62 protein-coding genes and 2 pseudogenes (1 of these 64 only partly in view) are annotated in these 55,419 nt (G+C 47.6%); 28 read left to right on the forward strand and 36 right to left on the reverse strand.

Going from position 1 to position 55,419, the window contains the following annotated elements; all coding sequences use genetic code 11:
• Positions 1-410: 410 nt before the first annotated feature.
• On the forward strand, positions 411-884 hold the full coding sequence (locus AC5JR3_RS05275) for a TspO/MBR family protein (protein ID WP_495843738.1): 474 nt from the start codon (positions 411-413) through the stop codon (positions 882-884).
• Positions 885-963: 79 nt separating this feature from the next.
• Here AC5JR3_RS05275 and AC5JR3_RS05280 read toward each other — a convergent pair whose 3' ends face one another.
• The gene (locus AC5JR3_RS05280; RefSeq protein WP_495843739.1) at positions 964-1,746 is read right to left on the reverse strand and encodes an ABC transporter permease; all 783 of its coding nucleotides are present in this window, start codon (positions 1,744-1,746) and stop codon (positions 964-966) included.
• Between the two features lie 229 nt (positions 1,747-1,975).
• Here AC5JR3_RS05280 and AC5JR3_RS05285 point away from each other — a divergent pair, with 229 nt between their 5' ends.
• The 5 genes from AC5JR3_RS05285 to AC5JR3_RS05305 all read left to right on the forward strand — a co-directional run bounded on the left by AC5JR3_RS05285 (position 1,976) and on the right by AC5JR3_RS05305 (position 8,780).
• Positions 1,976-3,409, forward strand: coding sequence for a nicotinate phosphoribosyltransferase (locus AC5JR3_RS05285; protein ID WP_495843741.1), 1,434 nt, complete (start codon positions 1,976-1,978; stop codon positions 3,407-3,409).
• Positions 3,410-3,597: 188 nt separating this feature from the next.
• A complete protein-coding gene (locus AC5JR3_RS05290) occupies positions 3,598-4,188 on the forward strand; it encodes a nicotinate-nucleotide adenylyltransferase (RefSeq protein WP_495843743.1) in 591 nt (196 codons plus the stop codon).
• Positions 4,161-4,895, forward strand: coding sequence for an NUDIX hydrolase (locus AC5JR3_RS05295; protein ID WP_495843745.1), 735 nt, complete (start codon positions 4,161-4,163; stop codon positions 4,893-4,895). Before AC5JR3_RS05290 ends, AC5JR3_RS05295 begins: the two co-directional genes overlap by 28 nt.
• Before the next feature lie 226 nt (positions 4,896-5,121).
• Positions 5,122-6,732: a ribosomal protection-like ABC-F family protein gene (gene abc-f, locus AC5JR3_RS05300; RefSeq protein WP_495843747.1), complete on the forward strand. Its 1,611-nt coding sequence runs from the start codon at positions 5,122-5,124 to the stop codon at positions 6,730-6,732.
• A 287-nt stretch (positions 6,733-7,019) separates the two neighbouring features.
• The gene (locus AC5JR3_RS05305; RefSeq protein ID WP_495843749.1) at positions 7,020-8,780 is read left to right on the forward strand and encodes an NAD+ synthase; all 1,761 of its coding nucleotides are present in this window, start codon (positions 7,020-7,022) and stop codon (positions 8,778-8,780) included.
• 122 nt (positions 8,781-8,902) lie between these two features.
• Here the strand turns inward: AC5JR3_RS05305 and AC5JR3_RS05310 are convergent, their stop codons facing one another.
• Positions 8,903-9,514: a hypothetical protein gene (locus AC5JR3_RS05310; RefSeq protein ID WP_495843751.1), complete on the reverse strand. Its 612-nt coding sequence runs from the start codon at positions 9,512-9,514 to the stop codon at positions 8,903-8,905.
• Between the two features lie 413 nt (positions 9,515-9,927).
• Here AC5JR3_RS05310 and AC5JR3_RS05315 point away from each other — a divergent pair, with 413 nt between their 5' ends.
• Both AC5JR3_RS05315 and AC5JR3_RS05320 read left to right on the forward strand, forming a co-directional pair.
• Positions 9,928-10,587 (forward strand): esterase/lipase family protein, encoded by a 660-nt coding sequence (locus AC5JR3_RS05315; RefSeq protein WP_495843753.1) that lies wholly within the window; start codon positions 9,928-9,930, stop codon positions 10,585-10,587.
• Positions 10,588-10,612: 25 nt separating this feature from the next.
• Positions 10,613-11,239, forward strand: coding sequence for an esterase/lipase family protein (locus AC5JR3_RS05320; protein WP_495843755.1), 627 nt, complete (start codon positions 10,613-10,615; stop codon positions 11,237-11,239).
• Here AC5JR3_RS05320 and rimM read toward each other — a convergent pair.
• From rimM to AC5JR3_RS05335, 3 genes are all read right to left on the reverse strand, one after another.
• Complete coding sequence (gene rimM, locus AC5JR3_RS05325; RefSeq protein WP_495843757.1) at positions 11,211-11,882, reverse strand: ribosome maturation factor RimM; 672 nt, start codon at positions 11,880-11,882, stop codon at positions 11,211-11,213. The genes AC5JR3_RS05320 and rimM overlap by 29 nt on opposite strands.
• Positions 11,883-11,996: 114 nt before the next feature.
• Positions 11,997-13,241 (reverse strand): RNA-guided endonuclease InsQ/TnpB family protein, encoded by a 1,245-nt coding sequence (locus tag AC5JR3_RS05330; RefSeq protein ID WP_495843759.1) that lies wholly within the window; start codon positions 13,239-13,241, stop codon positions 11,997-11,999.
• A gap of 155 nt (positions 13,242-13,396) precedes the next feature.
• Positions 13,397-14,686 (reverse strand): valine--pyruvate transaminase, encoded by a 1,290-nt coding sequence (locus AC5JR3_RS05335; protein WP_495843761.1) that lies wholly within the window; start codon positions 14,684-14,686, stop codon positions 13,397-13,399.
• Positions 14,687-15,003: 317 nt separating this feature from the next.
• Between AC5JR3_RS05335 and AC5JR3_RS05340 the strand changes: the two genes are divergently transcribed.
• The 5 genes from AC5JR3_RS05340 (at position 15,004) to AC5JR3_RS05360 (ending at position 18,414) form a co-directional block, all read left to right on the forward strand.
• The gene (locus AC5JR3_RS05340) at positions 15,004-15,576 is read left to right on the forward strand and encodes a general stress protein (RefSeq protein WP_495843763.1); all 573 of its coding nucleotides are present in this window, start codon (positions 15,004-15,006) and stop codon (positions 15,574-15,576) included.
• Between the two features lie 3 nt (positions 15,577-15,579).
• Positions 15,580-15,738, forward strand: a complete 159-nt coding sequence (locus AC5JR3_RS05345; protein ID WP_495843764.1) for a hypothetical protein — start codon at positions 15,580-15,582, stop codon at positions 15,736-15,738.
• A gap of 81 nt (positions 15,739-15,819) precedes the next feature.
• Complete coding sequence (locus tag AC5JR3_RS05350) at positions 15,820-16,644, forward strand: Tab2/Atab2 family RNA-binding protein (RefSeq protein ID WP_495843766.1); 825 nt, start codon at positions 15,820-15,822, stop codon at positions 16,642-16,644.
• Between the two features lie 248 nt (positions 16,645-16,892).
• Entirely contained in the window at positions 16,893-17,303 is a 411-nt protein-coding gene (locus tag AC5JR3_RS05355) for a hypothetical protein (protein WP_495843872.1), read from the forward strand.
• A 238-nt stretch (positions 17,304-17,541) separates the two neighbouring features.
• Complete coding sequence (locus tag AC5JR3_RS05360) at positions 17,542-18,414, forward strand: S-methyl-5'-thioadenosine phosphorylase (RefSeq protein ID WP_495843767.1); 873 nt, start codon at positions 17,542-17,544, stop codon at positions 18,412-18,414.
• Between the two features lie 24 nt (positions 18,415-18,438).
• Here the strand turns inward: AC5JR3_RS05360 and AC5JR3_RS05365 are convergent, their stop codons facing one another.
• From AC5JR3_RS05365 to AC5JR3_RS05400, 8 genes and pseudogenes are all read right to left on the reverse strand, one after another.
• The gene (locus tag AC5JR3_RS05365; protein ID WP_495843769.1) at positions 18,439-19,581 is read right to left on the reverse strand and encodes a tetratricopeptide repeat protein; all 1,143 of its coding nucleotides are present in this window, start codon (positions 19,579-19,581) and stop codon (positions 18,439-18,441) included.
• A 110-nt stretch (positions 19,582-19,691) separates the two neighbouring features.
• Entirely contained in the window at positions 19,692-22,127 is a 2,436-nt protein-coding gene (locus AC5JR3_RS05370) for a caspase family protein (RefSeq protein WP_495843771.1), read from the reverse strand.
• A 336-nt stretch (positions 22,128-22,463) separates the two neighbouring features.
• Complete coding sequence (gene sat, locus AC5JR3_RS05375; RefSeq protein ID WP_495843773.1) at positions 22,464-23,642, reverse strand: sulfate adenylyltransferase; 1,179 nt, start codon at positions 23,640-23,642, stop codon at positions 22,464-22,466.
• Positions 23,643-23,876: 234 nt separating this feature from the next.
• Positions 23,877-24,912: pseudogene (locus AC5JR3_RS05380) on the reverse strand (DUF6745 domain-containing protein).
• The gene (locus AC5JR3_RS05385; RefSeq protein WP_495843775.1) at positions 24,881-25,012 is read right to left on the reverse strand and encodes a hypothetical protein; all 132 of its coding nucleotides are present in this window, start codon (positions 25,010-25,012) and stop codon (positions 24,881-24,883) included. The pseudogene AC5JR3_RS05380 and the gene AC5JR3_RS05385 overlap by 32 nt, the downstream one beginning before the upstream one ends.
• Before the next feature lie 530 nt (positions 25,013-25,542).
• On the reverse strand, positions 25,543-26,283 hold the full coding sequence (locus tag AC5JR3_RS05390) for a pirin family protein (protein ID WP_495843777.1): 741 nt from the start codon (positions 26,281-26,283) through the stop codon (positions 25,543-25,545).
• A 72-nt stretch (positions 26,284-26,355) separates the two neighbouring features.
• Positions 26,356-26,745 carry a YciI family protein gene (locus AC5JR3_RS05395; RefSeq protein ID WP_495843779.1) on the reverse strand — a complete coding sequence of 130 codons (390 nt, stop codon included), beginning with the start codon at positions 26,743-26,745 and terminating at the stop codon, positions 26,356-26,358.
• A 40-nt stretch (positions 26,746-26,785) separates the two neighbouring features.
• Entirely contained in the window at positions 26,786-27,376 is a 591-nt protein-coding gene (locus AC5JR3_RS05400; RefSeq protein ID WP_495843781.1) for an isochorismatase family protein, read from the reverse strand.
• Between the two features lie 127 nt (positions 27,377-27,503).
• Here AC5JR3_RS05400 and AC5JR3_RS05405 point away from each other — a divergent pair, with 127 nt between their 5' ends.
• On the forward strand, positions 27,504-27,881 hold the full coding sequence (locus AC5JR3_RS05405) for a winged helix-turn-helix transcriptional regulator (protein ID WP_495843783.1): 378 nt from the start codon (positions 27,504-27,506) through the stop codon (positions 27,879-27,881).
• Between the two features lie 174 nt (positions 27,882-28,055).
• Here the strand turns inward: AC5JR3_RS05405 and AC5JR3_RS05410 are convergent, their stop codons facing one another.
• The 3 genes from AC5JR3_RS05410 to AC5JR3_RS05420 all read right to left on the reverse strand — a co-directional run bounded on the left by AC5JR3_RS05410 (position 28,056) and on the right by AC5JR3_RS05420 (position 29,648).
• Positions 28,056-28,328, reverse strand: a complete 273-nt coding sequence (locus AC5JR3_RS05410) for a hypothetical protein (RefSeq protein ID WP_495843786.1) — start codon at positions 28,326-28,328, stop codon at positions 28,056-28,058.
• 316 nt (positions 28,329-28,644) lie between these two features.
• Positions 28,645-29,001 (reverse strand): DUF4440 domain-containing protein, encoded by a 357-nt coding sequence (locus tag AC5JR3_RS05415; protein WP_495843788.1) that lies wholly within the window; start codon positions 28,999-29,001, stop codon positions 28,645-28,647.
• Positions 29,002-29,162: 161 nt separating this feature from the next.
• Positions 29,163-29,648, reverse strand: coding sequence for an ester cyclase (locus tag AC5JR3_RS05420; RefSeq protein WP_495843790.1), 486 nt, complete (start codon positions 29,646-29,648; stop codon positions 29,163-29,165).
• Positions 29,649-29,784: 136 nt separating this feature from the next.
• Between AC5JR3_RS05420 and AC5JR3_RS05425 the strand changes: the two genes are divergently transcribed.
• Positions 29,785-30,699, forward strand: coding sequence for a LysR family transcriptional regulator (locus AC5JR3_RS05425; protein WP_495843792.1), 915 nt, complete (start codon positions 29,785-29,787; stop codon positions 30,697-30,699).
• A gap of 197 nt (positions 30,700-30,896) precedes the next feature.
• On the opposite strand, the gene AC5JR3_RS05430 is transcribed toward AC5JR3_RS05425, so the two are convergent.
• From AC5JR3_RS05430 to mnmA, 7 genes are all read right to left on the reverse strand, one after another.
• The gene (locus AC5JR3_RS05430) at positions 30,897-31,379 is read right to left on the reverse strand and encodes an NUDIX domain-containing protein (RefSeq protein ID WP_495843793.1); all 483 of its coding nucleotides are present in this window, start codon (positions 31,377-31,379) and stop codon (positions 30,897-30,899) included.
• A gap of 1 nt (position 31,380) precedes the next feature.
• Complete coding sequence (locus tag AC5JR3_RS05435; protein ID WP_495843795.1) at positions 31,381-31,521, reverse strand: hypothetical protein; 141 nt, start codon at positions 31,519-31,521, stop codon at positions 31,381-31,383.
• Between the two features lie 67 nt (positions 31,522-31,588).
• Positions 31,589-31,783 carry a nuclear transport factor 2 family protein gene (locus AC5JR3_RS05440; protein ID WP_495843797.1) on the reverse strand — a complete coding sequence of 65 codons (195 nt, stop codon included), beginning with the start codon at positions 31,781-31,783 and terminating at the stop codon, positions 31,589-31,591.
• A gap of 411 nt (positions 31,784-32,194) precedes the next feature.
• Complete coding sequence (locus tag AC5JR3_RS05445) at positions 32,195-32,665, reverse strand: NUDIX hydrolase (RefSeq protein ID WP_495843799.1); 471 nt, start codon at positions 32,663-32,665, stop codon at positions 32,195-32,197.
• Between the two features lie 325 nt (positions 32,666-32,990).
• Positions 32,991-33,404, reverse strand: a complete 414-nt coding sequence (locus tag AC5JR3_RS05450) for an ester cyclase (RefSeq protein WP_495843801.1) — start codon at positions 33,402-33,404, stop codon at positions 32,991-32,993.
• A gap of 72 nt (positions 33,405-33,476) precedes the next feature.
• Positions 33,477-34,058: a Crp/Fnr family transcriptional regulator gene (locus AC5JR3_RS05455; RefSeq protein ID WP_495843803.1), complete on the reverse strand. Its 582-nt coding sequence runs from the start codon at positions 34,056-34,058 to the stop codon at positions 33,477-33,479.
• Between the two features lie 59 nt (positions 34,059-34,117).
• Positions 34,118-35,170, reverse strand: a complete 1,053-nt coding sequence (mnmA, locus tag AC5JR3_RS05460; RefSeq protein WP_495843805.1) for a tRNA 2-thiouridine(34) synthase MnmA — start codon at positions 35,168-35,170, stop codon at positions 34,118-34,120.
• Between the two features lie 403 nt (positions 35,171-35,573).
• Here mnmA and AC5JR3_RS05465 point away from each other — a divergent pair, with 403 nt between their 5' ends.
• Together AC5JR3_RS05465 and AC5JR3_RS05470 are read left to right on the forward strand one after the other, a co-directional pair.
• The gene (locus AC5JR3_RS05465) at positions 35,574-36,386 is read left to right on the forward strand and encodes an SPOR domain-containing protein (RefSeq protein WP_495843807.1); all 813 of its coding nucleotides are present in this window, start codon (positions 35,574-35,576) and stop codon (positions 36,384-36,386) included.
• Between the two features lie 72 nt (positions 36,387-36,458).
• Positions 36,459-38,051, forward strand: a complete 1,593-nt coding sequence (locus AC5JR3_RS05470) for an NAD(P)H-hydrate dehydratase (protein ID WP_495843808.1) — start codon at positions 36,459-36,461, stop codon at positions 38,049-38,051.
• Between the two features lie 81 nt (positions 38,052-38,132).
• Here the strand turns inward: AC5JR3_RS05470 and AC5JR3_RS05475 are convergent.
• The 4 genes and pseudogenes from AC5JR3_RS05475 to AC5JR3_RS05490 form a co-directional block, all read right to left on the reverse strand.
• Positions 38,133-38,516, reverse strand: a pseudogene (locus tag AC5JR3_RS05475) (type II toxin-antitoxin system death-on-curing family toxin); the annotation flags it as partial.
• A 217-nt stretch (positions 38,517-38,733) separates the two neighbouring features.
• Positions 38,734-38,931 (reverse strand): DNA-binding protein, encoded by a 198-nt coding sequence (locus tag AC5JR3_RS05480; RefSeq protein ID WP_495843810.1) that lies wholly within the window; start codon positions 38,929-38,931, stop codon positions 38,734-38,736.
• 547 nt (positions 38,932-39,478) lie between these two features.
• Positions 39,479-39,991, reverse strand: coding sequence for a hypothetical protein (locus tag AC5JR3_RS05485; protein WP_495843812.1), 513 nt, complete (start codon positions 39,989-39,991; stop codon positions 39,479-39,481).
• Between the two features lie 61 nt (positions 39,992-40,052).
• On the reverse strand, positions 40,053-40,775 hold the full coding sequence (locus AC5JR3_RS05490) for a hypothetical protein (protein WP_495843813.1): 723 nt from the start codon (positions 40,773-40,775) through the stop codon (positions 40,053-40,055).
• A gap of 463 nt (positions 40,776-41,238) precedes the next feature.
• Here AC5JR3_RS05490 and AC5JR3_RS05495 point away from each other — a divergent pair, with 463 nt between their 5' ends.
• From AC5JR3_RS05495 to AC5JR3_RS05525, 7 genes are all read left to right on the forward strand, one after another.
• On the forward strand, positions 41,239-41,574 hold the full coding sequence (locus tag AC5JR3_RS05495) for a hypothetical protein (RefSeq protein ID WP_495843815.1): 336 nt from the start codon (positions 41,239-41,241) through the stop codon (positions 41,572-41,574).
• Positions 41,575-41,741: 167 nt separating this feature from the next.
• The gene (locus AC5JR3_RS05500; RefSeq protein ID WP_495843817.1) at positions 41,742-42,092 is read left to right on the forward strand and encodes a YtxH domain-containing protein; all 351 of its coding nucleotides are present in this window, start codon (positions 41,742-41,744) and stop codon (positions 42,090-42,092) included.
• 19 nt (positions 42,093-42,111) lie between these two features.
• A complete protein-coding gene (locus tag AC5JR3_RS05505; RefSeq protein WP_495843819.1) occupies positions 42,112-42,735 on the forward strand; it encodes a DUF948 domain-containing protein in 624 nt (207 codons plus the stop codon).
• 450 nt (positions 42,736-43,185) lie between these two features.
• Entirely contained in the window at positions 43,186-43,998 is an 813-nt protein-coding gene (locus AC5JR3_RS05510; RefSeq protein WP_495843821.1) for a TPM domain-containing protein, read from the forward strand.
• 261 nt (positions 43,999-44,259) lie between these two features.
• Positions 44,260-44,889 carry a precorrin-8X methylmutase gene (locus AC5JR3_RS05515; protein WP_495843873.1) on the forward strand — a complete coding sequence of 210 codons (630 nt, stop codon included), beginning with the start codon at positions 44,260-44,262 and terminating at the stop codon, positions 44,887-44,889.
• A gap of 408 nt (positions 44,890-45,297) precedes the next feature.
• Complete coding sequence (locus tag AC5JR3_RS05520; protein WP_495843823.1) at positions 45,298-46,158, forward strand: SDR family oxidoreductase; 861 nt, start codon at positions 45,298-45,300, stop codon at positions 46,156-46,158.
• A gap of 113 nt (positions 46,159-46,271) precedes the next feature.
• Positions 46,272-47,381, forward strand: a complete 1,110-nt coding sequence (locus AC5JR3_RS05525) for a class I SAM-dependent methyltransferase (protein ID WP_495843825.1) — start codon at positions 46,272-46,274, stop codon at positions 47,379-47,381.
• Positions 47,382-47,623: 242 nt separating this feature from the next.
• On the opposite strand, the gene mtnB is transcribed toward AC5JR3_RS05525, so the two are convergent.
• The 4 genes from mtnB to AC5JR3_RS05545 form a co-directional block, all read right to left on the reverse strand.
• Complete coding sequence (mtnB, locus tag AC5JR3_RS05530) at positions 47,624-48,244, reverse strand: methylthioribulose 1-phosphate dehydratase (RefSeq protein WP_495843826.1); 621 nt, start codon at positions 48,242-48,244, stop codon at positions 47,624-47,626.
• Between the two features lie 110 nt (positions 48,245-48,354).
• A complete protein-coding gene (locus tag AC5JR3_RS05535) occupies positions 48,355-49,269 on the reverse strand; it encodes an EamA family transporter (RefSeq protein ID WP_495843828.1) in 915 nt (304 codons plus the stop codon).
• Between the two features lie 107 nt (positions 49,270-49,376).
• Complete coding sequence (locus AC5JR3_RS05540) at positions 49,377-49,541, reverse strand: hypothetical protein (protein WP_495843830.1); 165 nt, start codon at positions 49,539-49,541, stop codon at positions 49,377-49,379.
• Between the two features lie 37 nt (positions 49,542-49,578).
• The gene (locus tag AC5JR3_RS05545) at positions 49,579-49,860 is read right to left on the reverse strand and encodes a hypothetical protein (RefSeq protein WP_495843831.1); all 282 of its coding nucleotides are present in this window, start codon (positions 49,858-49,860) and stop codon (positions 49,579-49,581) included.
• A 180-nt stretch (positions 49,861-50,040) separates the two neighbouring features.
• Here AC5JR3_RS05545 and AC5JR3_RS05550 point away from each other — a divergent pair, with 180 nt between their 5' ends.
• The 3 genes from AC5JR3_RS05550 to AC5JR3_RS05560 all read left to right on the forward strand — a co-directional run bounded on the left by AC5JR3_RS05550 (position 50,041) and on the right by AC5JR3_RS05560 (position 52,420).
• Positions 50,041-50,955: a LysR family transcriptional regulator gene (locus AC5JR3_RS05550; protein ID WP_495843833.1), complete on the forward strand. Its 915-nt coding sequence runs from the start codon at positions 50,041-50,043 to the stop codon at positions 50,953-50,955.
• A 90-nt stretch (positions 50,956-51,045) separates the two neighbouring features.
• Complete coding sequence (locus AC5JR3_RS05555; RefSeq protein ID WP_495843835.1) at positions 51,046-51,948, forward strand: alpha/beta hydrolase; 903 nt, start codon at positions 51,046-51,048, stop codon at positions 51,946-51,948.
• Positions 51,949-52,186: 238 nt separating this feature from the next.
• Complete coding sequence (locus AC5JR3_RS05560; RefSeq protein ID WP_495843837.1) at positions 52,187-52,420, forward strand: hypothetical protein; 234 nt, start codon at positions 52,187-52,189, stop codon at positions 52,418-52,420.
• 172 nt (positions 52,421-52,592) lie between these two features.
• Here AC5JR3_RS05560 and AC5JR3_RS05565 read toward each other — a convergent pair whose 3' ends face one another.
• The 3 genes from AC5JR3_RS05565 to AC5JR3_RS05575 form a co-directional block, all read right to left on the reverse strand.
• On the reverse strand, positions 52,593-52,922 hold the full coding sequence (locus tag AC5JR3_RS05565) for an MgPME-cyclase complex family protein (protein WP_495843838.1): 330 nt from the start codon (positions 52,920-52,922) through the stop codon (positions 52,593-52,595).
• A 45-nt stretch (positions 52,923-52,967) separates the two neighbouring features.
• Positions 52,968-53,690 (reverse strand): pyridoxine 5'-phosphate synthase, encoded by a 723-nt coding sequence (locus AC5JR3_RS05570; RefSeq protein ID WP_495843840.1) that lies wholly within the window; start codon positions 53,688-53,690, stop codon positions 52,968-52,970.
• Positions 53,691-53,789: 99 nt separating this feature from the next.
• Positions 53,790-54,194, reverse strand: coding sequence for a ribosomal maturation YjgA family protein (locus AC5JR3_RS05575; protein WP_495843842.1), 405 nt, complete (start codon positions 54,192-54,194; stop codon positions 53,790-53,792).
• A gap of 69 nt (positions 54,195-54,263) precedes the next feature.
• On the opposite strand from AC5JR3_RS05575, the gene AC5JR3_RS05580 reads away from it, so the two are divergent.
• Positions 54,264-54,386, forward strand: coding sequence for a hypothetical protein (locus AC5JR3_RS05580; RefSeq protein ID WP_495843844.1), 123 nt, complete (start codon positions 54,264-54,266; stop codon positions 54,384-54,386).
• Between the two features lie 24 nt (positions 54,387-54,410).
• Here AC5JR3_RS05580 and AC5JR3_RS05585 read toward each other — a convergent pair whose 3' ends face one another.
• The gene (locus AC5JR3_RS05585; RefSeq protein ID WP_495843846.1) at positions 54,411-54,935 is read right to left on the reverse strand and encodes a DUF2231 domain-containing protein; all 525 of its coding nucleotides are present in this window, start codon (positions 54,933-54,935) and stop codon (positions 54,411-54,413) included.
• A 76-nt stretch (positions 54,936-55,011) separates the two neighbouring features.
• A protein-coding gene (locus AC5JR3_RS05590) for a DUF2231 domain-containing protein (protein WP_495843847.1) crosses the window boundary here: on the reverse strand, positions 55,012-55,419 show its 3' portion. The gene runs 153 nt beyond the window's last position; 408 of the gene's 561 nt are visible here — the last part of the coding sequence; its start codon lies beyond the right edge, outside the window; its stop codon occupies positions 55,012-55,014.

Raw genomic sequence — 55,419 nt, forward strand, 5'->3', positions numbered from 1 at the left:
ACTTCATACTTCATACTTCATACTTCATACTTCATACTTCATACTTCATACTTCACCCTAGCCTCCGGCAACGGCTTCGCCGAACATACTTTCCTCACCGACTCAGCACTTTGCTACACTTCCCTGCTGCTCTAAAAAAAGCCCTCCCAGCGCAAGGTTGAGAGGGCTTGTTTGATTTGTGTGGTGTGAGGAGCAAAGCATATCTTTGCTTATCTCTAAGGCTAAGACCCTTGTATGACGGGTCAATGTCAATTGGATGACAAAAATGCGATCGCTACCTTGATCACTCCTAAACTACGAACTATGACCCCAGACTGATTAAAATTCTTGGTTAATTTATCAAGATTTCTTCAGAAGATTGACCTCAGAGGGATAGAAAGTTCTGATGTCATTTAGAGAGGGTTAAAGACATGATTAAATCTTGGATGGTGATTGGGGGAGTAACCTTCTTGGTTAGTTTGGGAAGCGCCTTGTTACGCCCTCGCGATCTCTTTTGGCAGAAGGACTTGGAGCGTCCTAACTGGCTATTTTTTGAGCCAGCTATCCCGTTGATCTGGACGGTGATTTTTGTCTGTGGCGCAATTTCTGCTTATATTGTTTGGGAAAATGACCCCGGTAGCTTGAAAACTTGGTTGCTAATGGGATGCTACCTGATGTTGGAAGTGATCACTGTTGCTTTTATTCCCGGAACATTGCGATCGCGTAGTCTCTTAGTTGGGACGCTTTTAGGCGGCTTGGGCGTCGTTGCAGGTATTTTGCTGACTCTTATTGTCTTGCCAATTTCTGGATGGGCTGCACTGTTGCTGGTTCCTTATCTAATTTGGAGTCCAATTGGCACCTACACGACTCGGAGGATGATTGAACTCAATCCTGAGGCAGCTTGAGAGTTGGGACGAGTTTTGGACAATAAATCACTTTTACCGAATTTTTCCCTCTTTTGTGACCCTCACTATCCCTTGGCTTCTAACTTGAAGCACTGGTATAAAATCGCAATGCAAACCGCCAAAAAACGATAGAAGCCAAGAGCAACCCCAACGCCAACGCCGCCGCACCCACTACCCAAACGAACTGGGTACGACCTAGCATTGCCTCTGCTGGTACGGTGGTTAAAAATGCCACGGGAACAACAAAGGTGAAAAAGAACCGATAAGCGGCAGGATAGGCAGCAATGGGGTAGCGACCCGCTTCTACTAAACCTCTGAGTACCTCAGTGACGTTGTAGATTTTGACAAACCAAATGCTGGTTGCGCCTAAGATAAACCAGAGGCTGTAGAGGCTGACGATGCCAAAAAAGATCGGAATGGCACTGACAAAGTAGTCTCCAATTTCTAAGCCCAGCTTTATACCTGCGTAGATAGTTAGCACGCCTCCAAAGATTAAATCTGGTAGTCCCCAAGGAGAAATGCTACGGGAGGAGAGCCAGAACTGACTGCTAATCGGTTTGAGCAGTACAAAATCCAGGGTACCTTGCTGCACTTGATCAACAATGCGATTGAGGTTGGGAACGAGGAAGGTGGCAGCAACGCCTTGTAAGGTGGTGAAAATTCCTAATACTATTAATGCTTCTTCCCAACTCCAGCCCTCGAAGTTGTAGTCTGTGCGGTAGAACAAAAACAGCCCAAATAGACTGCCAGCGAGGTTAGTCAAGCTGCTCAAGGCGGCAATCAGAAAGTTGATTCTGTATTCTAATTCAGCGGCGATCGCTGTACTCCAAAATAGCCTTAATACATGCAGGTAACGTATCATCGCCTCAGAATCTGCTGATGGGATATGTACGAGCCTATCGCATCTCCAACCGAGGCGATCGCTCTGACTAATTTTTTAAGAATTACTATTACAAAATTTATCCGCTCCCAGAGATTTAGCAAAAACTCTTGCTGAATCAGGACTTTTACGTAATTTTTGTCTAACCCCTTGACAGGATTTTGGTAATTCTCACTATAATTAGAAATGTTAACCCCAATGAGGCGAGGCAATGAGCAGTTCCGCTAACCGCAACAGCCTGTACCCTGACCAATTCAGCACGAATGAAGACCAAGCATTGCTCATCAGCCCAGAAGATTACAGCCTCCTAACCGACTTGTATCAACTGACAATGGCAGCTTGCTATACCGGGGAAGGTATAGAGCAAAAACAGGCGTCTTTTGAGATGTTTGTGAGACATTTGCCCAACGGTTATGGCTACTTAATCGCCATGGGGTTAGCGCAGGCGTTGGAGTATTTAGAGAAGTTTCGTTTCAGCGATGCTCAGATTGCTGCCTTGCAAGGGACAGGGATTTTTGAGGATGTACCGGAACGCTTTTGGTCGCTATTGCAGTCAGGGCAGTTTACAGGCGATGTTTGGGCAGTACCAGAAGGAACAGCGATTTTTGCCAATGAGCCGTTTTTGCGGATAGAAGCCCCTCTATGGCAAGCACAGGTGATAGAGACGTATCTCCTCAATACCATTAACTATCAAACACTGGTGGCAACGCGGTCAGCGCGGCTACGGGACAGTGCTGGGGAAGAGGCGAAGTTGCTAGAATTTGGCACCAGACGGGCATTTAGCCCCCAAGCATCAGTTTGGGCAGCAAGGGCGGCTTTAGCTGGTGGATTGGATGCGACATCAAATGTCTTAGCCGCCTTAAAGCTAGGACGTAAGCCCAGTGGGACAATGGCGCATTCTTTGGTAATGGCGATCGCTGCCATCTCCAGTAGCGAACAAGATGCCTTTACCACCTTCTATCGCTATTTTGACGGTGCTGCTTTATTAATTGATACCTACGATACAGTAGCCGCCGCCCAGACTCTGGCAGAAAGGGAAAGAGCCGGAGAAATTCAAGTGGCGGCGGTGCGTTTGGATTCTGGAGATTTAGCAACTCTGTCTCAAAAAGTGCGATCGCTCCTTCCCCACGTCACCATTTTTGCCAGTGGTGACTTGGATGAGTACGAAATTGCTCGGCTCAAAAATGCCGGAGCTTGCATCGACGGCTATGGATTGGGAACACGCCTAGTTACGGGAAATCCGGTAAATGGCATCTACAAACTAGTAGAAATTGATAATATTGCCACGATGAAGCAGTCAAGTAGCAAAGAAACCTATCCCGGACGCAAGCAAATCTACCGCCAATGTGTGAATAATCAATTCATCCAAGACCGATTAGGATTAGCCACCGAATCCCCCACAGAAAACGAACAACCCTTGCTGGAACTGGTAGTTAAACAAGGTCAACGCCTGCACCCGCCCGAATCTTTAGAGATAATTCAAAAGCGCACCGCCAAAAACGTCGCCGCCCTTCCCCCCTCAACCCGTCATCTCAATCAGCCAATTCCCCTCACCGTAGAAATCTCAGAGGCTCTCCAGCAGCTAACCCACCAAACCCAAGAACGCCTAAAGCAAGAAGCCTCGCGGACTCTAAATTATCGCTAAAGAAGGGTGAAGGATGAAGTATGAAGGGTGAAGGATGAAGTATGAAGGGTGAAGGATGAAGTATGAAGTATGAAATTTAAGAGATTTACTACCCGTTTTACTCTCCCTCTCTTCCTCTCCTTCTCTTACCTCCGTGCCCTCTGTGCCTCTGTGGTTTATTAAAACTCCCCCTACTCAGCACTAAAAAAATGGTCAACATCGCCTTATTCGGTACTAGTGCCGATCCTCCTACTTCTGCCCATCAAGCCATTCTCAATTGGCTAGCAGATCGCTATGACCATGTTGCAGTTTGGGCATCAGATAATCCCTTTAAATCTCACCAGACACCCTTAGAACATCGCTCAACGATGTTGAGGTTGCTGATTGAAAATGCCACCCCACCTAAAGGAAATATTGGTTTCTATCCCTTCCTTAGCAGTCCCAGAACCTTAGAAACCGTCGCCCAAGCACGGCGCTACTGGGGTACAAATGTAGATTTGACATTGGTAATTGGTTCTGATTTGGTGAGTCAGATGCCGCGTTGGCATCAAGTGGAAGAATTGTTAAAGCAAGTACAGTTGCTGGTTGTACCCCGTCCGGGCTATTCAATAGATGAGGAGGGAATAGCAGAATTGACGCAGCTAGGGGCAATAATAGCGATCGCTGACTTGCAAGTACCAGCAGTATCCTCAACAGCGTATCGTGAAAACAGGGATAAAGAAGCTGTCGCAGCTCCCGTTGAGGAATACATTCATCAAGAGCAGTTGTACGAATGCCAGGACGCGGCACCAAGCAGGTAAATAAACAGACACTAGCCAACTTTAAAGTCGGCGTCGATAACGCGATCTTTTCCGTTGATACCCAACAAAACCGCGTCCTCGTCCTGTTAGTGATGCGTCAGGAAGAACCGCATATCGGTCAGTGGAGCCTACCAGGAACATTAGTTCGTGAGGGAGAATCTTTAGAAGATGCCGCTCAACGGATTTTGGCAGAAAAAATCCGGGTCAATAACCTGTACCTGGAGCAACTCTACACCTTCGGCGGCCCTGAGCGCGATCCTAGGGAATCCCCCATCAGCTTTGGTGTGCGTTACCTCTCTGTCAGTTACTTCGCCCTAGTACGGTTTGAAGAAGCAGAACTGATTGCTGATGGCGTCAGCGGTATTGCTTGGTATCCGATCGAGCATCTTCCCCAGCTTGCTTTTGACCACAACAAAATTGTGGAGTACGGTTATCGTCGTCTTCGCAATAAGCTAGAGTATAGCCCCGTCGCCTTTGATGTCTTACCAGAAGTCTTTACCCTCAGCGATCTGTATCAGCTCTACACTACCGTTTTAGGGGAGAATTTCTCCGATTATTCCAACTTTCGCTCCCGCTTACTGAAGCTTGGGTTCTTATCCGATACAGGACTGAAAGTTTCACGAGGAGCTGGGCGTCCCGCTAGTTTGTATCGCTTTGATGCGGAAGCCTTTGCACCTTTAAAAGATAAGCCGTTGGTGTTTATTTGATGTCTTTTGTATCAGGTTACTATTCTTGAAAGCCTGAAAGCGCTATTTCTTGACACAAAGAAACGCAGGAATTTTAAATAAAATTTATTAAGCAAAAGTGAAAAGAGAAATAGGACAGCGTAAATAATTAAAAGGTTATAGTAAAGGGATGAATAAAGCCCTGACTAAGAACTAATTAAAAGAAAACACGTCGCAACACAAAGTTGGTTTATTTCTGCCTATTTATATGAAAAAACAAGCTTTATTATTTGCCGCTGATGTAGCTTATACATTTCCCCTAGGGAGAACTCTCTTTCGAGGAATTAATGCGGGAATCAACCCAGGGGATAAAGTTGCCTTAATTGGTGCTAATGGCGTTGGTAAATCAACGTTGCTGAAAATTTTGGCTGATAAAATTCAGCCAAGTTCTGGTTCAGTTATTAGTCACGGCTCAGTTTATTATCTGCCGCAAATTAGCACTATTCACCGCGAAAACAGAGATAGGACAGTTCTAAATTTCCTCAGTTCTATCACCGATGAATGGTGGGACGTGACAAACATTTTAGAATCTCAGCTTAGTACTACCCTGGATTTATCCTTGCCTGTAGGTAGCTTGAGTGGGGGAGAGATTACCAAGTTATTTCTAGCAATGGGTTTGTGCCAAAATCCTGAGGTTTTGTTACTGGATGAGCCAACCAATCACATGGACTTCTGCGCCTTAGAAAGTCTCAAAACCTTTTTGAATAACTTTTCCGGTGCTTTTGTAATTGTTTCTCATAAACCATTTTTCCTAGACCAAGTTGTAAATAAAACGTGGGACTTAACTGCTAGTTGCATAAAAGTTTATGGAGGTAATTATTCGCTTTACAGAGAGCAAAAGGAAGCAGATATACAAGCAACTCTCAGGAACCGAGAGGCGGCTAAAAAAGAGCTAAAGCGTGCTAAAGACGCGGCGGCAAAAGAACAACAACGTGCCGATCGCTCTCGACGAGAAGGGCGACTTCAAGCGCAAGACAGAAGCATGGGGAGAGCAGAACGAGGCGGTTTTGCAGAAATGGCATCTGCCTCTGCTGGCAAGGCTTCTACTAAGCATCAGGTAGCCGTGGCGAAAGCTAATCAAAAGATTGAAGAGTTAAAAATTAGGAAAAATAAGGTTACAAATATTCGTTTAGAAGAGGGGAGTAGTAAACGAGGAAAAAATTTAATTGATATTCAAGGGGCAAATTTAAGGGTAGGGAATGCTTGCCTTGTTGAGGATATTCAGTTTCATCTATCTTATGGCGATCGCGTGACTATTTCCGGTGCTAACGGTGCCGGAAAATCTAGCTTTGTCAAGGCGATTTTGAATAACATCAAGGATGATTCGATTTGTTTTGAATCAGGAGAAATTTCAGTTTCTCCAGGAATGAAGATTGTCTATCTCGATCAAAATTATGAACTGCTAGATAGAGAAAAGACAATTATCGAAAATATGCAACAAGCGAACTCAAGCCTCGATTATCAAGTTTTGAGACAGCAGCTAGGAAATTTTCTATTTTTTAACGATGAAGTGCATAAAAGCGTTGCCATGTTAAGTGGTGGGGAACTGGCGAGGTTAACGCTGGCAATCGTGGGGATTTGTGAAATTGATTTGCTGGTTCTTGATGAACCGACGAATAACCTAGATATAGAAACTGTTGAGCAGATTGTTGAAGCGTTGGAGGAGTATAGCGGCGCTCTTTTAGTTATATCCCATGACCTGGAATTTCTCGGCAAAATCAAAATCATGAAAGCTTTTAATCTAAAGAATAAAGCTTTAAAAACTACAGTTTATCTGCCTGATGAACTAGAGAATTATTATCAAGAACTTCTCAACTGAGATTCGGTTAAGTAAGTAGGCGTAAATAATTAAAGGTTTGTCATAAGAGCTAAAGACTCAAAACAAAGTTGAAGCCCTCGCTACAAAATCATTAAAATATTACACTACTTTACATTTGATTTATTTCCGCCTATTTATACCATTTCTCTTTTAAGGGGCTACCTATTAATTCCCCCAACAGGGCTTAAAAAAGGGGGAGCAAAAAAAATTATCTGTAGCAAGCATTTAGAGAATTGGTATTACTTAGTAAAGATTAGCGCTGAGACAAGTTATTTAGGTTAACCACTATGAAAATTGCGATCGCCCAAATCAATCCCACTATTGGCAACATTTCTGGTAACGTCCAACAAATCCTTCAGCTGGCAAAACAAGCAGTTGAGCAAAATGCCCGCCTGTTGCTGACACCAGAGCTTTCCCTATGCGGCTACCCTCCACGGGACTTGTTGCTAAATCCGGGCTTCGTTGAGGAAATATCTGCCACCTTGCAGCAACTGGCGCAGGATTTGCCTCCCCAGCTAGCGGTTTTAGTCGGCACCGTTGAACCCAATCCCAAAGCCCAGCAGGCTGGGGGTAAGCCGCTATTTAACAGCATTGCCCTCCTAGAGGCGGGTAAGGTGCAACAAATCTTTCACAAACGCCTCTTACCCACCTACGATGTTTTCGACGAATATCGCTACTTTGAACCGGGGCTACAAAGTAATTCTTTTACTCTTACCCCTCTCGACTCAGAAACAAGCACCCAAGATTCAGCCTTAAAAATCGGCGTCACCATCTGCGAAGACTTGTGGAATGATGAAGAGTTTTGGGGCAAACGCAGCTACCAAGCTGATCCAATCGCTGATTTAGCGCAACAGGGCGTTGATTTCATCGTCAACCTCTCCGCGTCTCCCTACAGCCTCGGCAAGCAAAAGCTACGGGAGGCGATGTTAAGGCATGGTGCCAAGCGTTACCAGCAGCCGATGATTTATACCAACCAGGTTGGGGGGAATGATGACTTGGTGTTTGATGGTAGAAGTGTTGCCTTCAATCGGGATGGGGAAATAGTCTGTCGAGCCGCCGCCTTTGAGACAGATTTAGCGATTGTAGAATTTGATGAGCGATCGCTTGACTTATTTCCCTCCAAAATTGCTCCAGTTCCCAGGAGTGAAGATGAGGAAATTTGGTCAGCCCTGGTATTGGGGGTGCGCGACTATACCCGCAAGTGTGGCTTTTCCCAGGTTGTAATTGGACTCAGTGGCGGGATTGACTCCTCGTTAGTAGCAGCGATCGCTACAGCGGCTTTAGGTGCAGAAAATGTCTTTGGCATTCTTATGCCCTCACCCTACAGTTCTGAACATTCAATTACCGACGCCGAAGAACTAGCCGCCAACTTGGGCATCACGATTCACACCCTGCCGATTGGGGAGTTGATGCAAGGGTACGACAAAACCTTAGAACCCCTCTTTGCGGGGACAGAATTTGGCATTGCCGAAGAAAATATTCAATCCCGGATTCGGGGCAATTTACTAATGGCAGTTGCCAACAAGTTTGGCTATCTCCTCCTCTCCACAGGCAACAAATCAGAAATGGCAGTCGGCTATTGCACCCTCTACGGCGATATGAACGGCGGGCTTGCCGTGATTGCCGATGTTCCCAAAACCCGCGTCTACTCCCTGTGTCAGTGGTTAAATCAGAAAGGAATGGCAACGAGTGCGTCGCGATCGCCAATCCCCAAAAATATCCTCACCAAACCCCCCAGTGCCGAACTCAAACCCGGTCAACTTGACCAAGACTCTCTACCCTCCTATGAAGTCTTAGATGACATCTTGAGTCGGATGATTCATCACCACCAATCCTCCGCCGAGATTGTCAAGGCAGGTCACAATCCGGTGATCGTCGATCAAGTGATGCGATTAGTCGCCCGTGCAGAATTCAAACGCCGACAGGCACCCCCAGGCATCAAAATTACTGACCGCGCCTTTGGTACAGGCTGGCGGATGCCGATCGCCAGTCGTTGGCTCAAATCCAACTCCCAGCAAGCCGACTGTGCAACCAATGGTCAAGACTGATCTAAAAAGAAAGCCCCACTAGTTCAGGTAGTGGGGCAACTTTCACGAGTTAGGATGTTCTCTTTTTAGCGATCGCTCTTGAGCGAGGAACTTATGCACTTCTAGCTAAAAGTTGTGCTGAATTAAGTATTCCGTGTGTTGACCTGACGTGCCATGTCTCGGAACGTATCCATGCTAGGGCCAGGGCGACGGCGATCGTTATTGGCGGGGGAGATTAAATAGTTGGGAGCAAATGTCGAGTGAGACTTGCCATTATTGGCGGCTGGGGGGTTGGGTTGAGCTTCGACTTTCACTTCTTTCACTTCTTTGGCAGCAGCTTTCTTTTTAGATTCTGGCTGCTTTTCGGTTTTTGCCGATTCGCCTTTGGGGCGCTCGACTGTCGCCACCGCTGCTTTAGCCGGTTCTGGTTGCTTTTCGGTTTTTGTTGGCTCGGCTTTGGCTTTGGTTGATGCTGTCGGCTCGGCTTTGGCTTTGGTTGATGCTGTTGGCTCGGCTTTGGCTTTAGTTGATGCTGTCGGCTCGGCTTTGGCTTTGGTTGATGCTGAGGTTTTCTCTTGGCTGACTGGCTTCACATCACCAGTTTCGTCTAGCTCTAGGAAATATCCACTGCCTTTTTTGCCTTTGGGGGCGGGTAAGGACTTGTCTTCAGATTTGGCGTCAGATTTCTTCCCGCCCAAAATCCCGCCAAAAAATGCGGCAAGACCGCTAAAGATTTTTTTGATAAAACCAAACATTTACTAATACTCCTGGTGATTAGATGAATTCTTTACAGCCCCCAACGTTGGAGGCGACGCTTCTATACTTCTACAAAACTATTACTGCAACTGCCCAGTTAATCATGACTTCTTGTATATCTGGGTTTGCAAAATTGTCAGCCAGATCGAATTATCAATTTTTATGGCAGACATGTGCAAGATTCTGTCTGTCTTCTTTACAAAACTTTACTACTGTCCGATTTGGATACAGTGACGCTGATTCTGCTCAGAAAATAGTGCGGACTTAACTTACTTTATAAACACTCACGATTATCTCATAGTTCTCGCTCAAGCTGATGCCAATCAGTAGGGTGTAACACTCCTATGCGTCACCTGCTCACAGCGCTATCTAGACTAGGGATAAATCAAGTCATAGATTAACCAGACCGAAGATGAACAGTGCAATTCAGCGCAATCCCGTTTTACTCGTTCATGGTATCAGCGATACAACGACTGTATTTAATAGCATGTCGGCTTACCTTGCCCAGAAGGGTTGGCGGGTACATAGCTTTAACCTGACCCCTAACAATGGTTCTATGGGACTAGAGCGCCTCGCCGCGCAAGTCACTGATTATATCGACCGAAACTTTGCCCCCAATCAACCCATCGATTTGGTTGGCTTTAGCATGGGGGGAATTGTGACGCGTTACTACCTCCAGCGTTTGGGAGGAATAGAACGAGTACAGCGCTATATCAACATTTCTGCCCCCAACAACGGTACGGTTGTGGGCTACTTATCTTGGCATCTAGGTTGCGCGCAGATGCGCCCTGGTAGCCCGCTTCTGGATGATTTGAATCAAGATGTTGCCGAGACTCTAGGACGCATTCAGGTGACTTACATCTGGACGCCGATGGATTTGATGATTTTTCCGGCACATAGTTCTCAGCTACCTGTAGGAAAAGAGGTGATACTGCCTGTTCCTCTACATTCTTTGATGTTGAGCGATTCGAGAAGCCTCAAAGCTGTGGAAGCCGCACTTTCTGAGCCGATTGCCGCTCAAGGTAGGAAATTAGAAGTAGGCGAAGCCTTGGTGAGAAGCGATCGCCCTTAAAGAAAGTCAGCGCTTTTAGGCTCTCATGACCAATAACTCCAACACCCGCAACCCCGTCCTACTAGTACACGGCATCATCAGAACCTCTGCCATTTTCCACAGAATGTCTACATTCTTGAGCGATCGGGGTTGGTCTACCTACAGCTTCAACCTAAAACCCAACAATGGCAGCTTAGGACTCAACCAATTAGCCGCTCAAGTGGCAGATTACATCGATCAGACCTTTGCGCCGGATCAACCTCTGGATCTGGTGGGCTTGAGTATGGGAGGTTTGGTGACACGCTACTACGTGCAGCGACTGGGCGGTATTGACCGCGTGCAGCGATTGATCACCATCTCTGCGCCTCATCAAGGCACTCAGATGGCGTACCTCTCATCACGCCTTGGCTGCGTGCAGATGCGTCCGGGGAGTCCTTTCATTGCAGATTTAGCTCGAGATGTCGAGATGCTGGAACGCCTCAACTTCACTTCTATCTGGACGCCGTGGGATTTTATTATTGTGCCTGCCCAAAGTTCGCAGATGCCTATCGGTCGAGAGGTAAAGCTGTCGGTTTTTATTCATTCCCGCATGGTGAGAAATACCAAAACCCTGCACGCCGTAGCCGCCGCTTTGTCGGAGCCGCTTATTCCTCCTCTGCTACATTCTCGTTAACTTCTAGTAAACCGGGTGGGGGAGTAATTTCAATGCGACGGCTTTCCAGGTCTACGACTGGTGCGATCGCCTTAACAAAAGGAATCAAAACCGTGGTAGGTTTTACTACTTTTTTCCGCTTCGCTTTGGCTTGGCGTTGCTTACTGAGGCGGTTTGGTAGAGGCACTTCTGGCTTCGGTGCTTCAGGTTCCGGTTGCTGGTGTAGCTGTACCTCAAGTAAATCATTTCCCGCCGGAATCACATCCACAACCACGCCGATTGCTTCCCCCGTCAGTTGATTGAAGACTTCTAGAGTCAGCAAGTCCTGCACATGGTATTCGTCTTCTTTAAGCTGAGGGCGATCGCTATCCGGCACCAAAAGTTGCGCCCCCCGCAAGGCGTCTGCCTGTTCGCGAGTTTCTACCCCAGCTAGCTGCACGATGTACAGTCCTTTGCCAGGGACACCACGCCCCCGCAGCAGTTTTACGGTTTCGGGTTCAGTTTCACCGGGGCGCATTAGCCAACGCTGTCCTGGTATCTCAAACCGTTCGGGAAAATCTGAACTGGAATAAATCCGTAGTTCCCCTTTCAAACCTTGGGGTGCAACAATTTTGCCGATTTGTAACCAGCTAGACACCAACTGATCTCCTTTGACTATTCCCATGACTTTGTGATGCAACTAGTACCCGCACAAAAACTACTCCCACTCCTATCACGATTTTTTTGCTGATGAACTTGACATCCTCCCCGCACCTAAAAGGTGCGGGGATTCCAAAGATTACTCTTTGGGTTTCCTCTTTCCACGAGTTGACTTACTTGGAGGAGTTTCCTCACCCAAGTATTGGTCAGTCTCTCCAGAGGCGTTCACCTCGACTACGCTCGGTGAGCGAAGCCGAACCGACGTTCCTGTATGCCCTACAGTACGCAATCCCTTTTCTAATATATTTCGAGCAGCATTCCAGTCTCTGTCTTGAGTGTGTCCGCATTGAGTACAAATATGCGTTCTTACACTCAAAGCTTTCTTGACGACTTTTCCGCAGTTAGAGCAATTTTGGGAGGTGTAATGAGGCGGCACGGCAACCGTAACTACTCCAAACACTTTTCCAAAATACTCTACCCAAGAACGAAACTGCGTCCACGCCGCATCACTAATTGACTTAGCCAAATGGCGATTCCTCACCATGTTTTTCACCTTCAAGTCCTCGTAGGCTACCAAGTCGTTAGACTGGACTACGCACCTTGCCAACTTCACGGCAAAGTCTTTACGCTGCCTACTTACCTTGAGGTGTTTTCGCGCCAGTTTATTTCTCAACTTGGCTCTATTATTAGAACCAAGTTTAGTCCTACTCATTCGCCTAGACAGGCGTTTAAGGGACTTCTCACTTTTACGCAGGTGACGCGGGTTTTCAATGGTTGTCCCGTCACTATCACTATAGAAGTGAGTCAATCCCACATCTAGCCCAATAGTTTTAAAAGTTGGTTCTCGCAACTCTTTTCGCTCTACATTCAGACAAAACTGGGCGTAATAGCCATCAGCACGACGTACTACTCGCACTCTTTTGATTTGTTCTATTTGGTAGTAGTGTAAGTCGCGAGTTCCCCACAGCTTAAACGTTCCAGCTTCAAATCCATCGGTGAAGGTAATACTCCTTCTGTCGGACGTAAGCTTCCATCCACTAGTCTTGTACTCAACACTTGCTCTTGTTTGATGCTTTTTGAAGCGTGGATATCCTTTTTTCCCTGGTAAGTGCTTTTGGCAATTATCGAAGAATTTAGCAATCGCACTCCAGGCTCTTTCCGCCATTGACTGACGTGCCATTGAGTTAAGCTTCTTTACCCAAGGGAATTCAGGATTATCTGCCAAAACTTTGCAGTACTTGTTTAGGTCGTACCTCCCTATTCCTTGGTTATCCATCCAGTATTTGAGGCAGCTATTTCTAACAAAACGGGCAGTACGTAGCGCTTCGTCCATTGCGCGGTACTGCCCGTCTGTTCCTTGTAATTTAGCCTCAAAGACTAGCATTTTATGTCAATTAACTTGACATAACTATATCCCAATTTACGGGCTGGTAGCCAAGCTCATTGGATATTATTGGAACATCGAGTTCCCATAATATCCCGCCTTATATCCCCGCCTTGAAAGCGCAGGGTTTTACGGCGCTTTCGATAAAACATCGTTTATCCGCCGACGGGTAATGCGGCTTGCCGATACACTTGTTCCGCCACTCCCGCTAGACGCTGCATCCCGATGGCGATTTCTTCATCGCTAGCGGTGAGGCTGATGCGGATACATTCGGCTTTGTGAGGCCAATCTTCTCGCAAACCAGGGAAGAATGAACTACCCGGCACAACAATGATGCCCACTTGCTTGAGTTGCTGATAAAACTCCCAATCGGTAATCGGCAAGTCTTTGAGCCACAACCAGGCAAAAATCGCCCCTTCGCCACGATGTAAAAACCACGGCAGGTCTTTAGACATGAATTGATCGAGGGTATCCTCCAGCACCTTAAACTTTTGCTGGTAGTGGGGACGAATCACATTTTCCGCAATATCCGCTAAGGCACCAGAGGCGATCGCACGGGCGGCGATCGCTTGCCCATAACGGGGAGAATGAATACACAAGTTTGTTTGGAACGACTCCAATATCCCGACTAACTTCGGATCGCCAATTGCCACTCCAATCCGTTCCCCTGGTAGCCCTGCCTTAGATAGGCTCATACAGTGCAAGAGATTGCCACCAAAGGAGGGCGTCATTTCGGTGAAATTCAACGCCGGGAAGGGAGGGGCATAGGCGGAATCGATCAGCACGGGAATATCATCAGGTGCTGCCAAATCTGCAATTTTTTGTACCTCTTCATCCGTGAGGACGTTTCCGGTGGGGTTACAGGGACGAGAGAAAATGACGCAACCTGTATTGGTTGTCAGTTTCAACTGACTGAAGTCCGGGCGATACTTAAAGCGATGCGCCGCCTCGTCAACTTCCAAGGTGGGTTTGTAGGCAATTACGGATTCTGGCGTTAAGCTGACGCCGCCGTATCCTGTGTATTCCGGGCTGAGGGGCAAAACGACTTGTTTAAGATTGCCTTGCTTGTCGTAGCCTCCGAAGGCATTGGCGGCGTAGAAGTAGATTGACTGCGAACCTGGGGTAATCAGGACATTGCGATCGCTTAAATTCAATCCGTAGCGCTGATTGAAATCCTTAACAATCGCCTCAATCAGGGGCTGATATCCCTGACTAGAGCCGTAACGGCAAACTACCTCGCCGTACTCCTGACTCGCCAAAAGTTCCGCCGTGCAATCTCGCCACAGTTGCTCAACCTCTGGCAAAATCACTGGGTTTCCCGCACTGAGATTAATAAATTCCTGTCCGCCCCCAGCTCGCAGTGTTTCGATAATGTCTTTCATGATTGCCCGTACCCCGGTGAGGTTGGACATTTCGGTGCCAAATTTAGTCAGAGCAGGGTTCATAGACATTTAGATAAAAATTCGTTAAAAGGTGAACAAGTCGAGCGGCTGGGGATTCGTCACCGTCGCTTTCTAAGGCGTCAAAAGTAGTGTCAAGACCACTAAACGCCGGAACGGTACTTACTAATTTAACCGCAAATTCTCGCCTTACAAAGTCGGCTACTTTTTCAGGTGGGCTGGCGTTACTACACCTAAGATGGCACTTCTCTACATCTCTAGATTGATGAGTACTCGATCTAAAAGCACAACTATATCAATGTAAATGATGAAATAATTCTGCTTTTGTAAGCATTCAGCTGAAAAAGTAGACGGAGGAAAATATGGTTGTAACTGCTCACAAACGTGCCGTTGGAGTATTTTCCAACCCTGAAGAAGCCAAGGAAGCACTAAATGAATTGAAAGCTTCCGGCTTTTCGATGGATAACGTTTCCCTCATTGCCAAGCAGGCAGAGCAGAACCAAGAGCTTGCTGGTGCCAAAATGAGCGATCGCATTGGTGAACAAGATGTAAATACTCCCACAGCAGTAATTGCTAACGTTGCCACAGGTACGTTCTGGGGCACTATCTTAGTGGGTCTAAGTAGTCTCGCTATTCCCGGCGTCGGCCCTGTGCTAGCCGCTGGTAGTCTTGGTGTCGCTCTAGTCAGTGCCACGGCAGGGCTGGGGCTGGGAACCGCTGCTGCTAATGGTTTGGTGAAGGCGCTGTCTGATTTAAGCATTCCCGAAGAACAAGCGAGAATTTATAGCGATCGCCTGATTGGAAGTGCTTCTTTGGTCATAGTAGAGGGTACAGAGGACGAAATTAATCGTGCCAAACCCATCTTGAGCGACCGAGGGATTCAAGATTGGGGCGTTTATGATTCTCCAGAGGGGACGGATACTCAATCCGCCTAATTAGTGGGGATCGAATTCAACAGGTGTAAATTTCTCGGCGCGCTCGGTAAAGGCGATCGCTGTGGGCGATCGCCTTTACCGATACGGCTGCCATTGGGGGAGCTAAAGATTAGTCTCGAATACCTGATGGCGGCTGTATCGGATGGGTTCGACCCACGGTAACCGCGCTTAAACACCCAGAAAAGAGAGATATAAAACTTCATAAATCATCTAGGATTGCTATAGTTAAAAACTCAACATAATATGGCTATTTGGCAAGCTGATTTTTATCGGCGTCCCCAGCAAGATCAACAAGGGCAGACGCTGTGGGAACTGCTACTCTGTGATCCGACACGCCGCTTTACCTACGAGGCAATCTGCCCCCAAACAGAAGTCAACATTGACTGGCTGCTGTCGCAACTGCAACAGGCGGCGACTAGGCAGCAGTTGCCAGAAGTCATGCAAATTTTTCGCCCCCAGTGCCTAGAGATATTTCAGGCAGCAGGGCAGCAACTCGGGATCAAAATCGACCCGACCCGACGCACAACCGCTTTGAAGCAATGGTTACAGGAACGAACCGCTAACCTTCCGGGTTACGACCCCTTAGCCCTTGATAAACCCCCTCCTGTCCCGCTCCCGGATCATCTCTGGGGCGATCGCTGGCGCTTTGCAACGCTACCTGCGGGTCAATTGGTAGAGGCATTTAGTGATCGCCCCATTCCCATTTTGCAGATGCCAGAGTTTCTTTTGCCCCTCAATCTCGGTTTAGCCTCCACCGTACCCATCCCCGGCGTGGTGATTTATGGAGGACGCCAGTCTATGCGGTTGGCGCATTGGCTACAGAATACTCAACCCGTGGCACTCAACTACATCATCGGGCCTCCCGATGGCTTGGTATTACATGCCGGGTTGGTTGACCGTTGGATTGTTGCTACTTTTGAAGACTCAGAAGTTGCCGCCGCCGCACGGACTTATGAAGAGCGCAAGTTACCGAGCAAAGGATTGCATTTTTTGGTCGTGCAACCTGACGAGTCAGGCATGACCTACAGCGGCTTTTGGTTGTTAAAACCACCTGAATTAACTCTCTAATCAAATAGCAGAGCGAGAGCAAATTTTGTTTGGAAACTGCCAAAATTGTTATTCAGAATTTGGGCTATCTACAGTACTTCTGCAACATAAATTAACATTTTAATCGTATTGTTATAAAACCATTTGACTCTTTTTTAAAACCAACTAGCTTGAGATTTATTATTACAAAAAAGTTAGCACTGTGGATAGATGCAAACTACTACAGACACTCCGACACTGTAATAGTTGATACAAAATTTTTTTGGAAAATATTCGTGAATAAAGATCAAAAAACTCCAAAACAAGAAGTTAGTGCTGATGTCGATACCTATGACCGGGGTATTGTGCCAGCAGAAACAGCCGCTCGCAAAGAGCGAGAAGGAGATCAGTTTAAAGCAACTCCGAATCAAGATAAAAATGCCGCTGCCGGAACTGACAAGGAAGCGGCTCGTCCGGATAGCATCAACACAACCGAGGGTTACACCACTGATAAAGAGGGTTTGACCAATAACTATGCAATTGAACCCGAAATGTACGTCAACGAACCGGGGGATATGGCGCAAGAAGACGACCAAGACAAAGCAGAACGCGCTGAAGAAATTGCTGAGGCAAACGAAGATAAAGAAGGCGAATTGACGATGGAAAAAGATCAGCGTGGTAAGGGCCCAGGAATGATATAGATAGCTTTGAAGGTTGATACAGTAACTAACTCACACCACCTTTAGATGAATCTACGTCCGCTACGGCGGACTTTTTTATGTTTGATTAGTCGGTTTTAGATGTAGCAGTCGCCCCAGAGATTAGGGTATTCCTGATTCTCTAAAAGCAAGTGCTGGTTGAATCTTAAACTCATCGACTCAGGACTTTGCTATAAAATAGCTTGGCATTGCACAGCGACGACAGGACAAGGCAAAAACAATGGCTGAAGCGAAGATTGGGGTGATTGGCGGTAGCGGGCTTTATAAAATGGAAGCCCTCAAAGATGTGGAAGAGGTACAGATTGATACGCCTTTTGGTTCGCCTTCTGATGCCTTAATTGTGGGAACCCTGGATGGGACGCCTGTGGCTTTCCTGGCGCGTCACGGACGTAATCATCATCTGATGCCGTCGGAATTGCCCTTTCGCGCCAATATCCACGCCATGAAGCAGTTGGGTGTGGAATATCTGATCTCAGCCTCGGCGGTAGGTTCTCTAAAAGCAGAAGCGAAACCGTTGGATATGGTGGTTCCGGATCAATTTATCGACCGGACAAAGAATCGCGTTTCGACCTTTTTTGGGGAAGGGATTGTGGCTCACATTGCCTTTGCTGACCCGGTTTGCAATCACCTAGCGGGGGTAGTAGCAGACGCGATCGCCTCTTTAAATCTCCCGGATGTTACCCTCCATCGCGGCGGAACTTACGTTTGTATGGAAGGCCCAGCCTTTTCTACAAAAGCTGAATCTAACCTCTACCGCAGTTGGGGGGCAACGGTCATCGGGATGACAAATTTACCAGAGGCAAAGTTAGCCAGAGAAGCAGAAATTGCCTACGCCACTTTGGCGCTGGTGACAGATTACGACTGCTGGCATCCTGATCATGACAGTGTCACTGTAGAGATGGTGATTGGGAATCTACAACGTAATGCGGTGAATGCTCAGAAGGTGATTCAGGAAACTGTGCGGCGTCTGAGCGAAAATCCGCCAACATCCGAGGCTCACTCGGCGTTGAAGTATGCGATTTTGACACAATTGGATAAGGTTCCGGCGGCGACGAAGCAGAAGTTGGAGTTGTTGTTGAAGAAGTATTTGTAGAGTTGCTCTGCCAATCCTTCTCTACTAGCTAATCAATTCTTGGAACTGCTCGTGGGAGCGAATAGTGGCAAAACTGGAGTCAGTTTTTGCTGTTTCTCGACATTGGGGAGCGAGTTCAATTGCCTGTTTGAGGTGTTGTAGGGTTAGCTCAATGTTGTCTTGTAAGGCATAACAGCAGGCTTTGCCGTACCAACCTAGATAGCGATCGCCATCAAGTTGAATCGCTCGATCGCAAGCGGCGATCGCTTCGTCGTGTTGTTGTAATTTTGCCAGCACAACGCCTCGGAGAAACCAGCACTCCGGCAGATCAGCTTGCAGTTGTAGCGCTCGATCGCAGCAGACGAGGGCTTCTAACTCCCGTTGTAGTTCCGCCAAGGCAAACCCTTGGAGAAGCCACAGGTCAACCAGATCGGGCTTAACAGGAATTACTCGATCAAAAGCGATAACGGCTTCTTGGTAGCGCCTCAAAACATGTAAGGCTAAACCTCGACCGTACCAAGCATCAGAGGAATCCGGCTTGATTTGAATCGCTCGGTCGTAGGAAGCGATCGCCTCTTCGTAGCGATACAAGTTGAGTAAGTCATTTCCTTGCAGTTCCCAAGCTTCAACTAGGTTAGGGTCGATTTCAAGGGCTTGCTCAAAGGAGCTGACTGCTTCTTGATGCTGCTGCAAATCGTATAATATTGCGCCTCGGACAAACCAAATTTCAGCCAGGTCAGGGGCGATTTGCAGGGCTTGCTCAAAGGAGGCAATGGCTTCTGCGTCCTGCTCTAACTGAAGTAATGCCTTCCCTCGGTTACTCCAGGCGAGTGCGTTTTCTGGCTGAGTTTGCAGGGCTTGGTCATAGGAGGCGATCGCTTCTTCAAAGCATTGCGAGTTTAGCCAAACATTACCCCGGTCAAACCAAGCATCAGCAGGTGTTCGGTCGCCCCAGTCCCCCTCAACTTGCAGGGCTTGGTCATAGGCAGCGATCGCCTCATCGTAGCGCTGTAACTCAGCTAGCACAATGCCTTGGTTATACCAAGCCAGAGCAAAGTTAGGTTCGAGTTCAACGGCTTGCTTGTAGGCAGCGATCGCTGCTTGATAATTTTGCAGGTTAAAAAATTCATTACCTCGATCCAACCAAAGATCGGGATCGTCTGACAAGAGAAAGTCTTGAAGGTTCATTCTATAAAGTTCTGAGTGCTGACGTGAGGATAACCGTTCATCCCAGATTTGTGCGCGATCGCTCTTAAACAGCCAAGGCGCACAAGGAGTATTTACAGGGCTGAATTTCTCTATACCACCTGATAAACGAAGCTAAGAGTTGCCCAAGCGTTCATATCCAGCACGTAGCTATCGGAAACTGTACCCATCACGTCTGTAACGGCGGCAGAAGTCTCTGGCTTTTGCATCACACTGGCTTGATGTAAGTCTTGCAACACTGCCCTAGAGACCTCTAAGGGGTTAAATAAGTCACTAATCCGCTCGCTTTCTCCTTTGGGACGACGAGCAACTTCCATTGCCGCCAGCGCTTTTGTAAAGGGTGCCCGACTACAGATTAATTGAATTTCCACCAACCCAGCAGGGCCAGCCACCGTCCACTCAAAGGCGGCATCGGGATCGGGCACACTGAATGTTGATTGAGGAGCGATGATGGCATCTTTTAGGGGAGATTTATTATCGAATGCCTCAGCTTCTGGCGAGGAACCGACGGAATAAAACGCGATCGCGCTGCCGCTACTATCCATTCCGAGTAGGAGGAAATACACCGGGCGATCGCTGAGGTTCTCCACCCGATAACGGATGCGGCTCCCCGCTGGCACCGTAGGCACACCAACGTCTGATCCCACCGTTGCCAGTTCGCGCACCTTCTTGTCCAGTGACGCTGTTGCCCGCAAGCTTTCTCGCTGCATGATAGTCATCGGATTGGGATTGACCATCTCCAAAGAGGCTCGGATACCCAAATGCGAAGCGCCTTCATTGGCGGTCAAACGCAATAGCTTCGCCGCCAGCAACGTTTTCAGCCTATAGGTGAGGCGATTGACTGCCGACTTCACTGCCTCCCCAGCCACGCCTGCGGTGTTGCGAATCGAATCATCCGCTAGATAAAACAGCCCATAGCCCCCTTGAGACATCACCGCCTCACTCCCGTCCTGGCTCGCCAAATCCTTTGCCGCCGAGGGGGAACCTGATGCGGCGGCATTAACCTGATGCACTTTGCCGAACACATAATCGGCGGGTTGTTCTCCCGCCACAACTACCGAGGAAACAGAGGAAATTGCGGCAAATGCACTGGTGGCATCCACCCGTTCAATCCGTTCTAGGTGCGAATCTAGGGCGACCGTTAAGCGGATATGGCGGGGCAATACCCGAATCGCTTCACGCACCAACTGCCCTATCTGAATTTGGTCATTTTCCGGGGCTTCCGTGCCGATCAGCCGTGCCCTTGCCATCAGACCCTCCCGCGACCGAATCTGAAGCTGGAGGGGCTTAGATGCGGCGCTGACAGCGGAAATGCCGCTGTCAGCAGAGGACTCTTCAGATTTGTTTGTTTGAGTTGGTAACAACGTCACTACAGAATTGGGTTCGTAATGCTCCAGAACCAGTGCGGGTAATCCGGCTAGCCAGAGCAATGCCGTTTTGCCATTGTCTTCCAGCCCCTTGACAACACCATCTGCACCCAGACCGGGATCGGGCGGTAGGTACTGTCCCAGCAGGAGGTGTTCTTGGCTTTTTTGCCCCGTTAGCCTTGGCTGTTGGTCTTTGCCCACTAGTTGCTCGACCAGACCAGCCGCGCGACTGAGGCTAACTTGTATGGTGGTTGCTGGGGTAGCTTGCCACAGATGTTGCGTCAGGGCATAGGTAAATAAGCCAGCGCTAAATCCTCCCCATTGTCTTTCCGTTGCCTGCTGACTAGGGCCGGCAGCCGCTAGTACAACTCCTGGCATCTGATTGAGCTTGTCTTGGTGCTGGAGCTGTTCTCGTGATAACTTGAGCCGTTGTAGCAGTTGGTCTTGAAACGCCAGCTCTGCGAGGCTAAAACCGTCGCTGGGTGCGGTGGGGCTAGTACGGACTCGCAAGGTTCCCTGGAGAGTCTCACCGTTCCCGGCGTAGCTGGTATCGAGGATAGTTGTAACATTGTCCGTCGGCAGCGATCGCAACAACAACAACAGTGTTTCTTCTAGTAGCCCATTGGCGGCTCCTCCTTTACCCGCAGCTATCCCGTCCACTGGTACCAATGTATTAGTGGAGCGCTTAAAGTCCTGAAGGTTGAGGTCAGTTTCCGCCGTAGCGATCGCCAGTGGCGACTCAGACGTGAGATTGACACGACTTCCATAACCGCTGAAGTGAAAAACCACTACATCTCCAGCAACGGCTTGTTCGCTCAGATGCTCTAGAAATGCCGTTTCGATATTTTCCCGCGTCGCTTGGCTATCCGTCAGCGTCAGAATGTCGCTGGCATTAAACCCAAAACGATGAATTAACAGCTCTCGTTGAAGTTCGACATCGATGGCACAACCCGTGAGGGCTGTACCGCGTGGGTATTGGTTAATACCCACCAGTAGCGCCAACTTCCGCGCCCCAGGTTGTGCTAATGCCTGTAAGTAGCGGTCTAATAGCGGTACCGCCGAGCTTGGCTTGCTCAAGAGTGATAACACCGTTTGGCTCACTCCCAGCGCCCCTAGCGCCAAACTAGCTTGTTGCAAAAAAGTCCGCCGATTATGTCTCATATCAGCTATCAGCTTTCCCCTGTATCAGCTATAGCCTACCAGGAATGAGCAATTCAGATGGTAACAACATGAGCCGATCAAGCTATTCAACCGCGATCTGACCACTTGACAACACGCGGCTGAAAATTTGAACCTGCATCAACTGAATTGACGTATCCTCAAGCCTTTAGGTTGCCTAATGGTGGCAAAGCCTGCCGAGACAGGCTTTACCCTCCTTGATTTTCCGTAGTCCCCATGACTTAGTTTGTGCCGTCGCCATCTGACGACATTGACTCCTCAGTCGCGTGTTAGAAGCGAAATGAGCGGCACAGACCAATTGATTACTGAACTGGCGTTCTATGCATTTGCTGCTCCCTTCATTGCGCCGATCAGTTCCGCTGCTACCTCTGGACGAGAGAACTGTGGTGGGGGTAACTCACCCCGGCGCAACATCTCCCGTACCTTTGTCCCTGATAGGTGAATCCGCTCTTCAGGTTTGCTGGGGCTAGTCTTCGTTGTCGCCATCTGTTCTGTGCGCTTGCAGTAGAAGGCGTGTTCAAACTTCATTGGCACAATCCCCAACTCCCCAGGCTCAAACTCCTCGAAGATATGTTGAGCATCATAGGTACCGTAGTAGTCACCCACTCCAGCATGATCGCGTCCCACGATGAAGTGGGTACAGCCGTAGTTTTTACGCACTAACGCATGAAAGATGGCTTCGCGGGGGCCAGCATAGCGCATAGCGGCGGGATTAATCGCTAAAATCACCCGGTCTTGAGGATAGTAATGCTCCAGCATGATCTCGTAGCAGCGCATCCGTACATCTGCCGGGATGTCATCGCTTTTCGTTGCACCGACTAAGGGATGGAGGAAAAGACCATCTACGGTTTCTAACGCACACTTTTGGATGTACTCGTGCGCTCTATGGATGGGGTTGCGAGTCTGGAAGCCCACAACTGTCTTCCAGCCTTTTTCTTTGAAAAGGGCGCGAGACTCAGCCGGATCTATTTGGTATTTGGGAAATTGGGGATGAGGATCGCGTTCTAGCAACCAAACTGAACCGGAAAGATTGACCGCTCCCTGGTCATAAACGACCTGGACGCCAGGATGCTTTGCTTCATCAGTGCGGTAGACATTGATTGCCTCGCGCTGCTTATCGTAGCGATACTTTTGCGTCAGTTCCAGCACGCCCACAAAACGACCTGTGGGGTCATCTAGGCGCACTAAGCTCCCTTCCTTGAGCGGTGCGGCGACTTCTTCATCAACGGAAAGTGTCACCGGAATTGACCAAGGCAGACCATTGGCAAGACGCATTTGGTCAACAACAGATTGGTAGTCGGCTTCCTCCATGAAGCCAGTCAGAGGACTAAACCCCCCAATGGCAATCATTACTAAATCGGAGGTGGTGCGTTCATCCAGTTGCACTCTGGGGAGAGAGTCGGCTTTCTCTAGAAATTCTTGTTTTTGTTCGGGTGTAGCAATGCGATTAATTAGCTGACCGCCGTGAGGCGCTATGCCATCTGGACGAAGAGTCATGTCAATATTAAGAATTGTAGCTGCAAAGATTTATCGTACCAATTTATCGAACCAGACGCTGAAAAGGTGCAGCACTTGGCAGAGGATAATTTTGTAGTAGGGGTATAGGGTATATGCCCATTAAACCAACGGTGGAAACCGAAACATTAAAGGGAGCAAGCCTTGCGCCCCTACAAAAATGTTCTGAAGAAATTTAATTTGCGTGCAATATGTAGTTTTTCTTAAAGTACTCCTTTAAGTTTGCTGAGAAAATTCTTCTGGATCGATTCCCCAATTCACCCAGCGTATTGCTTCACGAGCTGATGTCATAGCTGGCGGCACTCGCAATACATGAATATAGCCTGTACTTGGGCAAGTCATTTTCAACAGATAAATTAGCTCTTTTTGCGGAAAGCCATTATCCTTCTCAAAATCATATATATCGATGTCAAATCTTTCAATATCATCGCTAATTCTTAAGAGAGTATATTCTTTCCAAGTATCTAAGACTTCCGCTTCTAGCTCCTGACAAATTCTGGCGTAGCCAATTCCCTGAATTAATACTCGTCTAAGTTCAGCATTTTCTTCTTCTAAAAGCCATTGCGATCGCCACTGAGTTGGATGTATCTTGCCGTACTTCTCAGGTAATGTTACGCCGTGGTAAGAGTAGAGGCTGTAGCCATCAGCAAATTGAAGGGCAGGTTCACCTTCTGCGTGGAGGCGTTGTTGGTTGTCTAAGGAGATTTTGCGGGGGCGATCGCATACAACTACAAGTTTTTTCAAAAGAGTAAATCCAGCCACAAGATTCAGCTAGTAACTGAAACGCCATCCACTTTTTTGAACTGTAAGTGCAATTTAAGACGGAAATACAGAAGTCAAACCAACCACCATAACAAGCCCAAACTTCCCGTTCTGTGTAGTAACAAAATTGACGCTCCAGCTCGCTCTCCAGCAGTTTTCCAATTTGATTCCACAGTTTGCCATCTAGTGTATTGTCTATTTGACTCCATAGTTCCTTCTCTAATTCCCTGCCGATGGAGTTCCACAATTCGCTATTTAAAAATCTTCCCAATTGGTTCAAAATAACAGTATTAAAAGCCTCATGAGGACTATTAAAAAATAGAAGATGAGGTTGTTGTTTACCCATCAAAGAGTAAGCCACTCTAACCGCGTTTGCTGCTTTCTTACGATCGAGCGGCTCAGTGGAAAGGGCAATTTGCCTCCATTTCTCATGGATAACCGGAATCAACGCTTCTTGTTCAGGGGTAAGTTGGCTGATAATTTCCGTCATGGCAAGTTATAGGGATGATGGGAATAAAGCGGTTGGAGTATTTGCGATCGCCACCATAGTCCTTTGACGTACAAGCTTCTACACCTCCCCAGTGGTTCACACTCGCTTCAGTCGGTGAGCCGCTCCCAGCGAATTGTTATACAGCATGTGTACTTCTCATCTATGAGAGGTTAGATGGTTGCCGTCCACCTAATCGTTGCTCTAATACAGGAGGCAAAATATTAACAGAAATAGTAGCGTAAGGATTGGACTGTGGTTGGGAAGTTAGTGATGACACTATGGGACTGAAGTTCTGAAGTTCAACTGCTCCCCACCCAAATTTTGAGCCGCATAACGACCCCGTTCACCCGCCGCTAGTAAGCTTTCGTTCTCAACTAATCATCTTGATACGGTCGGTTGCAAGCGGATTGTTATGCCGTCGCTGCTACAGAGTGACTCATCACATAAACTGCATGAATTTTATTACCAAACTGTTGAGGTTCCGTCTTGCGGATAACCTCAAATCCCAAGCTTTTCCAAAATGGTTCTGGCTTCTGACTTTAAGACCGATGCTATTACTGCTTCATTCATCCAGTAGGAGGAGCCAGATGGATTTACGGGATTGTTCTGCCGATGTCAATGGCAAAGCAGCTAGTGGATACAAAGAATGTACTGTATTTCTTCTGAACTTGCTTGAACTTGAATCGTCGTTCTGATGGGTTCAAACAAAGCCGCTTCCTGAGCTTGAATAGATTGCTCTGTCTGTCCCAATTTCGCTACACCTCGAATCATCAAAAGAAATGCGGTTTCGTCTGCCGAGATTTCATGTTCAATCTTTTGGTGAGCAGGTACCGTGACATCTAAAAAGTGAATCGGCGTTGAGAGCCGCAGCGGGGAGGTAATGCCATGAGCAGTACCCAGGATAACTCGCACTCGCCCACCTGCTGAAGTAGTGTAGATGGGAATGTCTGCTGATTTGAGATGAAAGGCGCTAGCAGGAGCAGATTTATCGGCGGGTGAAAGATCGACGAACATTTGAATGCCGTGACAGACCTTACCCGGTTCTGTCGGGGTTTCATCGTGCCTCACTCCAGAACCTGCTTGAGTCCAATGCAAATCACCGGGATGAATAAAAGAGCGATCGCCCTGGCTATCCTGATTAAAAAAAGATCCTTCGGAATCTTCAAACATATAGGTTACAGCCGCAATGCCTTGATGAGAATGCTCTCCAAAGGTCGGCTGACTCATGAAGTAGTGATCGAGTTGTAAGAAGGGATGAATCGATTTTCCCAAGCTCTGCTGCCCTATGCTGAAAGCTTTGAATCCTGTTCCATGAGTAAACGGTTTGGCTTGGACAATGCGGCTAGCATTGTGAATCGTCATCGTGTTCATGATGTGACCTCACTGGTTTGAGTAGATGAGTGCCGATTGAGAATTCTCGCAAGATTGAACATGAATTACTCCTTAAAAAACATCACGCTGCGGCTCGGAAAGGGTGACGCGAATCGTGATGCTGCCATCATTCAGCAGCCAAGGACGAATCTTGAAGGTGCGGGCACCACGACTATGCATGGGATCAGCTTCGGCGATCGCGGTTGCTTCTGCCACCGATGCTGCCCGATAAATCAACATCCCATCGCCTTCAAAATATTGCCCATCATCCGTCCAGAGTGGTCCTGCACCGAACAGCACATTTTGCTCTTCGAGATTCCTTAGATAAGCTCGGTGTTCTGCCAGATTCTCCTTGACTGCTTCGAGACTGAGCGCTGTGGAAGTCACTACATACAACTGCATCCGCAGGGAGGGCGCAGACCCTTCGATGATTTTGCTAGTTTCAACTCGATTGGCATTCATGAAATTTTTCTCCTAGGTTATGAGCGTGGCCATACAAGAATTAGTGAATGGACGGTAGAACATTTTGGAACATCACCTGGATAATTTGCTGTCCATCCGATGTACTCCAGTCTTGAGCAAGTTCAGCCATGATCGTGTCAGTTGCTGTGAGGACAACGCCTGCTTTTTCCATTCGCCGCCGCGACATCTCTTCCGCTAAATCAGATGGCGAACCAGATGCATCCATGACAGCTTGAACGTTATATCCCTCGTGAACAGCATCGATCGCGGGAAACACCAGACAAACACTGGTTGTCACTCCTGCCATAATCAGATTTTTGCGACCTGTCGCCGCCACGGACTCTTTAAAATTTGGATCAGTCCAGGCATTCACAATCCCAGCACGCTTCACTCTTGTCGCAAATGCATCCGGCACAATCTCTTGCAGTTCTGATAGGAGTAGACCTTGAACATTTTCCTCTTGGCTACTGGTCAAAACGACAGGCATATTCAAGATTTTTGCCGTCTTAGCTAGCGCCAGGGTATTCCGTTTCACCACATCCAAGTCAATGTTTTTGATCAGTTGCATGGTGCCAACTTGATGGTCAATCAACACCAGTGCAGTATCTTCGGGCTGGAAAATGCGGTTCATGATTGCTCCTTATTTATTGCTTTAACGATTTGAATTTGGGGTTTGCATCCAGCAATAAATCGATTATGCTGCGTGTATCTTCAAAACTGCAAGTAGGCACAATATAGTGCTATACACACAAAAATGTATGCATAAAACCAAAGACTTAACTCCGGCTCTCCTAGATGCCCATCCCTATCTCCGCCAAGCTCTCGACCTGATTGCTGATAAATGGGTCGTGGCAGCTTTGTATGTGCTCTCGCATGGCACTAAACGCTATGGCGAACTGCAACGCGAAATTGGCGATATTTCACAACGAATGCTCACCCGAACATTGCGTGACCTAGAACGCAATGGATTGGTCGATCGTAAGGTTTATCCCGTTGTCCCGCCGATGGTGGAATATTCCCTAACCCCGCTCGGAAAGACCCTAAATCAAGTACTGAAGAGTCTTTGTGAATGGTCAACAGAAAATTTTCAACAGGTAGAATCAGCAAGAGAGAATTACGATAGTACAGAAAGATAAAAGGATGCGATCGCACTAAAATAATGCGCCCTTCAACTTTGACAAGAATTTTCTACTGACAAGACCTAAGCCTAAAGCGGCAGAACGTTCCTCTTCAGCGGCGGCTAGCAGCCTTTGCATTTACACCAGCAACTAAATACCGTCCGCTGCAAGGCGGTTGTTGTGCCGCTGAAGCTAGTAACCAAGAACTTGCAACCGTTGCTTGAACGCAGCATTCAATGTGAGATTGTCGCTGGAGGAAAAAGAACCAGGAATTTCCATCAGACTAGCATTTCGCAGCGAGCCGAGATCAAATGGGCGACCTCCACTATCTTCGACTAGTTGAGCCACGATCGCCTTTGCGGCTTCGTCATCAGATGCGATCGCTACCGCTAATCGCTGATTTAAGGGACGCTCTGCCAATCGTTGCAAAGCACTGGGCTGAAAACTGCTATAAGCCTTAACCAATCTAGCTCCTGGTAACAGTTTTTGAATAGTCTCTACACCAGCGCCACATCGCTTCCGCTATACCTACGCAGCAAACCTAGTAGAAATGGGGATTAATACCTTGCTGGCTCGAAGTTTGACAGGCCACAGTTCAGAGCGGGTATTTCGGAGATATATTGAGGGCAAGCGATTGGCAGTGGCAAAGAAGGCTTACTATCAAGCTATAGGTGAGGAGCCACCCAGAGAGTAAGGATCGTGCAAGAGCTGCAACAACACAGCGCTCGTCCGCGGTTTTGAGTAATGAAACTACAACAGGCTTTAAAGATGCTACCGACACTCACACGGGTGTCTGTTGGTGAAGTGTCAACTTCCACTGTCCCTCGTGAAGGGTGTACACGCTGCTGATCAGGGCTATGTATGAATCGCTTCCTTCCCGCTGCGCCGTGACCTTATATACTATGGCAGCCACATTCAGAGAAAGTGAGATCACCTGTTGTTCTTCAATCTGAAAAGACTTCCAGGGTTGGGAATCGATCACTGCCAAGATATTCTGTTTTCCTCTCATCATCATGCCGCCTGGAAACACCATAACTGCTTCGTCAATGAGTAACTCTTCAAAAAACTCAATCGCCAAATCTCTCCTTGTTGAGAGAATCTTCCATCCTTGTTCTTCAAGATTGATTAAATCTTGCATTTTCGCCACTCCCAATCATCTGTTGCTCCAATACGGCAGCACGTAATTATAGCAAGTGCTTATCTTTAATTCCCGCATTCGTTAGTCCTTCAATCTTGAATCGTTTTCATCTTCTTCTCCAATGAATACAGAGATGAATCGTTGGCGAACGTTGCCAAGAATCAAATAGAGTTTGAGCGACGTTCAACTCCCTTCACTAAAACCTCTGGATGAACGTTGTGGGGAATTGCCCAACCTCGTTCCCAGAAGTAGATATTAATTTCAACGGTGTTGTCGGCAACATCCCAGCGCACGACTTTGCCGTCTTTGATGGTCAGCAGCATTGTTTCAATCGAGGTTCCTTCGCGTCCTGTGGGTTGTATCCCCATAAACACTTCAGCGTGCTTCCAATCGAGGCATATTGTGAAGAAAGCACGACCATTGCCAGCCGTATCGATCGCTTCAAATTCATCCACAAGATCAACCCGTGATTGCAGCGCATTGATGAATTGTGCAGCCCAACTTTTCAATGCTTCTCGCCCTTGAATGTCCCGACCCAAGGTTGAATTAACCAAGACATCTTCTGCTACCAGGGCATCCCAGCGATCGAATTCACCCTGCTGAAAGGCATCATAGAGTTCCCGAACAAATGGATATTGAGTCGTCACTGTCATTCCTCAGAAAGATGGTTTGGAGGTTGCAACAGTTTTCGTACCCCCTTTTGATTTCCAAGATATTTTGTCTACAATCATCTGTAAAGAGGCTGACTTTCACTTCTTTATCTACTTTTTTTCAATAATTTCGATGAAGAGTTTGTCCAATATGCTGGCATTTGTGCGTGTCGCAGAGGCGCAAAGCTTTGTCCAAGCATCCAATAATTTAGGATTGTCTACTTCCGCTGTCAGCAAAGCCGTTGCCCGTTTAGAAGCAGACTTGGGCGTTAAGCTGTTTCATCGCACGACTCGCAGCATCAGCCTGACCACAGACGGAGTTCGCTTTTATGAAGGCTGTCAGCAGTTATTGGGGGAATTAGAGGCACTTGAGGCTGAAATCCAAGGAAATCGTGTGGCTCCCAGAGGACGTTTAACTATAAGTGTTTCGCCTGCGTTTGGACAAGTTTGCCTTGTACCAATTCTCAAGGCATTCACCCAAGCCTTTCCAGAAGTCACCCTTGATATTTCATTGGACGATCGCCTTGTAGATCCCGCTGAACAAGGTGTTGATGTAGTGATTCGGACAGGAAACTTGAGCGACAGTGCAAACCTAATTGCCCGCCAACTCGTTGCTTACCCGTTGGTGGTTTGTGGTTCACCCTCATATTTTGAGCAACATGGGTATCCCAAGCATCCAAGTCAACTTCAGCAGCATACCTGTTTGAATTTTCGCAACCGATCGACTGGACGCTTTTATTCGTGGTCTTTTGCTGTTGATAGCAAGGTTGAACGATGTGCAGTGAGTGGTTCTATTGTGTTTGATAATGCAGACGCGATTGTCCGTTCAGCGATCGCTGGATTGGGCTTGAGCCAGATGCCTGCCTACTTAGCAGCGGAGGCAACTTCTAATGGCAATTTAGTAGAAGTCCTCAACATCTATCGTCCCCCAGAAGTTCCGGTTTGGATTTGCTATCTCGATCGGCGCTTTGTTGCACCCCGAATTCGAGCGTTTGTCGAGTTTATAGCAGCACAGAAGGAGAGGTTTATAGCAATGTGTACCCTGTGAGCAACCTGTATCGACTACCCTTGATCGCCAACAGACAAAATCTAAACCACAGTCACCACTGAGAAACAAAGCGGCATAACGACCCCGTTCACCCGCCGCAGGTAAACTCTCGAACTTAACGAAGAGACTTAAAACGGTCGGTGTGCAACGGGATGGTTATGCTGTCGTAATCGTAGGTGTAATGGTGTTCATCCAACCTAAAACAACTGAAACTTCCCGCTGCTTTGATATTCTAGAAACTTGTCAACGGTTAGGCGGAGATTCTCGCGCATTTCTGGTAACTCGGCGATTTCAAAAAACTTTAATGCGGTTGATTCGCTGGATGTCCGCAAACTGCCAGACCATCTTGTAATGTGCAATATCAGAGCGAACCCCTGGATGATGTCTCCATTCGGATAAACAACTCGTTCCCGCTCCGGATGAGACGCAAAGCCAATTGGCTCAAACTCCTCAACCACCAGACCTGTCTCTTCATAAACCTCACGGATCACGCATTGTTCAGCAGATTCCTCTTCTTCTGCACCTCCGCCAGGAAGATCCCAAAATCCAAAATCACTTCGCTTATGAAGCAGAATTCCTTGGGAGTTATCCTGCACGATCGCTCTGCCGCCAGGATTCAACAATAACCGCGAGCCAACCATTTTTCTCAAACGCAAGATGTACGAATCAGATAAAGTCATGTCATGCTTCCAAAATTGACTGCTTTGACTGATTATATTCATGTCCATCGATCACTGGAGTTCCCAATTTCTGACTCATCTCATACTCAAACTTCTGAAACCACAATTGTTCTGGATTGCCTGCCATTGAGGTAATCAGCATATATTTTCCTGGAGCTGTGCCAATATTTTTGTAAGCATGGGGCGCACCAGAAGGAATATGAATAAAGTCACCTGCTGTAGCTCTGCTCTGGCTTTAAGTTGCCTGCCGGTCCTTGAATGGATGAATAATCAAATTCAACAGCATGATCAAAGAGACTTTGAAACATCTCCCAATCTCGCATATCGATCGCAAATCCAAATTGATTCACAAGTTGGATAATTTGTAAGTGATCAATCAATGAATTGAGAGTCTGTTCAGTCATGGTTCGTCGCAGCACAAGTTTCACACTTGCTTACTGTAACGATTGCTATTGCTGTTTTTCTATAACAAATCTTGCTAAAGCTTTGTCGCGCGCGTTGAAGGCTGCATACGCTGCGCGTAGCAGCTCGATTTCTAATGCCGGTTGATTTGGCATAAGAGCTGGGGTGAAGGTTACGCGTTAGTGCCTAACGATTTAGCTAAATTGGAGAAATATAGTCCGAGCTTTCGGTACTTGTGCGCTCTCCATTTTCTCACAACCACTCAAAACTGACCTGACGCTGATTACCTCGCCGATGATTTCCAAATTACTGCCCTTACCTAGAGCAAAAGCCGCATAACGGCACAGTTGAGCGGCAGTAGATAACCTAGAACTCACCACCAAGCTCTCTCGACTGTCCGCTCCAATGCAGTGTTAGCCTGCGCTGTAACTACCATTGAAACTACGAAGATACTGCTCTATAACTGGTCTATCTGGTGGACTCAAGTTCTTTGGTAGTTCCCTCAACTCGAAGAAACGTATTTCATTCGCCTCCTCCTCATCCGCCTTTAGTCTCCCCCTAAACTGTCGTGCTATGTAAACTGCCACTACATTGACCACAATGTCGCCATTTGGACACTTATAAATCAGTTCTTGTCCTGAAAACAAGCCGAACCACTCCAGCTCATCTAGCTCTAGACCTGTTTCTTCAAGGGCTTCACGCCTAGCAGTTTCCTCCAAAGACTCGCCAACCTCCATGCTGCCACCAATCAGACCCCACTGCTGATTATCCTTGCGCTGTTGAAGCAGCAAACCGTTTTGTTGACCAGCAATTAGTACAGCCGCTCCGGGAATGATTAGGGGACGATGCCCAACTAGCGCTCGAAGTTCCTGAATATAGCCCATCTTTGGCTTACTCCAATAGTCACAAATGACTCCAACTTAACCCGAGCGCCGATCCAATCGTCTCAAAACACTGCCCTACTAACAGCCCTGACTTCAGACAGATAAGTTTGAAATCACTGCCTCAACAGACAACTGAAAGCTTGCTAACTATTAATAGACTGAAAGTTTCCGCCTAAGATCCCAATTTGGGTGAATAGGCAGAATAATTCGGCATCACGTTCCGCTTCACCCGCCACTAGTAACCTTTTATTCTTAACCAACCAACTCAATACGGTCGGTGTGCAAGCGGATTGTTAGGCGGCGTTTTGCTTCTACAACATTGAGCTTACACTGGAACCACACCCAACTGCTGCATCATCGCAAAGGTATCACCTTGTCCCCAATGCTCTACAATTTTCCCGTTGACAACTCGATCGATATGAACCACTGAAAACTTGACTTGTCTACCTGTGGGTGGAATGCCCATTAATTCCCCCTGATGCGTTCCACTGAAGGTTCCACAAGTGACAACTCTGTCGCCTTCAGCAATGACTTCTTCCAAAAGATGGCGACCGTCGGGAAAGGCAGAAAACATCATCATGCCATATTGCATAAAGGCATCATAGCCGTGAAGGGTGTCTGTACCCATCCCCCGACCCACAATATCAGCAGACACTAATTCCTGTCCTTGCTCAACATCTTTCTGGTCGAAGGCTTCATAGAATTTGAGAACAATTGCTTTATTTTGTTCTAGTGACATCGTGTTCCTGTGCAACGAAAGTGTATTTTTAGTGACTTTACTGTGCAGAGGCATAACACGCATTGACTTTGGTTAAGTCGATCCCTTCTCTTGAACCCTTCGCTTCAATCGGCTCAGGGATTCTGGCTCAATCCCTAAGTGCGACGCTAAATAGTGCTGTGGAATGCGCTGCAAAAGTTGAGGTTCGCTCTTGAGGAAATTCAGGTAACGCTGCTCAGGTGAATCTCGATAGAGAGAAAGCAGGCGATCGCGCAACTGAAACGCCAAGTCTTCCACGACCAACCTTAATAGTTTTTGACCATCTGGCATCGTTTCCAAAACTTCGATCACCTGCGAATTTAAGATGAGTATCTCTGAGTCTTCGATTGCCTGACAGGAAAAACAAGCAGGGGTTTGCCGTCGCAGACTTTCATAGTCCCCTAGCGTGTAATGCTCAAGATGAAAAAACAGTGTCAGTTCTTTGCCGTCTTTGAGAAAAAAGCTTCTCAAGCAGCCTTTCAACGTCAACCCGACAAACCAACAAATATCGCCTTCTCGGAATAAAAAATCTCCTTTCTGCACGCTCCTCGACTCAAGCAGAGGCTCAATCAACGTCAGATTAACTCTACATTGTGGGAAAAGCTGCTGAATAAATGAATGGAGCAGATTATACATTGAAGAAATCTAGTCTGAGCTTTCGGCACTTGTGCGCTTTCTTAACTTTTGATGACTTGCTACTGTCGTTCGATAATGCCACCGCCCAAGACCATTTCTCCGTCGTACAGAACAGCGGCTTGTCCGGGAGTGACGCCAAACTGCGGTTCATCGAATACTAGCTTGAGGCGATCGCCTTCTAGGGGAATCACATTCGCGGGTGCGGGACGAGAACGATAGCGGACTTGTACTTCCGTACGAATGGGCGTAGAAGGTTGGGGAATAGATACCCAGTTCACTCGTGCTACCGTGCATTCCGAACAACCGCCACTGATGCGATCGCCCACTATCACCCGATTCATCACCGGATCGAGTTGAATCACATACAACGGTTCGCTGTGGGCAATTTTTAACCCCTTACGCTGACCAATGGTGTAGTGATGGATACCGCTGTGCTTGCCGAGGATGTTACCCGATTGGTCAACAATATCGCCTTCTTTCTGGTTAATGTACTTATCCAAAAACTTCTGCATGGTGCCGTGGGCTTCAATCAAGCATAAATCCTGACTTTCCGGCTTATCCGCAGTTTTCAGGTTAAATTGGGCGGCAATGCGGCGGGTTTCTTCCTTGGTTTGCTCCCCCAACGGAAAAACCGAACCTGCCAGCAAATCTTGCGTTAGATCATACAAAAAGTAAGACTGGTCTTTCTTAGGGTCAACTGCCCGGAGTAACTGATAACGCCCGCTCGCTTCATCGTAATGAATCCGCGCATAATGTCCCGTCGCGATTTTATCGATACCTAAGGTTTCGCGGGAGTACTTCAGCATCGGGCCAAATTTCACCGTCCTGTTGCACTGCGAACAAGGCAAGGGTGTAATCCCGGCTTCGTAGCCAGACACTAAATAGTCAATAATGTGCTCTTGAAAGACATCCCGCGTATCGACAATATGATGGGGAATGCCGAGTTGTTCGCAAATGAACGCCGCATCGACCATACCCTCAGAACAGCACTGACCCTTTCCTTTCATCAACCAAAGGGTCAAGCCAACGACTTCATAGCCTTGATGATGGAGGGAGGCGGCGGCGACGGAGCTGTCAACCCCACCGGAAAGACCGACGACGACTTTGTTCATCGCACTAACATTTAATCCTTAAAAAATCGTAATTTCTTCTAGGCTAACATCCACAAAGTACAGTCGAGAATTTCCGGAACTTTGGGAAGTATTAGACCTCTTGCACAAATCCTCTAGACCCCTCCCCAACCCTCTCCTTGGCAAGGGGAGGGAGATAGTTTCCCTCCTTACCAAGGGGGGTAATTCCAATTCATGCAAGAAGTCTATTGCATAACTTCTTATGATAAATTGACGCTGATCTTTTGCCGTCAAACAATATTGGTGCTTTAGCCGTCCTGTCTGAGACGTGAAAAAAAACGTAGACGCGTAGCGGATTACCGCAGGCTACCACTCCAAGACAACAGAGACTCCACCAAAGAGAAGCAACAGAGAGTGTTACAACCTATTTATTTAGGATGGCTATATGACCAGGAACCAGCAAGATCGAGTGGGAAAATTATTCCCATTGCTAGCCCAATGTTTTGACGATCGCTATCCCCAAAAAATTGTCACCAGAGCGTTAGGGTTGCCAATGCTGATGTTTGGGGGCGTGCTAATTGCGGCTTCAACTCCCGCTACTGCCCAAACCCGTTTACCTACTCCTCCAGTAATTTTTGACGAGTTGCCCCCAGCCACTCCAGCAACACCCTTGCCCTCTATTCCCACACTGGATTCTCCACCACCCGTGTTTCCCCCTAGCTCGCCCAGTTCCCCTACCCGTAACGGCGATTTGATCTTCCAGGCACCACCACCCGCCCCAGTTACCCCAACCCGTAGCACTAATCTGTATCGGGTGTACGTATCGGGGAATAGCCCCTCGTTGTTGGCACAAGTCCAACAATTTGAACCAGATGCTTTTGTGAGATCGGGGGAGGGAGTGATCCAAGCCGGAGTATTTTCCGATCGCGATAATGCCCAACTGTTTGCCCGCCGATTGGAATCCCAAGGACTTCCCACACAAGTTGTTGCAGTGGGTGGAGCAACGTTGAGTCCGGATAGCCCCATCAGCCGGGAGCGGGGTTATTTTGTCGTGATTCCAGCGAGTACAGGCGAGTTACCTGGCATTGCCGAGCGGGCGCTCCGGTTGGGGTTGTCGCGAAATGTAGTGAACCAGCGGCAGCAACCGCGTGGCCCCCACGTTGCGGTTGGCCCCTTTGAGGCGCGGGAACAGGCTGACCGTTGGAGTAACCAGTTGCGCTCTGAGGGGATGGATGCGCGGGTTTATTTTGGAAGATAAGCAGCAGGAAAGAGGCGAGATTGGCTAGAAGACGATAAGAAAAAGGTGCTGAGTCAGGAAAGGATGAGAGTGTTGGCAGGTAGAAAACGACAGGAGCAAATTCAGCAAATCGCTGTCACGGCGGAGCAGATGCGGGCGATTGAGGAGCGCCTCTTTGAGGCGGGAATGCCTGTGGCGGCGTTGATGGAAAAGGTGGCAGGGTTGATTGCTCGTCGGGTGCAAGAGATTTATCCCCCCCAGTCCTCTCTGGGTAAGGGGGAGAGCATCGCCGGGTTGCGGGTGGGGGTAATGGTAGGGCCAGGACACAATGGCGGAGATGCCTTGAGTGTGGCGCGGGAACTGCATCTTCAGGGCTACGAGGTGCTGCTGTATCGTCCGATTGACAAGCTCAAGGAACTAACTTCGCAACATGCTCAGTATGTGGAGAGTTTGGGAATTCCTTGTTATAAGGAGCTTCAACCGCTACAGAGTTGCGACTTCATTATTGATGGATTGTTTGGATTTGGGCAGACGCGATCGCTCTTAGGTGAGATTGCCGAGGTGGTGAATCAACTCAATCAATGGTCGCAACCTGTACTAAGTATTGATCTCCCTTCTGGGATTCACACGGATACCGGAGAAGTATTAGGAACGGCAGTTCGCGCTACTCACACCTTTTGCCTCGGTTTGTGGAAACTGGCATTTCTGCAAGACCAGGCATTAGAGTATCTGGGGAATAGCGAATTAGTTGATTTTGACATTCCTTTAATGGATGTTTGGTCAATTATTGGCGAGCCTGCTGGCATTCAACGCCTAACTGCCACCGCCGCTAAAGCGTTGCTACCGCTACCGCGTCAAGACGTGACTCACAAGTATAAGCAGGGACATCTGCTGCTCATTTGTGGCTCTCGCCAGTACTCTGGTGGGGCGATTTTAACCGGATTGGGAGCAAGAGCAAGTGGCGTGGGGATGCTCTCGATTGCGGTGCCCCAAACGCTGAAACCCTTGCTAGTTAGCCATCTACCGGAAGCACTGATCATTGGCTGTCCGGAAACTGAATCGGGAGCGATCGCTGATCTCCCAGAAGAAACAGACTTGAGTAAGTATGATGCGATCGCCTGCGGCCCTGGTTTAACTCTGGATGCCAAGCTAGTGGTGCAAGGGGTACTAAAAAGCGACATCCCTCTAGTTCTCGATGCCGACGGCTTAAATATCCTCGCTCAGATGGATACCGTTCCCACACTATCAAAACGTCAGGCTTTAACCGTCCTAACGCCCCATGCTGGAGAGTTCAAAAGGCTATTTCCCGATGCGGATGACCCAAAACGCGATCGCATTCAAGCCGCACGAGAAGCCGCCCAGCAGAGTGGAGCCGTGGTATTGCTAAAAGGATCGAGGAGTGCGATCGCTACGCCCTCAGAAGGCAGTTTCCGCCCCTTTGGTGACCTGTGGCTAATTCCTGAAAGTACCCCAGCCCTAGCCCGTGGTGGCACAGGGGATGTGCTTACGGGGTTAATCGGTGGGCTTTTGGCAACAGCCGTTACCCAGCAATTGCCCCTAGAAGCGATGGTAGCCGCCGCCGCCTGGTGGCACGCCCACGCCGGAATTCTCGCCGCTAAGGAGCGCACCGAGTTAGGCGTAGATGCCTTTACGCTAACGCAGTATCTAATCGCGGCACTACGTTAAAGACCCTAGTAGCGCAGACATCTCGCTTACCACAGGAGAGAATGCCAGCTAAGAGCGATCGTATCTTTAACGAGATCAGCGCTATTTTCGCTCAACAACATGACCGCGAAGCCACTGGGTAAAATCTTCGCGTCCTAACTCACCTGAGGCTACCTGCAAAATGATTTGCTCCTGTTCATCTACCGTCGCCTCAATCTCGCATCCGTTTAAAATCAGAAAGATTTCCATTGCTGCATGACCAATGCGCTTATTGCCGTCTATAAAAGGATGATTTTTAATTAGGGAAAATCCCAGCGCTGAAGCCTTCTCAACAATTGTCGGATAAAGCTCCTCTCTATCAAATGTCATTTGTGGTTGAGCTAAAGCCGACTCTAAACCACCTTGATTGGAAATACCCGCTAACCCACCAGACTGATCAATGATACGGCGGTGGAGTTCTCGCACTTCATCGAGATTGACATACCTCCTCTTCCTTCATGAGAGAGGATTCCTTAACGCTTCATTGGGTTGTGCTACCGAAATAGTCTTACCATCCCTCCACGTTCGTTTAAAGTCTCCCAATGCCCTATGGCGACTTGTTTCCAATTTTAACAGAATTTAACAGAAGCCGTCCTAATGGTCACTGAGCCTGTCGAAGTGAAGAACGGGGCTTGTATCCCATTGTTTTTGGTCAGGTAGCGCATTATGCCAGACGCCGATAGAGTTCAGCATTTTTCTTCAACACATAGTCCATCGCCTCTTGAAAGTCTGTTGCTTGCCGAACAAGCAACTCATCAACGCTCCTCAAAATCAATTCTTCCGGCGAAATCCCTAAACGATTCGCTGTTTCTTCTATTACATTCCAGCGGTCATCAGGCACGCTAATTGTGATTTTGTTCATTGTTCACCCTTCCTTTTAAGTATCAGTGTACTTACCTTGCTTCTCCGGCTGGTAATTCAGCCAAGGTGAGGCGGGTGCTGGTTGAATGATAAAACTATTCAACCGTTGCGTATACCTAAGCTTGACTCTGAAATTTCAGGTAATAACATCAGTTTTGCCCTGTTTACGGGAAGCTTCTGGGGAAATATGCGGGCTACTGTCGGATATATATTTTCCAGATTTTATTGGTTTTAAAGTAATTTGTTTGAGGAGATTACTTACCCATTGAGTCCTAAAAAATTTTAAAACAATAACAGCACCCACATCTAGTTCGCTAAGTTCTTTCCTCTACTGGGCGATTAAATATGGAGTTGCACTGAATTATTTGATTCCAGTTGCATTGCTCCCCATTCATCAATTGAGGAATATCAGCCTTCTAGTGGAGTGCTGCTATTGTGTTTAGATGGGACAGATGTTATTTGAAACAGCGTTTTTTACTTCTCAATTTAACCGCGATTTTTTTACAACACAAGCCGAAATATTGAATACACTCAAATGCAATCCAGAATTACTGAAGGCTTTTGTAACTTTCTCTTATTAGCTCGCCTGTTTCAGCATCATAAACTCCTACAACTTCAGCATTCTTAATCACGCCTACTTTAGGATTGTCGATACCTTCTGGATAATAGGACTCAACAATCCAGACGAGACGATCAGGTGATACCTGCGTAAAGTCCTTCATCTTCGTACCGTAGGTTTGATGATACTCTCCAAATGTTTTTAGTTCTACCTTTTGAAGCTTGCCTTTTTTTTCTGCTATCTTGTCTTTTTTGATCTTTTTGTTGATGTCGAATAACTTGTCCTTTGGAGTACCCTTGTTTGCTTTGAATACGGGTTCTGGATTGCTATTCACTTTAGGGATAATTGGACCTGTTGGGTCTGGATTTAGGTTGACTGCATCATCTGCTGTATATCCTTCAGGTTTTCCTTCAGGTTTTTGCTCCATCACGGCATTAACACTCAAAACGAATAGGGGAATTGTAAGAAACGCTAAAAAAGCAATTATCTTTTTACGACTCATGACTAAATCTCTTTACCTTGTTACTTCTCTTTCTTTGTTAGCTAAGGTTTTACTACCAAAGCTACGGCGATGCCTTGCTTGTAAATATTGAAGTAGGATAAACATCCCATATAGCCTTAATACCAGCACCTGAACTTACACTTAATTGACCACTACCCCAAAATCTCCAAGCACCAGCGTGATTATATTGAAAACTTCTCTCATTCCAATCTAATGATGCGGAGTATAGTGTATTTGTTTCAAGTCCAACATCAGGAGCTTTTCCTGGTCCAGGAGCATAATAGACAATTCTCTTAACACCATTTATGTACAAAGCCCAATTGTCTTTGTTAATCCCTTCTCGTTGCATGTGCCATTGATGAGTACTATTTCGCTCTGTGGAAGGACCAAAAATCCTATCTTCAACATAATAAGTGAGGTTGCCATTATTATCCATGTCTGCCTCTGCCGCAAAATGACCGTAATGATATCCCTGAAAGCCTGTACTAGCTTCTGTAAATGTTCCGTCTGTGAAGCCTAATTCAATCCAGTTTTGATTAACACCTTTAAGTAACCACATTTCATGATTTATAAATTTTGGGCTAGTTCCAGGGGAATTATACGCATTTATAGTATTGATCGTTGCTTTAAAGAGTGCTCCTTCGAGATTTGTTTGGGAGTTGCGAGCAATTCCATATTTACTAGCACTACTGCTGTGGAAACGAACTGCTGAGGCTGGGCTAGAAACACAAAGTACTAGAGCAGCAGCTAGTGTAGTAACAAAGGGTAAGCTTTTCTTTGACATAATTAGCACTCAAGCCGTTAAAAATCGGCTTTCTAGTAGGTTACAATTTTCGGGAATTTAACTAGAATTATGAGGGATTACTCAAGATTCTTACACAACGTTTCATTGACAGAGGTAAGTTACTACTTTAGCCGCGTCTGATTAGAGAACAAAGGAAATAAAATAAACTTTACGATTAAGCCAGGAACACTATTAACAGTAATAACTTAAATAAAAAAATTACTCCTTGAAAAGCCTAAAAAAAAGAGGCGGCAGGAAGTAATGCTAGAAGATTCTATCCATGAGGATGCGGAGGAGGGCTGAAAACTGACGATGGAGCAGCGATCGCGCCTAGGCGTTACAAGGTTAAGCGATCGCCTAATCTTTCAGTACTTGAGGCGTTGCTCTCTATCGCAGGGTACTTGTGCAATTGGGTAATTAGCTGATTTCATGAGTTTTCTTCAGTTGCGGAGTACATAGAACAATGGTGACAACTGTTGTCATTTTCAACCTGATCGTCTCGCTGATTTGCCTGTTTGTCGCTTGGCGAGTGTGGAAATTGCGGCTGGCATTAGCAGCAGCAGCCAATGTCCTCGCCTCGGTTGAGCGCAGTACCTATTCGGTACTGCATGGGGCACCTCGGGGCATCATCAACGGACAGATCGGTACAAGGGGTCTAAGAGAGCGTTATCAGGGGCTAGAACCGCAACTACAAAAGCTACAGCAAGTATTGCAGTTACTTGGTTTAGCTCAAACTGTGTTGCGGCGATCGCAAATATCAAAGCGCCTGGGATTGAAGCCGCGACGCCGAGCCAGATAACCGCTTGAGAGCGAACAAATCAGAGCAAATTGGCTGATAGCATACGCCAACACATCTTTATGAACAGGCATACGGTAACATGACAGTCTACAGAAACCTTAGGGATTAAGTATCCGTCCCTGAAGAAAATCTGCCTAAAATTGGTGTAGGGATAAAAACTTCATAAGATGTCAAATAAGAGTTCTGGATCGTTTATTGGGGGGTTGCTGCTAGGCAGCGCCATCGGAACTATCACTGGGTTACTGATTGCCCCTCGAACCGGACGGGATACGCGGCAATTATTAAAAAAGTCTGCTGATGCCCTACCAGAGTTAGCAGAAGATTTATCAACCAGCGTGCAACTGCAAGCAGACCGCCTGTCTGAATCGGCACTGCGGAACTGGGATAGTACCCTAGGGCGGCTGCGGGAAGCACTAGCTGCTGGGGTGGAGGCGTCTCAGCAATCTAAACAGGAGCTAAAACAGTCGATTGAAGTCTCCTCTGAGCCTCATTCTTCGGTTTCTGACCATCAGTTATAAGCGATAAGCGAGAGCGTCGGTGATTGACCCACTATTTTGGTTAGGGCTGTCCATCCTCTTAGTGGCAGTCAGTTTAACGGCAGTTTTGGTGGCAGCGTTGCCAGCCTTGCAGGAGTTAGCACGGGCAGCTCGTAGTGCGGAAAAGTTGTTTGATACCCTGCGGCGGGATTTACCGCCGACATTAGAGTCGATTCGTCTGACGGGCTTGGAAATCAGCGAGTTGACGGATGATGTCAGCGACGGGGTAAAGAGTGCAGGTCAAGTGGTTAAACAAGTTGACCAAAGCCTCAGCGGTGTTAAAAAGCAAGCGAAGAAAGCCCAGGTGAATAGTCGTAGTGTCTTTGCGGGAGTAAAAGCCGCCTGGACAACGTTTAATCGTCCAAGTAGTGGACGGCGTTCTACCGAACGTCTCACCTCTAGTCAAAGAGCTGTATTCGATTGGCAGGAGTCAGAGCAGGTCTCGTCCTTCGATCCGGATTATTCTGAAGGCGACGCTTTAAATGAGATCGATCGCGACTCTCTGAATCTACCGGAGGAATACAATTCTGCTCCGCCTCCACCTCAGAGACCCTCTGTTCCGCCTCCATCTCAGAGACGTTATGAAAACTCAGAATTAAAGAGCGATCGCCCTGATTTAGATTAAGCGCTGACGATTGTAGTCTGAGCGAGCGTGCAGGATTAGATGCATGCTCGGTTTTTTAATGTTTATAACCATCGCCACATAGGTTAGTAGGACAGTCCTGATTCCTGAACCGCAAGTGCTAGTCGAATCTTAAACTCACCGACTCAGGACTCACCGACTCAGGCACCGACTCAGGATTCACCGACTTACCGATTCAGGACTCAGGACTCAGGACTCAGGACTCAGGACTCAGCACTTTACTTTGCTATAGGTGACAACCGCTACTCCACCTCCCCATCACCCCAACAGATAAATTATCTGCCAAGCAGTTTTGCCTGTGGTACCGAAGGTAGGCGATCGCCAGTAATATTAGATTAAAGTAAACAAGTGTAAAGAAATTAAACGTTTCTATTATTCTTTGTTTAAAGAATCCCTAAGCTGTGCCTACTTAAGACTTCACTAAGAGCGACGATGCAAAAACTGTTTCCAAAACGACTTTTTATATCTTTAGCCGCACTTTTTCTGACATTATCCGTTTGGGCGATCGCGCCTTCCCCAGCGCAGGCGTACAATAATCCCGATTTACTCCCGGAGGTGCAAACACCAGTCATCGATCTTGCCAACTTCCTTCCCAGCCTTCAGGAACAAGCCTTGGCGAAAGACTTAGAAGATTTTGAGGCGGAAACGGGCTGGAAACTGCGTGTGTTAACCCAGTTTGACCGTACACCCGGTCGAGCCGTCAAAGAATTTTGGGGGTTGGATGAAAAAAGCGTTTTGCTAGTTGCAGATGGGCGTGGCGGCAACATCCTCAACTTCAACATCGGCGATGAAGTCTATCAGATCTTACCCCGGACATTTTGGGTGGAACTACAAACCCGCTTTGGTAATCTCTACTTTGTCCGTGAAAATGGAGAAAATCAATCTATCGTTGAATCCCTAGAATCCGTTAAAGTCTGCCTACTTCAAGGGGGTTGCAATGTTGTCCCTGGGCTACCCCGTGAACAGTGGATTCTGACACTGGTAACGTCCCTCGTCGGAGGATTGATTTGTGGCTTTGCTGCCATTCCCCGCACAAAAGGACAAGTATTTGCTTGGCAATGGGCATTGATTTTCTCGCCGTTGTGGGGAATTTTGTTTATCGCCTTTGGTATTGCTCCGGTTATCACCCGGACTTCTGACTTTCTTCCCCTATTTCGCAACATTATCGGCTTCGTACTAGGTGCCTTAGTTGCTTATCTGTCAGCCGTCATTAATCAATCCTCTACCTCTGAATCAGAAACTTGACGTAGAAAATCATCAGCCCGAGGATGTTGAATCAGCTAGTAGGGTTGAATTAGACATCCTCCTGGCTTTGGTACAAACCCTGGAGATTTTGCGTGCGATGATCGCACAGGTCTGTACTGTAGGAAGAGTGAAGATATAGAGTCTGACAACAAACCGCTCCGGCGCGATCGCTGACGTTCCGTGACGAAACAACTAACAGTTGGTGACAACTCTATCCGTCACACCGTAAAATCAGCAAATCGCGTTGGGATTGAGAGATGTATGGAATGGCATGCAACAGATGCCCAGAGTCTGGCAATTATTGACCGCGAAATTGGCGACCACGTCTTTTCTCCGGCAGAATACGAGATTGTGCGTCGTGTAATTTACGCCACCGCTGACTTTGAATACAAGTCTCTAATTCGCTTTTCGGAGCGGGCGCTACAATCGGGAGCGGCTGCACTAGCAGCGCGAAGCACTATTGTGGTCGATGTCCCGATGGTACAAGTCGGCATCACTCCCCAAATTCAAACCACATTTGCTAATCCGGTCTATTGCAGCATGGAAGCTCTGACGCGCCCTCAAAAAGAAAAGACGCGAGCGGCTTGGGGCATTCAAACTCTGGCAAAACGTTATCCAGAAGGGATTTTTGTTGTTGGTCAAGCCCAAACAGCCCTGGCAGAACTGATTAATTTAATCGAAGCCGAGGAAATTAGACCAGCGTTGGTGATTGGGACGCCTTCAGGATTTGTGGATGTGGATGTTACCAAAGATCGTCTGCAAGACTCACTGATTCCCCACATTCGCATAGAAGGTCGTAAGGGAAGCGCCGTCGTTGCTGCCGCTATTGTTAACGGCTTGGTTGACCTAGCTTGGCAGGCTTATGGGCAGGATACTAGCGGCGTTGGATAAGCTAAGTTGTCGCGCCTTCAATTTGTATATTTTGGGTCAGAGGTCGGAACCTCTAATCGACGATCACTCCTGAGTGGTAAATATCCATGAGCGGGAGTGGCACAACGTCGAATCTCTAACCAAAGGCTGAAAAACGGATGCGGAAGCTGGCGAAATTTTGAGCAAGTCGCGGTTTAGATGAAAGCGATCGCGCTCAAGTATATCTGATGAACTACACCTACAGACTGACCCAGTACCCTATTGCTTTCTCCCCACAGATTGATAAGTGATTTAGACGTGGTTGTTAACCTAATTTGTAGTTCAGGACATATAAATCCGTTGAAGCAGTCACCCTTGGACGAGAGTAGTCCAGGGTTCTGTTTTTTATGAGTGTTGTCAATTCAGATAGTTAGAAAAGGAAAATATTTTATGACCGTTACACCGGATCAAATTCCAGCTCAGGCTCAAAAGAGGAAGCCGGGTTTAGAGTCAGAAATGACGCCGAAACCTCAGTATGATAGCCCCAACTACAAACCCAGTGGCAAGCTCCGGGGCAAGGTGGCTTTAATCACAGGTGGAGACAGTGGGATTGGTCGCTCCGTCTCTGTTTTATATGCCAGAGAAGAAGCCGACGTGGCGATTATCTACCTCAACGAACATGAAGACGCTGAAGAAACAAAGCGTCTTGTGGAGGAACAGGGTCGAAAGTGCCTGTTGATTCCTGGAGACCTTAAGGGCGAGAAGTTTTGCACAGAAGCTGTTCAAAAGACTGTCGAGCAGTTTGGCAAATTAGATATTCTCGTCAACAATGCGGCTGAACAATATCTCGAAGAAAGTATCGAAAACATTGATGCTGAACGCTTAGAGAACATCTTTAGCACCAACATTTTCTCGATGTTCTACTTGAGCAAGGCAGCTCTTCCCCATCTCAAAGAAGGGAGTTCGATCATCAACACTACTTCCGTAGTGGCTTACAAGGGAAATGAGTCTTTGCTGAGTTATTCGACAACGAAGGGCGCAATTCTTGCCTTCACGCGATCGCTGTCCCAATCTTTGATCGAAAAAGGCATTCGCGTTAATGCTGTTGCACCAGGCCCGATCTGGACGCCCTTCATCCCCGCTACCTTCCCCCCTGAGCAAGTCTCAAGCTTTGGGAAGCAAGTGCCGATGCAGCGACCGGGTCAACCCTTTGAGGTCGCAACATCCTATGTCTTTTTAGCCTCCGATGATGCTTCTTACCTCGCAGGTCAAGTGCTGCATCCCAACGGTGGTGTAGTTGTCAATGGTTGATATCTGATAGTATCAAACTCCAAATAGCTCACTGGCTTTAGTCGGTGGGCTATCGCATTTAAAGCCCGCCTGCACGGGTTGAAGATTCTTAATCAGGATTACCGCTCTCGTAAATGCATCTAGATTTAAATTGGCACGTTGAAGGCAAAGCAAAATTTCAAGTCGGCAACGCCTTCTATCGTGCAACAAGCGGGGTAGCGAGAGATTTGGGTGTTTTCGCGGCGGCGGTTTACAAATCTGATACAGGAGGCTTGCGGGTATTAGAGGCGATGAGCGGTTGTGGTGTGCGTTCCTTGCGCTATTGGCTGGAGAGTGAAGCGGATTGGGTGTGGGCGAATGAGGGAAATCCCGACATCAGCCCGATCTTGCACCAAAATTTAGCAGACGCGATCGCCTCAGGGCATTCTCAGGTAACTCATCTTGATGCAAATCGGGTATTTTTTGACTGCTACAATCGCTCTGACTACTACGACTTAGTCGATGTCGATTGCTTTGGTTCCCCCGCTCCCTACCTCAGCACCAGCCTGTGGGCGACGAAAATCGGCGGGCTACTTTACCTCACCAGCACCGATGGACGTACAGCCACAGGACACTCCCCCAAAAATAGTTTGAGCGTCTACGGGGCTTATGCTCGCGCTCACCCCTCTGCCCACGAGCAAGGGTTGCGGCTATTAATTGGTAGCGTACAACAACAAGCCGCAACCAAGGGATTGGGCATTGAACCTGTTTTTTCGCTCTTTGCCGGACAAGTTTATCGGGTAATGCTGCGTTTGGTAGCTACGCAGGAATTGACAGAGAAAAACTTCGGATTTATCGGTTACTGTCACCAGTGCGGTGATTATCAAGTGGTTCCCTGGCGCAAGCTGGGGCGGGTGGTTTGCCCTCACGACGATTCATCGTTGACAATCAGTGGCCCCATGTGGCTGGGGGAATTGCACAACGCTACTCTGTTGCAGCGGATGCGGGCGCTTGCCGAGGAGTGGAATTGGTTAGAGCGGGTGCAGTTATTGAAGGTGATGGAAGCAGAAGCAGACTTCCCGCCTTACTTTTTCACCCTAGGAGAAATTGGTCGCCGAGGCAAAATGGATATCCCAAAACGCGATCGCCTGATTCAATCCTTGCATGAGCAGAACTATCGCGCCAGCTCTACTCATATCAATGCTCAGGCGATTAAAACCGATGCTGATTTGCCGACTTGCATTGCCGTCGCACGTCGCTCTTAGGGGAGTCGGTGAGTCCTGAGTGCTGAGTCCTGAGTTGGGGAGAAAGGATGAAGAGTGAAGTATGAAGGATGAAGGATGAAGTATGAAGGATGAAGGGTAAGAGGTGAAGGATGAAGGATGAAGGGTAAGAGGTGAAGGATGAAGGATGAAGGGTGAAGGATGAAGGATGAAGGATGAAGGGAGGCTAGGGTGCTTAGGTTAGGGGTTAGAGGTAGGGGTTTGCTTCTACCTCATCCCTCTTACTAGTTGCTAATCCCTACTTGACGAGCCGCGACTAGATAGCGGAAGAGATATTCAACAACCTCTAAGTAGTTCTGGGTAGTAGCAGGGGAACTTCCCCAAACAGTGACGCCGTGGTTACGGATGAGTAAGGCTGGTACGGGGGGAGGAGAATGGGAAAAGCGATCGCTTATTTCTTTGGCGATCTGCGGCACATGCAAGTGATTGATAAATACAGGTAGAGAAACCTGGGGATCTTCCTCCCAGACTCCCAAGCCTTTAATCATTTCCAAAGCAGGGAGAGGCAACTCCTCACTGTCTGTGAAGTGAGAAACCAGGTTTGCCTCAATGGAGTGGACGTGGTAACACGCTTGCGCCTCAGGGAACAAGGAGTAAATCGCTTGATGAATACTCATTTCTGCTGAAGGGCGTTGATTGGGGTAAGACTCTACCACCGTTCCCGTTGGTGCAATGCGGACAAAATCCTCTTCCCTCAACTGCCCTTTGTTACAACCACTAGCCGTAATCCAGAAGCTACCATCAGGTGTCTTTGCCGAAAGGTTGCCCGCCGTACCTACCATCCAGCCGACTTGGTAGAAGTGGGTAGCAGCGGCGATGAGAGTTTTTCTGACATCGGTACTCATTACTTTCTTTAAATGCCTAAGAAACACATCCAGATTCTAGAGAAGGATGGGTTTTGTGGATAGCGTACTCAGATGTGCGCTGATTGATAATCAGTTTGCACGCCCTGCTCTTACTGCAAACTAAACAACAGTGCAATTCCTCCTAATGCCACCAGTACTCCCAAAAACGCCCGAAAACTTACCTTTTCACCCATCCACATTGCCAGGGGCAAAACAAATAGCGGACTTGTCGCTAGCAGCGCTTGGGCAATTCCTGCGGCTGTCAATTTCAGGGCGGTTTGTTGTAGCCAAATGGCTAGGAATGTGCTGAAGATGGCGGTTACGATAATAATCCCCACAATTTTTATGGACTGTAGAGGCTCAAGCCACAGACGCGGTTGTCGTTCTTTGAGCGGTATCCACAACAGCAAAATCAGTATCCCCCCAGTTATTCGCACTAACGTACTCCACAAGGGGGTAACGGTAGTGCCAGATAGAGCAGCACGGGATAACACGGCTCCACTTGCTTGTCCTAAGGCGGCTAACAGGGCAAAACTGACGCCACGGGGTAGGTTCATCACCTGACGAGAAACCACTGGGACTCGTTCGCTGACAACCCAGGCGATGCCTAAGACGGTGAGAAAAATTCCTGCCCAAGCCCCGGTACTCAGGGTTTCCTGTAAAAAGATTAGGGCAATTAAAGCGGTTAAGGGTGGGGCTAAGGCTTGTAGTAACAGCGTTCGCCTTGCACCGATGTTGTTCAGCGACTCGAAGTAAAAGGTATCGCCTAAACCAATCCCCAGAATTCCGCTGAGGAGTAGGAGTCCTAGGGCTTTACTGTTGAGTCCGAAGGACAGGTTACCCTGTATTAGCAAGGTGAAAGCGATCAGGGCGATCGCCACTATCCCTTTACTCAAATTGAGCAATAGTGGAGGGATTTTTTGTCCGAGGTGAGCAAACACTACTGCTGACATTGCCCACAACAGCGCCGCACTGAGGGCAGCTAGTTCTCCACCAAAGTTTGTAATCCAGAATTCAATCACCATTCAAAAATTTCTCTTGAGTCGTGCGGCAAAGGGATTGCACAATCTTTATCAACAAAAAAACCCAGTGTTAGCTGGGGGACGTGAGAGACACTACTCATCAAAGAGTGTTATCGATGGCGAACAATATAACGTCCATAATAGCGGCTAAATTGCCAGAGTTTAACAAAAGGACGAAGGATGAGTTGACGAGTCTTACTTAAGAGTTCGCGTTGATATTTTGCTAACTCCAGATGGCTTGCTTCATTAATTCCCTTATACGTTGAAAATCTCATAATTTAACTCAGTATCGTTTGCTAAAAGTAGACTGATTTACTGGTAATAACTCTGCTCGATCCAGGCGCGCATTTCTGCTTCTGAAGAGCGACACACCGAACGCCCTGTTCTAGGGTCATAGCCATACCACCAGGTTTTACCACGGTCGGAGCGTTGCCAAGTCTGTAGTTCTTGTCCCCGCGCGATCGCTGTAACGAGCTGTTTCCAGATCCCCCTTAAAAAGGAGGCTGACTTAGTTTTTTTAGTAAGGTTTGCTGCGGATGAATTAAAAATTATTTCTAGTTTTTCTCGGTCAGAATGTCTTCTATAATCCATCATAGGAAGATGCCTCGAAGATGAAATCTTAGCCGCTGTTATCTTTCATGAAACAAATTTAACAATTTCTCTATTGACATACAAAACATTACTTGAATAGGTTATATGAATAAAATTCATAGATAGAGAAAAACGGAATTCGGTCGCGTTTGACACAAGTAAAACCCTGTTGGCATCACCTGTATGAGTCAAATCAACTCCTATAAGCTAAAAATTTCTCAACTGCGTGCCTTAGTTGCAGTTGCGGAACATGGCAACTTCAGCGAAGCAGCCCTGCATCTAGAACTCTCCCAGTCAGCCGTGAGCCATGCGATCGCTTCTTTGGAAGAAGAATTGGGGGTAATGCTGCTTTCGCGAGGGCGTCACGGAGCGCATCTCACCTCAGTGGGAGAGCGGATAATTACTCAATCGCGGGAAGTGTTGCAACTCCTACAAAAAATCGTCCAGGAAGCCAATCGAGAAAAAGGATTAGATGGGGGAAGTGTACGCCTTGCTTCTTTTCGGAGTGTAGCAACTCACATCTTGCCCACAGTGATTGCTCAATTTCGTAGTCACTTCCCAGGCGTTAGCGTGGTGCTTACGGAGTATTCCGATTATTTAAGCGTAGAACAGGTACTGCGCGAAGGTCGTGCCGACATTGGTTTTACAATTATTCCTACGGTTAGTGAATTTGAGACATGGGAAATCCTGCGGGATGAGTTTGTTGTTTTGCTACCGCCTAATCAAGGAGTAAGTAGCAATCAACTTACTTGGGAGCAACTAGCTACCTACCCATTGATTTTTCCTTCTGCCAATGCTTGTTACCTCTCACTTCGCAAGCACTTAAATGGGATAGGATTCCCACTGAATATTGCTTATGACGTCAAAGAAGACTCAACAATTGTCAGCTTAGTCATGCAAGGCTTGGGAGCCGCAATTCTGCCTCGTCTTGCTGCCGAACCAGTACCCGAAGAAATTCAAGTGTGCCGTTTGCCAGTTCCCTTAGAGCGAGTCATTGCCACAGCCGTGTTGGCAGATGCCCTGCATCCTCCCGCTGTTTTCGCTTTTTTGGAGGCGTTGAAAAAAGTGAGTCGCTTTAGTTCAAAAGCAACAGTGTAGGGAGTAAAACGACTGACTCGACAAAGCCGTTAAACCAACTTGCTATAAAGTGTAAAGAAACCAATGCGATCAATACTTTTGAGTTTGAATGTGAGCGAAGTTTCTTTGCAACCGTGGTTGAGACTTCTCTTAACCATTGCAGAAGTTTTTGCGATCGCCTACTTGGCGGCTTGTCTCTTTCTCTTCTGGCGGCAAAGCCGATTTATCTTTAAGCCCGTGATCTTGCTCAGGGGAACTCCTGCTGCCTTTAACCTCCCCTACGAAGAACTCTGGCTACCTGTTAAAACCAAGTCCGGTAAAACCAGTCAACTTCATGCTTGGTGGATTCCCGCTGTAAATCCCGATGCACCCGTTTGGCTGTTTCTGCATGGGAACGGTTCAACGATTGGCGATGAGGTGAAACGCGCTTTCTGGTTTCACCAGTTGGAATACTCTACCTTGATGATTGATTATCGGGGATACGGTCGCAGTCTGGGCAAGTTTCCCAGTGAGGCGACTATCTATGAGGATGTGGAAGCGGCTTGGAGTTACCTAAGACAAATCCGGCAAATTTCCCCGCAGCAGATTTTCCTGTACGGTCATTCTTTAGGAGGTGCGATCGCCATTGAACTTGCCTCTCACCATCCCGACGTTGCCGGATTGGTGGTTGAAGGCTCCTTTACTTCCATGCGCTTGATGGTGGACTATCACTACCGCCATTTCACCGTCTTTCCCGTCGATCTACTCTTACACCAGCGTTTTGATTCCTTGAGTAAAGTGCGATCGCTCTCCATGCCGATTCTCTTCATTCACGGCACAAGCGATCGCGTTGTTCCCTCTTATATGAGCGAAATCCTCTTTGCCGCTGCATCCGAACCCAAACAACTCCTTTTAGTCCCCGAAGCAGGGCATCACAATGTTGGTGAACTGAGTGGTGAGAAATATTTCCAGGCAATCAAAGCCGTGGTGACACAAGCGCAAACCCAAAAAGCGCAGCTCAGTTCTATTGAGTAAGCAACGCGATCGCCTTTATTCGCCAGTTGGAGAATTGTCTACTCAAGTTTGCGGCTACTCGTATATTTACTGAGGGCGATCGCACGGGAGCATATGGGACTTAAATGTAAATACCGTAAAGGTTCTGCTATTTAAAACGTCAGCAGTGATCTAGGTAGCAGTGAAGACCTGTTTAAGTCACCTGAAACAGTGACACAAGATTAAGTTTGACATTTTTCCTGAGACTTACCGTAAAAGCATGAAGTTTAGTTTAATAAATGTCATGTTTTATCCTACAAGTTTCTCAGATGAGTTAGTCGCTCCAGTTTCGCTATCTCATAATACTGAAGTAAAAAAGAACAATCAGGAAAAGAAAAAAAATACATCGCCAGAAACAACAGCAGAAAAGTCCAAGGAGAAAGTATCTGAAAATGAATCTTCTGCTGAGGGCGATACAACAACAGAAATGGAAATTACTATGCGACCTGCTTGATCCCTCGGCGGTTCTATACCTACCCCTGCATAGAGATAGCGGGCAAACTGCCTACCCCAAAATAAAACCTACCCTTGCAGGTAGACCCCCCTAACCCCCTAATTGAGAATATGAGGTATCTTGATTAGTTAGAGATTAGGAGGGTCATAAGTAGCCTGTAAAAATCAGCTTCCTATGAGGCAGTTGTCAGAGATGCCAAAGGGTCAGGAATTGTATTTGATGGGGCTTCAAACTGCCCAGTTGAGACAAACTCTAAACGCAGCTTTAAGTAAGTAATGAACTGAGGGTGAGTGGAAATTACCGCCACCGCAGGTTGAGGGCAAGATTTCTTGATCTCTGCCATTTCTGGTGCTTCCAGAAAAGCTGGCTGCTTAACTAACCAAAAGTCGATTTCTTTTTCTTGTTCGTGGTAGTGCCGGACACGCTCCTTCAACACTTCATCTAAGGGTTCTTCTTCAATTAGAAAACGGTGGCTTGCTAAAACGTAATGGTATGTTGTCATTTGTCAGTTATCTATTGTTAGTTGTTTTTGGCTAATGGCTAGCTTCTAAAGCTGTCCCCGCATTGCCTGTTTCATCTCGCGCACAGCGCGTTCGATGCCGACTAAAGAGGCTCGACTAATGATTGTATGACCAATGTTGAGTTCTTCCATACCGACAAGGCAAGCAACAGGGTAGACGTTCCAGTAGGTCAGACCGTGACCCGCATTGACTCGTAATCCGGCGGCGATCGCTTGTTCACATCCTTGAGAGAGGGCGGCTAGTTCTTTGTCTCGACTAGCTTCATCCTTTGCCTCAACATAGCGACCTGTGTGCAGTTCAATAAACTGCGCCTTTGTCTTTACTGCTGCCTCGATTTGCTTTTGGTCGGTGTCGATAAATAAGCTCACAGGAATCCCCGCAGTCTGCAATTTATCGACAACTTCACTCAGCCGCTGAATTTGTCCTGCAACATCCAGCCCTCCTTCTGTCGTAACTTCCTGACGCTTTTCAGGAACGAGGGTAACGTAGTCGGGTTTGACATCCAACGCGATCGCTACCATCTCATTGGTCGCGGCGCATTCCATATTCAAATGAGTCCGCACGGTTTGCCGCAACAGGCGCAAATCCCGGTCTTGGATATGGCGGCGGTCTTCCCGTAAGTGAGCGGTGATGCCATCAGCTCCGGCAAGTTCCGCTAAGACAGCAGCAGCAACTGGGTCTGGCTCTACCGTCCGTCGCGCCTGCCGAATGGTGGCAATGTGGTCAATATTGACGCCGAGTGTAAGCAACCTGGAATTCTCCTGACACAAGCGTTGTCTCCTTCAATTCGATCTTAAACTGAAATGCTCATCACTCTCCGAGCGATCGCGCTCTAGTCAATGCTGGCGCTAGGAAATAGAACGCGATCGCCAAATTTGCCGTAACCACAACCAACCCATTAAGCAACCGACAGCATAATAGAAAAAATCCCCCCACGAGAAGGTTGTCCCCAGTAGCGTTCGACCCACAAACGTTGCCCGAAGCGCTTCTAGAAAGGGACTTTTCCACAATTGCAGCACTTCCAAGGCACAGGTAACACCAAAAACCCCTAATGGAATGTGATTAACGGCTTTCCGGCTAGGAATTAGTAAAAAGAAAAATAGGCACCAAAAAATCTCGTACAACACATCGCCTGCGTAATGATTAACCCATTGAGCCGCTACACCGGAATAAAACTTGGAGAGAAAACCCAATGGCGTAACCAGCAGTAGCGAAAGAATGGTGTACCAGCCAATAGTGGTGCTTTTAGACATTAAAGTGAAAAATCTACACCTGCAAGCAGGCTAGGGAATGCTCAAACTCAGGCAGTCTTTGATCAGTTTTTGCTGCGCCAAGCCGTCTTTGCCAAAAAACGACGCCGCCTGTCCGAGGTTAATTATCTCCCTCAGACAGGCGCAAAGAGTATGATTGCCTCCGGCATCGCGCCAAGGGCGATCGCGCGTTGAATTTAATCAACGTACTCTCAAAAACTAGGCTTCTTCTTTGTCACCGTAGCCAATGACTGCAACTTTGTGACGGTAAATTAGTTCACCTCCATACCAACCGGAAAGACCCAGTAGTGCGGAGACAATCACTGAAAGAATTAGTCCTGTGAACAAGATATTTTCCGCTGGGTCACCGCCTAGCCGCAATCCCAGGTTAATCGCTGAGAGTACCAACGCTCCCACATTGAGATACATATGCGCCCAGCCTGCGGTGTGCTTGCGAACGCGACCAATTCGCATGAAGTCGAGCAAGCCAGTGAGAGCAGCGACAAGACCAGTCACTAACCCTGCCCCAATCAGCCAAATAGCAGCGCGTGCCCAGAAGACGTCGCCTGTTAACCAATAACCAACGTCACTAGCTGTGGCGGCGACCAAAAGACCGATCGGCATCGTTACGATGGCTGGATGCAGTGGATGTCCGGCGATCGCGACTGTACTTGGTACACCGCTGTCACGATAATTACGCTCGTCACTTTCAATTACAGGTGGGATGTTTGGTGTCTGTGTCATGTTCGTTTCTCATTTTTATAAGTTCTAGCGGTCAAAGCCTTTATTTGCTTTCACGCTTGAGCAAGCCCGATCAGTTTTAGGATTGCGATCTACTGCTGTAGCCGATCACCGCAATCTTGTGGCGGTAGATCAGTTCGGCTCCGTACCAGGCTGATACGCTGAGCAGGAGCGCCACAACAACTGAAATCATTAGTCCTGCCGGAAACGTCACCGTCTCTTGTTCTCCCCACCGTAGCAACAGATTTAATATTGTTAAACCCAGAGCTAAAATGTTGAGTCCTGCATGTGCCCAGCCCGCTTTACGCTCCCGGACTCGCTTGATTCTAATCAAGTCCAGCATCCCGGTGAGCGCGGCGAGGACGCCACTGGCTAATCCCGCTGCGATTAGATAAAAGGAGGCGCGTGCCCAAAAGGGTTCGCTAGTCAGCCAATAACCAATGTCACTAGCTGGTGCAGCGACTAGAAAAGCAATGGGCAAGGTGAC

This window comes from Kastovskya adunca (assembly GCF_059505785.1).

Coding starts and splice junctions, on each gene's coding strand:
- AC5JR3_RS05275 (WP_495843738.1), top strand. CDS start 411: ATGATTAAATCTTGGATGGTGATTGGGGGAGTAACCTTCTTGGTTAGT.
- AC5JR3_RS05280 (WP_495843739.1), bottom strand. CDS start 1,746: ATGATACGTTACCTGCATGTATTAAGGCTATTTTGGAGTACAGCGATC.
- AC5JR3_RS05285 (WP_495843741.1), top strand. CDS start 1,976: ATGAGCAGTTCCGCTAACCGCAACAGCCTGTACCCTGACCAATTCAGC.
- AC5JR3_RS05290 (WP_495843743.1), top strand. CDS start 3,598: ATGGTCAACATCGCCTTATTCGGTACTAGTGCCGATCCTCCTACTTCT.
- AC5JR3_RS05295 (WP_495843745.1), top strand. CDS start 4,161: ATGCCAGGACGCGGCACCAAGCAGGTAAATAAACAGACACTAGCCAAC.
- abc-f (WP_495843747.1), top strand. CDS start 5,122: ATGAAAAAACAAGCTTTATTATTTGCCGCTGATGTAGCTTATACATTT.
- AC5JR3_RS05305 (WP_495843749.1), top strand. CDS start 7,020: ATGAAAATTGCGATCGCCCAAATCAATCCCACTATTGGCAACATTTCT.
- AC5JR3_RS05310 (WP_495843751.1), bottom strand. CDS start 9,514: ATGTTTGGTTTTATCAAAAAAATCTTTAGCGGTCTTGCCGCATTTTTT.
- AC5JR3_RS05315 (WP_495843753.1), top strand. CDS start 9,928: ATGAACAGTGCAATTCAGCGCAATCCCGTTTTACTCGTTCATGGTATC.
- AC5JR3_RS05320 (WP_495843755.1), top strand. CDS start 10,613: ATGACCAATAACTCCAACACCCGCAACCCCGTCCTACTAGTACACGGC.
- rimM (WP_495843757.1), bottom strand. CDS start 11,882: ATGGGAATAGTCAAAGGAGATCAGTTGGTGTCTAGCTGGTTACAAATC.
- AC5JR3_RS05330 (WP_495843759.1), bottom strand. CDS start 13,241: ATGCTAGTCTTTGAGGCTAAATTACAAGGAACAGACGGGCAGTACCGC.
- AC5JR3_RS05335 (WP_495843761.1), bottom strand. CDS start 14,686: ATGAACCCTGCTCTGACTAAATTTGGCACCGAAATGTCCAACCTCACC.
- AC5JR3_RS05340 (WP_495843763.1), top strand. CDS start 15,004: ATGGTTGTAACTGCTCACAAACGTGCCGTTGGAGTATTTTCCAACCCT.
- AC5JR3_RS05350 (WP_495843766.1), top strand. CDS start 15,820: ATGGCTATTTGGCAAGCTGATTTTTATCGGCGTCCCCAGCAAGATCAA.
- AC5JR3_RS05360 (WP_495843767.1), top strand. CDS start 17,542: ATGGCTGAAGCGAAGATTGGGGTGATTGGCGGTAGCGGGCTTTATAAA.
- AC5JR3_RS05365 (WP_495843769.1), bottom strand. CDS start 19,581: ATGAACCTTCAAGACTTTCTCTTGTCAGACGATCCCGATCTTTGGTTG.
- AC5JR3_RS05370 (WP_495843771.1), bottom strand. CDS start 22,127: ATGAGACATAATCGGCGGACTTTTTTGCAACAAGCTAGTTTGGCGCTA.
- sat (WP_495843773.1), bottom strand. CDS start 23,642: ATGACTCTTCGTCCAGATGGCATAGCGCCTCACGGCGGTCAGCTAATT.
- AC5JR3_RS05390 (WP_495843777.1), bottom strand. CDS start 26,283: ATGAACACGATGACGATTCACAATGCTAGCCGCATTGTCCAAGCCAAA.
- AC5JR3_RS05395 (WP_495843779.1), bottom strand. CDS start 26,745: ATGAATGCCAATCGAGTTGAAACTAGCAAAATCATCGAAGGGTCTGCG.
- AC5JR3_RS05400 (WP_495843781.1), bottom strand. CDS start 27,376: ATGAACCGCATTTTCCAGCCCGAAGATACTGCACTGGTGTTGATTGAC.
- AC5JR3_RS05405 (WP_495843783.1), top strand. CDS start 27,504: ATGCATAAAACCAAAGACTTAACTCCGGCTCTCCTAGATGCCCATCCC.
- AC5JR3_RS05415 (WP_495843788.1), bottom strand. CDS start 29,001: ATGCAAGATTTAATCAATCTTGAAGAACAAGGATGGAAGATTCTCTCA.
- AC5JR3_RS05425 (WP_495843792.1), top strand. CDS start 29,785: ATGAAGAGTTTGTCCAATATGCTGGCATTTGTGCGTGTCGCAGAGGCG.
- AC5JR3_RS05430 (WP_495843793.1), bottom strand. CDS start 31,379: ATGACTTTATCTGATTCGTACATCTTGCGTTTGAGAAAAATGGTTGGC.
- AC5JR3_RS05435 (WP_495843795.1), bottom strand. CDS start 31,521: ATGCTGATTACCTCAATGGCAGGCAATCCAGAACAATTGTGGTTTCAG.
- AC5JR3_RS05440 (WP_495843797.1), bottom strand. CDS start 31,783: ATGACTGAACAGACTCTCAATTCATTGATTGATCACTTACAAATTATC.
- AC5JR3_RS05445 (WP_495843799.1), bottom strand. CDS start 32,665: ATGGGCTATATTCAGGAACTTCGAGCGCTAGTTGGGCATCGTCCCCTA.
- AC5JR3_RS05450 (WP_495843801.1), bottom strand. CDS start 33,404: ATGTCACTAGAACAAAATAAAGCAATTGTTCTCAAATTCTATGAAGCC.
- AC5JR3_RS05455 (WP_495843803.1), bottom strand. CDS start 34,058: ATGTATAATCTGCTCCATTCATTTATTCAGCAGCTTTTCCCACAATGT.
- mnmA (WP_495843805.1), bottom strand. CDS start 35,170: ATGAACAAAGTCGTCGTCGGTCTTTCCGGTGGGGTTGACAGCTCCGTC.
- AC5JR3_RS05465 (WP_495843807.1), top strand. CDS start 35,574: ATGACCAGGAACCAGCAAGATCGAGTGGGAAAATTATTCCCATTGCTA.
- AC5JR3_RS05480 (WP_495843810.1), bottom strand. CDS start 38,931: ATGAACAAAATCACAATTAGCGTGCCTGATGACCGCTGGAATGTAATA.
- AC5JR3_RS05485 (WP_495843812.1), bottom strand. CDS start 39,991: ATGAGTCGTAAAAAGATAATTGCTTTTTTAGCGTTTCTTACAATTCCC.
- AC5JR3_RS05490 (WP_495843813.1), bottom strand. CDS start 40,775: ATGTCAAAGAAAAGCTTACCCTTTGTTACTACACTAGCTGCTGCTCTA.
- AC5JR3_RS05495 (WP_495843815.1), top strand. CDS start 41,239: ATGGTGACAACTGTTGTCATTTTCAACCTGATCGTCTCGCTGATTTGC.
- AC5JR3_RS05500 (WP_495843817.1), top strand. CDS start 41,742: ATGTCAAATAAGAGTTCTGGATCGTTTATTGGGGGGTTGCTGCTAGGC.
- AC5JR3_RS05510 (WP_495843821.1), top strand. CDS start 43,186: ATGCAAAAACTGTTTCCAAAACGACTTTTTATATCTTTAGCCGCACTT.
- AC5JR3_RS05515 (WP_495843873.1), top strand. CDS start 44,260: ATGGAATGGCATGCAACAGATGCCCAGAGTCTGGCAATTATTGACCGC.
- AC5JR3_RS05520 (WP_495843823.1), top strand. CDS start 45,298: ATGACCGTTACACCGGATCAAATTCCAGCTCAGGCTCAAAAGAGGAAG.
- AC5JR3_RS05525 (WP_495843825.1), top strand. CDS start 46,272: ATGCATCTAGATTTAAATTGGCACGTTGAAGGCAAAGCAAAATTTCAA.
- mtnB (WP_495843826.1), bottom strand. CDS start 48,244: ATGAGTACCGATGTCAGAAAAACTCTCATCGCCGCTGCTACCCACTTC.
- AC5JR3_RS05535 (WP_495843828.1), bottom strand. CDS start 49,269: ATGGTGATTGAATTCTGGATTACAAACTTTGGTGGAGAACTAGCTGCC.
- AC5JR3_RS05540 (WP_495843830.1), bottom strand. CDS start 49,541: ATGAGATTTTCAACGTATAAGGGAATTAATGAAGCAAGCCATCTGGAG.
- AC5JR3_RS05545 (WP_495843831.1), bottom strand. CDS start 49,860: ATGATGGATTATAGAAGACATTCTGACCGAGAAAAACTAGAAATAATT.
- AC5JR3_RS05550 (WP_495843833.1), top strand. CDS start 50,041: ATGAGTCAAATCAACTCCTATAAGCTAAAAATTTCTCAACTGCGTGCC.
- AC5JR3_RS05560 (WP_495843837.1), top strand. CDS start 52,187: ATGAAGTTTAGTTTAATAAATGTCATGTTTTATCCTACAAGTTTCTCA.
- AC5JR3_RS05565 (WP_495843838.1), bottom strand. CDS start 52,922: ATGACAACATACCATTACGTTTTAGCAAGCCACCGTTTTCTAATTGAA.
- AC5JR3_RS05575 (WP_495843842.1), bottom strand. CDS start 54,194: ATGTCTAAAAGCACCACTATTGGCTGGTACACCATTCTTTCGCTACTG.
- AC5JR3_RS05585 (WP_495843846.1), bottom strand. CDS start 54,935: ATGACACAGACACCAAACATCCCACCTGTAATTGAAAGTGACGAGCGT.